Below are 43021 nucleotides of genomic sequence, written 5' to 3'. Positions count from 1 at the left end.
TTGGCACACTAGCTGCAAAGGTACAGAGGTCCTGCATAAGGATATGTGTGTGATTGTTACCCCAACGTTCAGGTATTTAGGGCCATCCCGGCGGGATGGCCCCTTTTTTTGGCTTTTTTATGGTGAGGCTGCGTGGTGACTGTCTGTTGCCTGATGTGAGCTGTGCTGTGATGGGGCTTGTCACTGGTGAGTTCACCCCATGATGGTGCAGTTTTTACCCATAAGGGATTAGTTGCCGAACCGGCTCATGTCGATCACCAGCTTGCCCACCATGCGGCCGGCTTCCACCTCGGCATGGGCCTGAGCCAGGGTAGTCGGGGTCAGCTCGGGTACCACCTTGCTGAGGGTGCTCTTGACCACGCCCTGATCCACCAGGGCGGCGACCAGCCCCAACAGGTTGTGCTGCTCGATCATGTCCGGGGTCTGGAACAGGGAGCGGGTAAACATGAACTCCTGGCTGAAGGTGACGCTCTTGCTCTTGAGCAGGGAGAGATCCCAGGGCTCGCTCGATTCGGCGATGGTGCAGATATGGCCGAACGGGCTGATGAGGCTGGCCATGGCATCCCAGTGCTGCTCGGTGGCATTGGTGCAGAAGATGGCGTCCACCTGGTTGATGCCGAGGGCGGTGAGCTCCTCCTGCAACTGGTGATGGCTCACCACCTGGTGGGCCCCCATCTGCAGGCACCAGGCCCGGGTTTCGGGGCGCGAGGCGGTGGCGATCACCTCCATGCCGGTGAGCTGGCGGGCCAGCTGGATGGCGATGGAGCCGACCCCGCCGGCACCGCCGATGATCAGCAGCCGTCCGCGGCTTTCGCGGCTGAGGCTCATGCGCTCGAACAGGGTCTCCCAGGCGGTGATGGCGGTGAGCGGCAGGGCGGCCGCTTCCAGGTCGCTCAGGCTGGCGGGGGCGAGGGCGGCGATGCGCTCATCCACCAGTTGCAGGGCGCTGTTGCTGCCGGGGCGGCTGATGTCGCCGGCATACCAGACCCGGTCGCCCGCCTTGAACAGGGTCACCTCAGGGCCGACGGCGATCACCTCGCCCACGGCGTCCCAGCCCAGCACCCGCGGGCTGCTCTCGATCTTGGCCTTGGGGGCGCGCACCTTGGTGTCGACCGGGTTGATGGAGGTGGCGTTGACCCGCACCAGCAGGTCGCGCGGGCCCGGCGTCGGGTCGGCCAGATTGGCCTCGATGAAGCAGTCGGGATGATCGCTCGGCAGATAGTGGGTCAGGGCGATGGCTTTCATGGCAGTTCCTTTCAAATCGGTTGGATGGGGATTGCCAGCCACTCTAGTCTGGTTGATTATTCAGATTAAGATGGGTAATTGGTAAAGACTGTTTGAATATATGAACAATGTCGAACTGGAGCTGATGGGGCTGTTTGCCACCGTGGTGGAGCAGGGCAGTTTTACCGGCGCGGCCGAGCTGCTTGGCATGCCCAAATCCTCGGTCAGCCAGAAGATCTCGCGGCTCGAATCCCAGCTCGGGGTGCGCCTGTTGCAGCGCACCACCCGCCGGCTGAGCCTGACCCCGCAGGGAGAGGTCTATGTGGAGCAGTGCCGGGCGCTGCTGGCGCTGGCCCGCAGCGCCAATCTGGCGATGGCGCGGCTGCGCGCGGCCCCGGCCGGGCGGGTGCGGATCACCGCGCCGGAGGCCACCGGCACCCTGCTGCTCGGCCGGATCCTGGCCGAGTTTCGGGCCCTCTATCCCGAGGTGGTGCTGGAGCTGACCCTCTGCGATGAACAGCTCGACCTGGTGGGGGAGGGTTACGATCTGGCGCTGCGGGCGGCGCCGCTGAAAGACTCCAGCCTCATCTGCCGGCGCATCGGTCAGGTGCCGCGCCATCTGGTGGCGGCACCCGCTTATCTGGCGGCCCACGGCATGCCGCAACAGCTGAGCGAGCTGGGTCGATACGCCTGCCTGGTGCACACGTCGTTGCCGGTGTGGCCGCTGCAGGAGGGGGGCTGGCGGCCGCAGGGGGCCTGCATCAGCAACAGCCTGCTGGCGCTGCGGGAGCTGGCCATCAATGAAGGGGGAATTGCCCTGCTGCCCCATCACGTCTGCGAAGGGGATCTGGCGAGTGGCCGCTTGCAGAAGGTGTTGCCCGAGCTCGCCGTGCCGCCCAACCCCTTCTATCTCATCTACCCGAGCCGGGAGCACCTGGCCCCCGCCCTGCGCAGCCTGATGGATTTTGTGGCCGAGCGCTTGCCGTTTGCTTGAGGCTACCAGCCGCTCTGGCCGGCCGACTCCTGATTGGGCTTGAGGCCGAGTGGCACCGACTGGCGTTCCGCCAGCATGCGGATCTGCCCCTCGATCAGGCTGGCGTTGGGGCCCAGCACCAGCACCAGCTGATGGTCGTTGAGCTGGATCCAGGAGAGGCAGCCCAGCCCCAGCAGGCGGGATTGATCCACCAGCGAGATGTCGCGTACCCGCAGGCTGAGGCGGGTGAGGCAGACGCTCATTGCCTGAAGGTTGTCCATGCCCCCCAGCACCTTGAGGTACTGGATGGCCAGCATCTGGGGATCGGAGGGGGCGACACTGGCCAGGCGCGGGTGCTCCGGCGCGATGGGCTTGCTCGGCAGGCTGAGGGGCGTGCGCTCCAGCAGCTGATAAAACAGCAAGGTGTAGGCGACGAAGAACAGGATGCCGACCGGAATGAGCCAGAAGCTGTGCTCGCCGGCGTGGTAGCTCAGCACCAGATCCAGCAGGCCGGCGGAGAAGTAACTGCCCACCTTGATGCCGAGCGCACTGCAGGTGGCGAGCGACAATCCGGTCAGCAGGGCGTGGGCCAGAAACAGCCAGGGGGCGGTGAAGGCGAACAGGAACTCGATGGGCTCGGTGATCCCCACCAGCGCCGAGGTGAGCGCCAGGGTGAGCAGCAGCCCCCCTTGCGGCAGCCGCTGCATGCGCTGGCGGTGCAGCCAGATGGAGAAGCAGGCGCCAGGCAGGCCGAACATGATGATGGGGTAGAGCCCGGCCACATAGCCTTCGTGCAGCGGCTGGGCGCTGGCCAGCGCCTGCAGGTTGCTCTCCCCCAGCCCGATGAGGCTGCCCAGCACCTGGTGCAGACCGAGCGGGATCAGCAGCCGGTTCAGCACGCCGTAGCAGAAGGCGCCGAACGGGGTGGTGAGCAGCTCGGAGGCGAGCAGGGTGATGCCCTGCTCCAGCAGCGGCCAGAGCAGCGCGAGGGGGAAGGCCAGCAGCAGGCAGGCCAGCGCCGAGGCGAGCAGGCTGGTGAAATCGCCATTGATCAGCCGCAGCCAGTGGGGCATGGGGTGGCGCTTGAGCCAGGGGTAGACGATGGCGGTGGTCAATCCCGCCAGCAGGCCGCAGATCATGTCGCTGTGCAGGCCGGGGGCCAGGGTGCCGAGCGCCGAGCTCAGTAGCAGGAAGTTGACCGCCCCGGCCAGCGCCTGGCTCCCCTCACCCTGGCGGCTCAGCCCGAAGGCGATGGCCACCGCATAGATGAGCGGCATCTGGCTGAACAGGGCGCGACCGGTGAGGGAGAGTACCGCCAGATCCAGCACATCCGGCTGGCCGAGCCGATAGAGCAGGGCCGCCAGCGGCAGGATGGAGACCGGCAGCAACAGGGCGTAACCGAGTCGCTGCAGGGCTTGGGTCAGGATCTGTCTGGCGTTCTGGACGGGCATAAGGGTGCACTATTTTGTGACATGGCGCACAGTTTACCCTTAAAGCACCCATTTTGGGATAGTTTCGGAACCCTTTATTAATCCATTGCTGAACAAGGTTCGAAGAGCCGCCGCACGCTCTGGCTTGGAGCCGGGGTGAGCAGGCTGACCAGCACGAAGGCGACCAGCCCCAGCGCCAGGCTCGGCACGATGGCGTGCAGACCGGCCAGCTTGATCCCCCACTGGCTCAGGACGGCGTAGCAGAGGATGCCGCACACCATGCTGGCCAGGGCGCCCGGGCCGTTGGCCCGTGACCAGTAGAGGCCGAGCACCAGCGGCCAGAGGAACACCGCCTGCAGACCACCGAAGGCGAGCAGGTTGAGCCAGATGATCATCTCGGGGGGCTGCAGCGCCGCCAGCAGCACCAGGGTACCCAGGATCAGGGTGCAGAGCAGGGAGAGGCGCGGCACCCGTACCTCCAGCTTCTCCTGGCCGGCCTTCTCCGGGCTCAGGTAGTTGAGGTAGAGATCCTTCACCAACGTGGCGGAGGCCTGGATCAGCTGGGAGTCGATGGTGGACATGATGGCCGCCATGGGGGCCGCCAAGAAGACCCCGGCCAGCCAGGGGGGCAGCACTTCCATCATCAGTGAGGGCATGATCTTGTCCGGGCTGTCCATGCCGGGCAGGATGGCGCGGCCCAGCGCCCCGGCCAGGTGCATGCCGAACATCAGGAAGGCGCTGACGATGGTGCCGATCAGGATGCCGCGATGCAGCGCCTTGCTGTCGCGATAGCCAAAACAGCGCAGGGCCGAGTGGGGCAGTCCCACCACCCCGACGCAGACCAGCACCCAGAAGCTCAGCATGAAGGGCTGGGTCAGCATGTCGCCGGCCCCCTGCGGGCTCACCAGCTTGGGATCGATCGCCTTGAGCTGGTGGATGAGGTTGGGCAAGCCATCCCCCGCGATCAGGATCCCCGCCAGCAGGGCGCCGGTGCCGATCAGCATGATGATCCCCTGCAGCGCATCGGTCATCACCACGGCGCGAAAGCCGCCGATCACCGTGTAGAGCAGCACGCAGCCGGCAAACAGGAACAGCCCCTGCTGATAAGAGAGGCCGGTGGCGGTCTCCAGCAGGCGGGCGCCGCCGATGAACTGCACCACCATGGTGGCGATGAAGGCGAGGATGATGGTGACCGAGCCCAGCACCACTACGGCCCTGCTCTGGTAGCGGGCCCACAGCATGTCGTTGATGGTCACCGCATTGACCCGGCGGGCTATGATGGCGAACTTCTTGCCAAGCACTCCTAGGGTGAGCCAGACGGTGGGCAGCTGGATCATCGCCAGCAACACCCAGCCAAGGCCAATCTTGTAGGCGGCACCCGGCCCGCCGATAAAGGAGGAGGCCGAGGTGTAAGTGGCCACCAGGGTCATGGCCAGCACCAGGCCGCCCATGCTGCGGTTGCCGATGAAGTACTCCTGCACGAAGTCACCGCCCACCCGGTGGCGGCTGGCCCAGAAACCGACCCCCAGCACCAGCACCAGATAGATGCACAGCGGCAGCAGCAGCTCAAGATTCATGGGGAGGCTCCTTGTCATCGAGGGGCTGGGAGTCGAGGGGGATATCCACGAACAGGCGATCCACCATCAGGCCGCACAGCACGATGAACAGCAGCGGCATCAGAATGCAGCTGAGCAGGAACCAGAGCGGCATATCCCAGAATTCGATCTCTTCGGGGATGAAATAGGCCGTGCCATACCAGGCAAGGAAGTAGAGCAGGGTCAGCAGCAGGCAGAGTGCTGCTTCCCGACGAGCGAGCGCAAAACGGTTCACCTTGGCCTCCGACAATTTCGAGGGGCGCAAGGATAACAAAAAAGGGCCATGTCGCCATGGCCCTTTTTCAGCAGAAGATCTGCGGACGCGAGTCTTACAGACCCAGCTTCTTGTGCAGGTAGTGGATATTGGTACCACCGTGCTGGAAGTTTTCGTCCTTCATGATCTCTTTTTGCAGGGAGACGTTGGTCTTGATCCCTTCCACCACCAGCTCGTCCAGCGCCTGACGCATGCGGGCAATGGCGACGTCGCGGTTTTCACCGTAACAGATCAGCTTACCGATCATGGAGTCATAGTAGGGCGGCACCTTGTAGCCGGCGTAGATGTGGGAGTCCCAACGCACGCCCAGACCACCCGGCGCGTGGAAGCGCTGGATCAGGCCCGGAGACGGCATGAAGGTGGCCGGGTCTTCGGCGTTGATCCGGCACTCGATGGCGTGGCCACGGATGCGGATGTCCTGCTGGGTGATCGACAGGGGCTGGCCGGCGGCGATGCGCAGCTGCTCCTTGATGAGGTCGACGCCGGTGACCATCTCGGTAACCGGGTGCTCTACCTGGATACGGGTGTTCATCTCGATGAAATAGAACTCGCCGTTTTCGTACAGGAACTCGAAAGTACCCGCACCGCGGTAGCCGATCTCGATACAGGCGCGCACGCAGCGCTCACCGATGAACTTGCGCATCTCGGCGGTGATGCCCGGCGCCGGTGCCTCTTCGACCACCTTCTGGTGGCGACGCTGCATGGAGCAGTCGCGCTCGCCCAGATAGAGGGCGTTGCCCTGGCCGTCTGCCAGCACCTGGATCTCGATGTGACGCGGGTTCTCCAGGTACTTCTCCATGTAGACCATGTCGTTCTTGAAGAACTGGCCTGCTTCGGACTTGGTCAGCGCGATGGCGGCAGCCAGCTCGGCTTCGCTACGCACCACGCGCATGCCGCGACCACCACCGCCACCGGCGGCCTTGATGATCACCGGGTAGCCGATGCGCTTGGCAATGGCGGCGTTGTGCTTGGCATCGCTGTCAACCGGACCGTCGGAGCCCGGTACGCAGGGTACGCCCGCCTTCTTCATCGCCTCGATGGCGGAGACCTTGTCACCCATCAGGCGAATGGTCTCGGCGCGCGGGCCGATGAAGACGAAGCCGGATTTCTCGACCACTTCGGCAAAGTCGGCGTTCTCGGAGAGGAAGCCGTAGCCGGGGTGAATGGCAACGGCACCGGTCACCTCGGCGGCGGCGATGATCGCTGGCACGTTGAGGTAGGAGTCGGTACTGGCCGGTTTGCCGATACAGATGGTTTCGTCGGCCAGCAGCACATGCTTGAGCTCCCGGTCGGCGGTGGAGTGAACGGCCACTGTCTTGATCCCGAGCTCTTTGCAGGCGCGCAGGATCCGCAGGGCAATTTCACCGCGGTTGGCGATGACTACTTTGTCCAACATGGGTGGCGATTTCCCTTATTCGATGATGAACAGCGGCTCGTCGAATTCGACGGCCTGACCATTTTCAACCAGGATCGCTTTGATCACGCCGGCCTTGTCGGATTCGATTTGGTTCATCATTTTCATGGCTTCGACGATGCACAGGGTATCGCCGACATTGACGTGCTGGCCCACTTCTACGAACGGCTTGGCTTCCGGGCTGGAAGAGCGGTAGAAGGAACCGACCATGGGGGAGCGCATCAGGTGACCGGCCGGGGTGGCGTCGGCAGCCGGTGCTGCGGCGGCCGGGGTGGCGGCGACAGGAGCGGCTACCGGAGCAGCAACCTGCGGCATGATCATCTGCGGAGCAGCGGTCACCTGACCGGAGAAGTTGCGGCTGATGCGAACGGATTCTTCACCTTCGGAGATCTCCAGTTCGGCGATGCCGGACTCTTCAACCAGTTCAATCAGCTTCTTGATTTTGCGGATATCCATTAGCATTCTCTTTCTTCTTTATCTGATCAGTGATTATCAAGCCGCGCGCAACTGGTGCACGGCCGCGGTTAAAGCGAATTGGTAGCCATCGGCCCCCAGCCCACAAATGACCCCCTTGGCGACATCAGACAGATAGGAGTGATGACGGAAGGGTTCCCTGGCGTGGACGTTGGACAGGTGAACCTCGATAAAGGGGATGGCCACACCCAGCAGCGCATCGCGGATGGCGACGCTGGTGTGGGTGAAGGCGGCCGGATTGATGATGATGAAGTCCACCTGACCCATGGCCTGGTGGATGCGGCCGACCAGCTCGTGTTCGGCGTTGGATTGCAGGTGTTCCAGTGTGACCCCGAGTTCGCCGGCACTTAGCGTCAGATCGGCGACGATCTCATCGAGCGTCTTGCTGCCGTAGATGCCCGGTTCCCGTTTGCCCAGCAGGTTCAGGTTCGGCCCGTTGAGCAGGAGAATTCGGTGTTTTTGCGACATATTGAGTACATCCTCGATGATAATGCTGCTATCTGTCAGCTATCTTGTGGACTACCAGAAATCTAGCCATTTTCTGCTCAAATCGGTGTGCACTGGCACACAGATTTCGCAATTATATTGATTTCGTGAAAATTAGCAGCATTTTACTGGTCTAATCTCTACATCTGTCTGTTTTTTGCTCTATCTGGTCGGCTGTCAAAACACTCACTAGCAGGAATGACAAAGCCGGCACAGGGCCGGCTTTGGAGGCAAAAGGCAGACGGGATCAGGCGGCTTCGGACTTCTCGCGAATGAGTTTGTCCACTACGCCCGGATCCGCCAGGGTGGAGATATCCCCCAGGCTGTCGGTCTCGCCGGTGGCGATCTTGCGCAGAATGCGCCGCATGATCTTGCCGGAACGGGTCTTGGGCAGCCCCTCGGCCCAGTGGATCACGTCAGGGGTGGCGATGGCGCCGATCTCCTTGCGGACCCACTCCTTCACCTCCTTGTGCAGCTCCCGGCTCGGCTCTTCGCCGGCGATCAGGGTGACATAGGCATAGATGCCCTGGCCCTTGATCTCGTGCGGTACCCCCACCACAGCCGCTTCGGCAATCTTCGGATGAGCCACCAGCGCGGATTCGATCTCGGCGGTACCCATGCGGTGGCCGGAGACGTTCAGTACATCATCCACCCGGCCGGTGATCCAGTAGTAGCCATCCTCGTCGCGACGGGCACCGTCGCCGGTGAAGTAGCGGCCGGGGAAGGTGGAGAAGTAGGTCTGCTCGAAGCGCTCGTGATCGCCGAATACGGTGCGCATCTGGCCCGGCCAGGAGTCGGTGATCACCAGGTTGCCCTCGGTGGCCCCCTCCAGCGGCTCGCCCATGTTGTCCACCAGCGCCGGCTGCACGCCGAAGAAGGGGCGGGTGGCCGAGCCTGGCTTGAGATCGGTGACGCCGGGCAGCGGGCTGATGAGGATGCCGCCAGTCTCGGTCTGCCACCAGGTGTCGACGATGGGGCAGCGCTCGTCGCCTATGGTGCGGTAGTACCACTCCCAGGCTTCCGGGTTGATGGGCTCGCCCACGGAACCCATGATGCGCAGGCTCGAACGGGAGGTACCCTCAACGGCCTCGTTGCCCTTGGCCATCAGCGCGCGGATGGCGGTGGGGGCGGTGTAGAGGATGGTGACCTGGTGCTTGTCCACCACCTGGCTCATGCGGTTGGTCGCCGGGTAGTTGGGCACCCCTTCGAACATGATGGTGGTGGCGCCGTTGGCGAGCGGCCCGTAGACCAGGTAGGAGTGGCCGGTGACCCAGCCCACGTCGGCGGTACACCAGTAGATGTCCTCCTCGTGGTAGTCGAAGATGTACTTGAAGGTGAGGGTGGCATAGACCAGATAGCCGCCGGTGGTGTGCAGCACCCCCTTGGGCTTGCCGGTGGAGCCGGAGGTGTAAAGGATGAAGAGCGGGTCTTCGGCCCCCATCGCCTCGGGCGGGCAGTCGCTGCTGACGGCAGCCGTTGCCTCATGCCACCACAGATCGCGGTGGTTGTGCCAGGCGATGTTGCCGCCGGTACGTTTGAGCACGATCACCTTGCTGACCTTGGTCTCCGGGTTGGTGAGCGCTTCATCCACGTTCTTCTTGAGCGGCACCGGGCGGCCACCGCGCAGCCCCTCATCGGCGGTGACGACGATGGTGGAGCCGGAGTCGATGATGCGACCGGCCAAGGCTTCTGGCGAGAAACCGCCGAAGACGATGCTGTGCACGGCGCCGATGCGGGTACAGGCCAGCATGGCGATGGCCGCTTCCGGCACCATGGGCATGTAGAGGCAGACCACGTCGCCGCGATGCACCCCTTGTGCCTTCAAGACGTTGGCAAACTTGCACACCTCGGTGTGCAGCTCGCGATAGGTGAGCTTGCGATCCTCGGCCGGGTTGTCCCCTTCCCAGATGATGGCGACCTTGTCGCCGCGCTCGCTCAGATGGCGATCCAGGCAGTTGGCAGAGACGTTGAGCAGGCCATCTTCATACCACTTGATGGAGACGTGGCCCGGATCGTAGGAGGTGTTCTTGACCCGGGTATAGGGCTTCATCCAGTCGAGGATCTTGCCCTGCTCGCCCCAGAAGGCATCCGGGTTCTGCACCGAGGCCTGGTACATGGCCTCATAGCCTGCCTTGTCCAGCAGGGCGCCCTGGCTGATGTGGGCTTTGACCGGGTAGACCTTGCTCTCGCTCATGTGTCACTCCTTTGAATACATTTTTGTAATGATTGGATAACAACTTATACCTTTGGCGGGGGAGGGCAATTAGACTTTTGGATAGATGGCAACATCCGCTTACAGTCGCGTCGATGACAATTCATCGCCGATTGGGTAAAACGTCGCTTTTACCGATGGAGACAGCCCCCGTGTTGACCCTGCTTCTTTGCTCCTCCCTCTGGCAGTTCGAGGCCCCGAAGGCCACCGATGAGGCCACATTGGCCGCCCCCCATGCCAACGGTCTTGAACTGACACCGACACAGCCCGATTCACCCTCACTGCGGGATCACATCAGCGGCCAGCTGAGCGAAGCATGGCTGGCGCGCAAGCCGCCGGTGTCCGTCACCCTCGGGGAGAAAAAGTCCTCCTATCCGCAGGACTCCTTGCTGGAAGAGTCACGCCGGCAGCAGGACGAAGGGTGGGACGCCAGGCTGACCTTCAACGATTGAGTTGGCTGTGGCTGTCACCCCCCTGGCGCGGGGCTCAGCACCAGTGATTCCTGCCCGATGCCAGCTGCGCCGCCAGATGGGGCTCGGCCAGCGGATGGCTGAACAGATAGCCCTGCCCCTCCTGACAGTGGAGGGATTGCAGAAACTGGCGCTGGGCCTGGGTCTCTATCCCTTCGGCGGTCACCATCATGCCCAGGCTGTCGGCCAGGTTGACGATGGTGCGGCACAGCTCCCGGCTGTGCTTGTCATCGGGCAGCGCCTGCACGAAGGTCTTGTCTATCTTGATCCGATCGATGGGCAGGCTTTTCAGCAGGCTCAGGGATGAGAAGCCGGTGCCAAAATCGTCGATGGCGATCTGCACCCCCAGCTCCTTCAGCCGCTTGAACAGCTGCAGACTCTGGTCGACCCGCTGGATGATGCTCTCGGTGACCTCTATCTCCAGCCGTTGTGGCGGAAAACCGGTCTCGGCCAGGATGGCGGCGACCCGCTCCACGTAACCTGCCGAGCGCATCTCCCGTACCGACACATTGACCGACAGTCTGGGCACCGCCAGCCCTGCGGCCAGCCAGGCTTGTCCCTGCTGGCAGGCGGTACGCATCACCCACTCCCCGATCTGCTCGATGAGACCGCACTCCTCGGCCACCGGAATGAAGCGGGTCGGCCCTATCATGCCCTCGCTGGGGTGTTGCCAGCGCAGCAGGGCTTCCAGCCCGCTCAGCTGGTTGCTGGCCAGATCCGTCATGGGTTGATAGAGGATGCAGAGCTGCTGCTGCTCGATGGCCTGGAACAGCCCCTGCTCCATGCTCAGTCGCTCCCGGGTCTGTTCCGTCATGTCCGGGGTATAGAAGAGGTAACCGTTGCGGCCCTGGTTTTTCGCCTCGTACATGGCGCTGTCGGCGGCACTGACCAGGGTGTCCGGGGTGGTGGCGTGTTCCGGATAGAGGGCGATGCCGATGCTGGCGGAGATGGCCACCCGCTCGTGATCCAGCTCGACCGGCTCGCGCAGGCGGGCCAGCAGCTGCTCGGCGAGCCTGGCCAGCTCCTCCGGCTGTTCGAAGTAGGGGATCAGCACCAGAAACTCGTCGCCACCCAGCCGGGCCGCCACGTCGTTGTGGTGCAGGAGCCGGCGAATGCGCTCGGCCAGCAGCTTGAGCAGCTCGTCTCCGGCCCGGTGGCCCAGGGTGTCGTTGATCAGCTTGAAGCCGTCCAGATCGATGAACAGCAAGGCGAGCTGCTGCCGGTTGAGGTGGGCGGTCTTGATCTCCAGCTCAAGCCGCTCCTGCAGCAGGTTGCGGTTGCCGAGCTCGGTCAGGGGATCGTGATAGGCGAGGTGGTTGAGCTGTGCCTCGGCCTTGCGAATGGCGCTGATGTCGGAGAAGGCGATGACATAGTTGGTGGTGTTGTGGCGGCTGTCGTGGACGGCGCTGACATGCTGCCAGGAGGTGAAGTAGCCGCCATCCTTGCGCAGGCACATCATCTCGCCATGCCAGGCGTGGCTGCCGGGCAGCAGGGTGTGCCAGGGGTAGTCGATGTCGGTGTGGCGGCGCGGGTGCATGATGGCTTCCGGTGACTTGCCGACGACCTCCTCCTCCTCGTACTGGGTCATGCTGCAGAAGGCCGGGTTGACCGAGATGATCTGGCGCTGGCCATCCATGATGATGATGCCTTCGGCAGCGGTTTCGAACACCACGTTGGCCTGGCGCAGCTTGTCTTCCTGGGTGCAGCGATCGGTGGCGTCGTGGATCACCCCGGTGATGCGTCGCCCCAGATGTTCGCTGGCCGCCACGTGATCGGCATGGATGTCGACCCAGTCTCGCTGCTGATCGGGCCCCAGATAACCGAGGGTGAGATGAATGGGGGCCGTGCTCTTGAGCGCCGCCCTGAGCTGCTCGCCAGAGAGGGGGTCGAAGCGCTTGATGAACTGCTCCATTCCCCCCTGAAATTCGCTGGCGGCGGTGCCGAGCAGCTGCTCGACCCGGCCGTCAAACTGCAGTCTGTCCTCCTTGACGTGCCACTCCCACACCCCGATCCGGCCGGCATTCATGGCCAGTTGCAGCCGCCGCTGCGACTCGACCTGTTCGGTCACGTCGCGCACTATGGTGAGAATGCCGTCGGGCACGCCCTGTTCGTCGAGCATGGGGCTGTAGATCGCCTGCCAGTGGCGTTGCTGGCCCTGATGGGCGGCGGTATGGCCGCTCAGGTTCAGCTCGACCCGGGGGACGCCGCTGCTGATGATCTGCTGGAACAGGGGCTCCAGCACGGGGGCCAGGGCCGGGACGATTTCCCGCAGGGTATGGCCATAGTGCTCCTCCCGGGAGAGGCCGTTGAGGTCGGCCAGGGTCTGGTTGACGCTGCGGCAGCGAAAGTGGCGATCGAAGATGCCTATGCCAAACGGGGCCAGTTCGAACAGCTGCTGCAGCTCGTTCACGCTCAACTGCCCCGCCTGCGGCGGATCGGGCATGGCGTCGAAAAGCTCTTTCCCCATCACGGGACTCCGAAATTGACTGTTTTGTCATTTGAGGTGTTGTCAGTATGGCATGAAGCCTACTGGAGGGAAGAGGTGGGGGCTCATTTGCCCCCAATTTGGTTATTTTCCGAAGTGGTAGCTCAGGGTGAGGTTGATCACCGGCTGCCAGTCATGCTCCTTGATGAGCCACTGCTTGGCGCCGAACTCGGTGCCCAGTCGCCACTGCTGCCAGCACCAGCTGCGCTCCAGCGTGAGCCCCCAGTCCCGCAAGCCTTCGTTCGCCCCATAGGCGGCCATGTGGGCCTGACTGCCGCGGGTCAGCCAGAGATTGAGGGAGAGCCCGGCGGGCAGCGGCAGGCTGTGCTCCATGTACCAGAGCTGGCCATAGCGCCCGCTGACGTCATAGAGCTGGCCCAGGGTCAGCTGGTGATCGTCATCCAGTTGCCAGCCCAGGCGCCAGAGTGTGCTGAAGCGGGTGCGGTCGATCACCTCCATCGGGCTGACGCCGAGGGCGATAAAGCTCTTGTCGTAGAGCGGCAGCGCCACCCCGGCGCTCTGGCCGTCGGCGAAGATGAGGCCGACCTGGGTCTCCCGCTCGTAGCCGACCCAGAACTGGGAGCTGTCGCTGCTGCCGCTGCCCGCCTGCTTGCTGTCCAGCTGCCACTGACCGCCGATGGCCAGCTCCTTGGCGCAAACCGGCAGCGCCAGGAGCAGCAGCACCAGCCAGTGCTTATTTGTTGCCATAGAGCCGCACCCAGTCCCGATCCTGATGCATGCCCATCAGGTGGCAGATGATGCCGGAGCGCTGGAAGGCGTAGATGAGCAGCACGCTGGTGGCGCTGAGCGCCATGATGAGGCCGAAGTTGTTGGGCAGTATGGTGCCCTGGCGGGCGGTCCACCACAGCAGGAGCGGGCCCCACAGGTGCACGAAGATGCTCTTGTGGAAGATGAAGACGGTCAGCGAGTACATGCCGATCCAGTTGAGGGGGCGCCAGCAGAGGCGAATGTTGCGTTGATGCAGCCAGAGCACGGCCCCGATCACCAGAAACTCCATTCCCCAGATGCCGGCACGCCCGATCATGTCCATCGCCAGTTCGTGCTCGTTGGCGTAGATGTCGCTGAGCTCGACCGTGCTGGTCTCGCCGAACATGAGATAGCAGGCCAGCGCCAGCAGCGAGAGCGTCAGCACCAGCGTGTTGAGGCGGTCCCGCCATTGGGGCCGCTGATGCCAGCACCAGCCGTAGAGGAAGCCGAAGCAGCCGCTGGCCATGAAGAGGTCGAGGCGGGCATCCAGCTCGTAGTCGGGGTGCACGTGCAGCTTCATCCAGCCGTCGAGGTGACCGAGCAGATCCTGCACGCCGAGCTGATCCAGCAGCAGGCTGAGCAGGGTCAGCAGCAACATGCCGCGGATGCCGAACCAGGCGTAGACCAGCGAGAAGAGCGCCAGCAGGCACATCCACAGCATCACCGGATAGAAAGAGATCGCCTCGCCGAAGTTGGGAGCGATCACCAGTCCTTCCACATAGAGCACCAGTATGATGCTGGCGAACAGCACCAGCTTGCCGCCCAGCTGCGGTCTGAAGCTGACCTGATCACGGCGACTGAGGTTGAAGGCGGCCAGCGCCAGGTAGATCTGGCTGACCCAGGGGATGAGCCAGGCCGACACCTGGGCCGTCAGATGATCCATGGGCAGCAGCTGACCGGCCATCGCCTTGTGGGAGAGGTAGAAGCTGTCCCACAGGGCGTGCTCCCGATTGAAGAAGTCGATGTACCAGTAGTTGAGGTAGCCGGTGTAGTGCTCGAAGACGGCCATGAAGATGACGAGCCCTCGCAGCAGATCGAGGCCCGTGATGCGCGCATCCTGTGGAGGCATGCTGATGCTCCTGTATCGGTCGGAAAAGGAGCGGCACTATAGCGGTTGTCGTGAAACTGAACGGGAGCTGAATGTAAGCGAATGTTACCCGCAATTGCCCCGCTGACCTTGCCACAAGGGCAACCGGGGGGATCGGGCTGTCATGATTTGTAATAGTTTTGGCGCTTTTTCAGCCTTTCTGGCGGCCAAACGCCTGGATGCCGCGCACCAGGACCAGCCAGCCGACCACGTGAAACGGCAGCGCCATGGCGTAGAGCAGCAGCCAGTGGGCCTCGCTGCCGCTGCTATGGATGAAGTCTATCCAGGCGGCCAGCAGGGCCAGCATGCCCGCTATCTGGAAGCGGCGGCGCAGCACCACCTCGACGCCGAGGTTGGCAAGGTAGAGGGTCAGCAGTATGCCGGCGAAGCCGGTGAGCTGGGCGGTGCCGTAGAGTTCCCGGTCCGGATTGAACAGCAGGGCGACGAGGGGAGTAATGCCCTGATCCTGCGGGATCAGGGCCAGCAGCCAGCATGCTATCAGGAGCAGGGCTGTCTTCATCGGCTTAGTCGGCGGCTTGCGCCGGTTTGACCAAGCTGAGGTAGTTGGCATCCATCTTGAGGAATACCCCCAGCAGCCGGGCACTGGCGCCGTAGAAGCCGAACTGGTCGGCGGCGCGGCAGGCGCTCTCGAATTTGTCGAACCAGCCCAGCAGGTGGCCGTGCAGCAGGGACTCCTGCTCGCCGAGCCAGCTTTCACGCTGGGCGGCGGTGGTCGCCTCGGCGGCGCGGATGATGAGGTTGCCCATCAGATCCAGCTCGATGGCCAGGTGATCGGCAGGCTCCTTGTATTTGTCGCTGACGTTGATGCCCAGGCGATCGAGGCGGGCCTGCATCTCGCTCATGGGGGCCTGCATCAGCAGCTTGCCCTCGCCGCGATAGAGCGACTCGTAAGGCAGGGCCCCCTGCTTGGGATCCACCAGGAACAGACCGGCGAAGTCGGCGGCGAGCTCCAGCTGGCGATCCGGGCGCACCAGCAGGCGGGCGATGGCCTCGTTCAGTTCGGCCACGGCCTCGCGCATGGGATCGAGAGTGGAGAGGCTCTTCAAGAAGCTGCGCACGTCGTAGGTGTCGTATTCAGCGATCTGTGCATCACTGAGCTCGGCAGCGAACAGGGTGGAGAACCACCAGTAAAGCTCGGCCCGGCGTTCGCTGGTAGCCATGAATTCCTGCATTTATCCTCCGTGGATGACAATCGGGAGCCATAGAGGCTCCCGATTCTAACGACTTTAAAAATAAAGGAAACTCAAGGGGTGACTTTCGTCCCCTCGGGTCACAGTGCCGGGAACATGGGATCTATGCCCTTGGCGGATTCCGGCGCTCCGAAGGCGGTGACGGCCGGCGCCTGCCCGCGGAACTTCTCGATCTCCACCAGGGCGGTGTGGGCCGTGGTGGCCTGCGCCAGGCTGGAGGAGCCGATGTCCGCGGTCAGCACGTTGGGATCGCCATAGGTACACAAGGTCCCCACCTTGCCGCCCTCCTGGGGGCCGTACCAGGCCCCTTCCTGGATGCGCACCACGCCGGGGGCGTAGTCTTCGCTCACCACCAGACCGGCCAGCACCTGACCGCGGCCGTTGAAGACCCGCACCAGATCCCCGTCCTTGAGCCCGCGCGCCCTGGCGTCTTGCGGGTTCATGTAGACAGGCTCGCGCCCCTGCACCGTGTAGGTGGCACGGTAGGCATCGGAGGAGCAGAGCTGGCTATGCAGGCGCTTGTCCGGGTGACAGGATTGCAGGTGCAGCGGGAACTGCTGGCTGCCCGGTCCGCCGTGGGAGCGCTCATAAGGCTCGATCCAGACCGGGTGGCCCGGGCAATCCGCGTAGCCGTAGTCGGCGATGGTCTTGGAGTAGATCTCGATGAGGCCGGACGGGGTGCCCAGCGGCTCCAGATCTGGCTCCTTGCGGAACGACTCGTGCCGCACCCAGGGCTGGCCCGCCGGGAAGCTGACGAAGCCTTCGCCGTGCCAGAACTGGCTGAAGCGGGGCAGGCGGATGCCGATGCCGCGGCCCTGCAGGCGGGCATCGTCATAGATGCTCTGGATCCACTCCAGCTTGCTCTTGCCACCGGTGAACTCGGCCTCGCGATCGAAGCGACGGCAGAGATCGGCGAAGATGTCGTAGTCGTCGCGCGCCTCGAACAGCGGCTCGACCACCTTGTGCATGGCCAGGATGCCGGCGTTGGAGTGGGAACCCCACTGCTCGATGTCATCCCGCTCGTAAGTGGTGGTGGCCGGCAGCACGATGTCCGCGAAGCGGCAGCTGGCGGTCCACTGGTGATCCACGCTCACCACGGTTTCCAGCTTGCGCCAGGCGGCGATCATCTTGTTGCGATCCTGTTGGTGGTGGAACGGGTTGTTGCCGCAGAACACCGCCATCTTCATCTGGGGATAGGTGATGGTCTGACCGTTGAAGGCGATAGTCTTGCCCGGGTTCAGGATGCAGTCGACGAAACGGGCCACCGGGATGAACCTGGAGTAGCCCTTCCAGTCGCCGTCGTGCAGCGGCTTGACCCCGGGAATGACGGAGCTGAAGCCGGACATGATGGGGCCTGTGCTGGTGATGGTACCGGCGCCGTTGTAGTGCCAGCCAAAACCGTAGCCGCCGCCCGGCAGGCCAATTTGGCCCAGCATGGAGGCCAATACCACCAGCATCCAGGCGTACTGTTCGCCGTGGTGCATACGCTGCACGCACCAGCCGCCGATGAGCTGGGTGCGGCCGCTGGCCATGGTGCGCGCCAGCTCGCGAATGGTCTCGGCAGGCACGCCACAGATGGCGGAGGCCCACTCGGCATCCTTCACCTGGCCATCCTTGGTACCCAGCAGATAGGGCAGGAACTTGTCAAAGCCGGTGGTGTAGTTTTTGAGGAAGGCCTCGTCGTGACGCTTTTCGCTGTAGAGGGTATGGGCGATACCCAGCATCAGGGGGACGTCGGTCTGCGGGTTCAGGGTCACCTGATCGCAATTGAGGTACTTCTGGGTCTTGGACTTGACCGGGTCGACGCTGATGACCTTGATCTCGCCCCTGGCCACTTTCTCTTTCAGCTGTGCCCAGTATTCGTAGACGCTGTGATCCGGCACCAACCAGCCCACCTGCAGGTTCTTGATGGGATCAGAACCCCAGATGACGATGGTCTTGCTGTGCTCCAGCACCAAGGGCCAGGAAGTCTGCTGCTCGTACACCTCCATGGCGCCCGCCACGTGGGGCAGGATCACCTGGGCGGCGCCGGTGGAGTAGTCACCGGCCTTGGCCAGATAGGTACCGTGCAGGTTCATGGCGCGGCCCAGCATGGCGCCGGCGGAGTGCAGCTTGCCGACCGACTGCCAGCCGGAGTGACCGGCGTAGAGGGCGCTCGGGCCATAGGTTTTCTGCACTCGTTCCAGCTCGTGATAGAAGAAGTCCAGCGCCTGGGACCAGGTCACCCGCACGAAGCGGTTCTGGCCGCGCTCGCTGGTGTCGGACTGGTGGCCCTTGCGCAGCCAGTCCAGACGCACCATGGGGTAGCGGATGCGGGAGGGGTTGTAGACCACTTCACTCAGGGCCTTGAGCATCTCGGTCGGATGCTTGTCATGCTCGAACGGCAGGGTCTCGACCCAGCGGCCATCGACCACACGGGCGCGGAAGGCGCCCCAGTGGGAGCCGGACTGCACCAGTTTTTCGCCGGACTCGGCGGCCATCGCGGCGCGACCAAGCAGGGAGGGGCCGATCAGGGCGCTGGCACCGCTGGCCAGCAAGCCACCCAGAAAACCACGACGGGAAATATTGATCATCTTGTTATTCCTTTCTCGAATCCGGACTTAGTGGCTGCCCTGACCACCGGTATCGGCGGCATGGTTTTGCAGGTATTTGAGCAGGGTGCGCTCCTCTTCCTTGCTCAGGCGGTAGTAGGCGGACATGGCCTTGAGACCCGAGATCCAGCCGTTGGCGGTGAAGTGAGCCGGATCCGGCGCCGCGTGGCAGGAGTTGCAGGTGGACTTGTACATCTCGCCGGCATAATCCCAGATCGGTTTGAGGGAGGATTCGAGGCCCTTGCCATCGACCCAGGCCTGCACCTGCACCTGTTCCCACTCGATATGGGTGGCGCTGTCGGTTTCCTGTTTCAGGATCTGCTCGTTGGCCCTGAGCTCGTCACGGATGGTGGCGACGAAGACCCGCTTGCCCATGTATTCGCTCAGCACGCGGCCCTTGCCTTCGGTTTCGCGCCACCCTTCGATGGTCACCTTGAGGCGATCGCCGCTGCGGGCCACCACCTCGATACGGGAGGCGGGCAGCAGCTTGCCGACCGGATCGGTACTCTCTTCGCTTTCGTAGAGATCCTTCTCGCCCAGGGTGTAGAGGGTCTCGGCGGCCGGTGCCTCTTGCGCATCGCCTGCCAGGGTGGCGTAGGTGGCACGGAAGCCGCCCGCCATGTTCGGCAGCTCGTGGGCGATGCCCTTGTGGCACTCGATGCAGTTCATGTTCTTGGCGGCGGCATCCTTCATCGCCAGGGCGGCGGCGGGGGACTGCTTGGCGTGGTCCATGTTGTCGTAGCTGTGGCAGGACTTGCAGGTCTTGGAGTTCTGGCTGCTCATGCGGGCCCACACCTTCTCGGCCAGGTGCAGACGCCTGTCTTCAAACTTCTCCTGGGTGTCGATGCTGTGGCCTATGTACTGCTGATAGAGGTCGTTGGCCGCCTCCATCTTGCGGGCCACCTTGCCGACGAAGTCCTTCGGCTGGTGGCAGTCGGTACAGATGGCCTGGACGCCGGAGGCGTTCTTGAAGTGGACGGACTCCTTGTACTCGGGGTAGACGGTGTCCTTCATGGTATGGCAGGAGATGCAGAACTCGAGGGTACTGGTCTTCTCGAAGCCGTAGTGCAGGCCGACGCTGCCGGCCAGGGTGACCCCGACGCCCGCCAGCACCAGCGCCAATACCGACCAGCGGCGGCTGGGGGTGCGCAGGAAATGCCACAGTTTTTTCATCATGTTCTCTCACATCGCTTTTTTGATGGAGGCCATGATAGGGAGGCGTTGTGAACAGGGCTGCCGCCGAAAATTAACGAAATAGGGGTATTTATGAAAAATTATGAATAGAATAATTCCCCCATGTTGAACTCTGTCGAACCCTGCGGAACCTGCCCATGAGCCACCACATTCTGGTTGTTGAAGACGATGTCGTGACCCGCGAGAAGCTGACCGGCTATTTCGAGCGGGAGGGCTATCGGGTGACCGCGGTCGAGAACGGCCAGGAGATGCGGGCCGTGCTGGCCGAGCGGGAGGTGGCGCTGGTGATGCTGGACATCAACCTGCCGGGGGAGGATGGCCTGCTGCTGACCCGCGAGCTGCGCGCCCGCAGCACGGTGGGGATCATCCTGGTGACCGGCCGCAGCGATGCGGTGGACCGGATAGTGGGCCTCGAGATGGGGGCCGACGACTATGTCACCAAGCCGTTTGAACTGAGAGAGTTGCTGGTGCGGGTCAAGAACCTGCTATGGCGCATCTCGTTGGCCGCAGCCCAGCCGAGCGAGCCGGCGGTGGCGGACGATGCGGTGCGCTTCGGTCCCTGGCGCTTCGACATCCCCCGCCGCCAGCTCAGCCGTGACGGGGTGCCGGTGCGCCTGACCAAGGCGGAGTACGAGGTGCTGGTGGCCTTTATCGCCAACGCCGGGCGGGTGCTGAGCCGGGAGCGGATCCTGGCCCTCACCAGCCACCGCGGTGATGGCCCGAGCGATCGCACCATAGACGTGCTGATCCGCCGCCTGCGCGGCAAGATGGAGCAGGATCCCCGTGACCCGCAACTGTTCGTCACCGTGCACGGGGAAGGCTACCTGTTTGCCGGCGAGCTGGCCGCCTGACCCTCTGCTTTGCGGGGCGTTCAGGCCGATGGCCGGGTGTCAAACTGCGGGCAGTCATCCCCTATCTGGTGCCAGGGCGCCTTGGAGCCGACGAAGATGTGAAACGCGGGCTTCTGGCTCGGCGCCTCGTCCAGTATCCCCAGCCGCAGATTGATCTTGCCCGTGCTGCGCTTCTGGCTGAACAGGCTGGAGCCGCAGTGGCGGCAGAAGGCGAGGCTGGTCTCGTCCGATTTCTGGTAGCGGCCGATGGCCTCGCTCCCCTTCGCGATGGTCACCTTGTCACCATCCAGCCCGCCGACCGAGGCGTAGTCCGCCCCGGAAAACTTGCGGCATTCGGAGCAATGGCAGTTGCCCATGTAGTCGAACTGATCCGGCAGGGTCAGGGCCACGGCGCCGCACAGGCAGCTCGCATGCAATGTGTTCATCTCTTCTCCTTGAGTACTTGGTTAGTTGCCGCTGGCGTCGAAGCCGACCCGGTAGACGGGGCGAAAGGTGCCATCGGACAGAGAGTTGGCGGGATTGGCCAGGGGGGCCTCCAGAGTCAGGATGGGGGGGCCCATCACCCGCGGGCACTGCTGCTCGCCGGCCTCGGGACTTTGCAGCAGGCAGACCGCCTGGGCCACTGCAAGACGTCCCTGCTGGCGCATCTGATCGCTGTTGGCGGCCAGGACCTTGCCCCGGCGCAGGCCGCGCTGCACACCGTGGCTGAAGTAGGTGCTCAACACTTGGGGTTTTATGAGTTGGCGCTGGGCCAGCTCGTTGACCGCCACTTCGGCGGCGATGGCGCCCCCCACCAGATAGTCGAGGTCGGGGTGGCGGGCCAGGGTCTGCTGCACCAGGGTGCGCTGGATCTCGCGGCTGTTGTCACCGCGCGCCGTGGTCACCAGTCTGATGGCGCTGCTCTGGATGGCTGCGGCAAAGCCGGGCTCGACGAAGTTGTTGCCGCCACTCGCCTGCGGGCCGGGAAAGAGCGCCACCGTCACCGGCGGGCTGCCGGCAGGGTGGCGCTTGGCTAGCCAGTGGCCCATCTGCCAGCCCATCTGATACCAGGAGACCCCCACCTTGGCCTTGACCAGTCCGGCGGGCAGGTCGTTGACCAGGCCGAACACCGGTAGCGGGCTGGCGCCGATCGCTTCGCCGAGCCCGTCGTAGCTCACCGCGCCGAGCAGGATGGCATCGCTCCCCTCGCTCACGCACTGCTGCAACTGGCGGCGCTGTTCGGCAAGGGCGCCGTAGCCCCCCGCCTCGTGGATACGCAGCTTCACGCCGAGTCGCTTGGCCTCCTCCACCATGCCCTGATTGACCGACAGCCAGTAGGCGTCGCGCAGATGGGGATAGAGGGCGCACAGGGTCAGGGGGCGGGTGACGGGGGCGGGCCCTTGCCAGTTCAGGCGGGCCGGCTTGCCGCCGAAGGCGCCATCCGGCCAGTGATCCACCTCGAAGGCGAGGGCGCAGGCCGGGAGCAGCAGGAGCAACAGGGAGAGACAGACGCTTCGCATGGCCGGGGGTTTTGTTAAAGTGTGGGGCCATATTATCCGGTCAAAGTCGACCACAACCAAGGGGCTTCGCGTGAGAATCTTTTCCGGCCTGGGTGGCAAGCTGCTGCTGGCCTTCTCCCTGATGGCGCTGCTGACCCTAGGGGCCTCCCTGTTGGGCTGGTTCGGGCTCAGCCACCTGCGCCAGCTGGAGCAGGGGGTGCAGCAGACCCTGGCGGATCAGGAGCTGGCCCGCACCCTGGCGCGGCTCGGCGGCGAGATCCAGAGCTCATCTCACCTGCTGGCCTCCGCCACCAGCGAGGGGGAGCGGGAGCATCAGGGGCGGCGGCTCACCCTGCAGGGGCAGCAGATGCAACAGGTGCTGGAGCAGCTGGGCCATGGTGGCGGCAAGCAGACCCCAGACGAGTTGCATCGCCTCAGCCAGACCATCATCGGCAACCTGGGCCAGCAGGGCTGGCTGGTAGGGGAGCGGCTGACGCTGATGGCCGAAGGCAACGCCCTGCGCTCCCGGCTGGTGACGGCCGCCGGTCAGGTGGCGGAGCTGGCCCGCAGCCAGATGGAGAACGCCGAAACCGTGATGGTGGCGGGGCTTGGCTCCCTCTATTCACTGCAAGGGCGGTCTGCAGATGGGGCGATCGACCGGCTGCTGGAGCAGGATCTCGACTGGCTGGAGCAGATGACGGAGCTGCGCCACCGTACCCTGATGCAGCAGCAGCGTATCGAGGAGATCTGGCGCAGCGACCGGCAGGACGGGCTGCAAACCCTGCTGCAGGAGGTGCGCGGGGAACTGGCCATCCTGCGGCTGCGAGCGGGAGCGGTGACCGATCCGGCCCGCCGCCAGGCGGTGGAGCAGGCGCTGACTGTGCTGGAGCAGAGCGATCGGCTGGTGCAACTGCGCAGCGACTGGCTCGGCAAGGGGGAGGCGCTGCGGGTGCTGGCCGCCGCCAACGACGCCCTGATGGGGAGTCTCAACCGTCAGGTCGGTACCCTGGTCAGTCAGGCCCGCGATTCCTTGGGGCAGAGCCAGCAGGCATTGAGCCAGCGGCTCAAGCTGCTGGAGCGGGCCCTGATGGTGATCGGCCTGCTCACCCTGGTGCTGCTCATCCTGTTGATGTGGCGGGTGGTCTATGGTCGCATCGTCTGGCCGCTGCAGCGAGCGGTCGCCGGGATGAGCCGGCTGGCGAAGGGGGATCTGGCGCCGCTGACGCCGGTTGGGGAGGTCGGGCGCGACGAGCTGGCGGAGCTGGGGCGGGCGCTGCAGGTGTTTCGCGACAACGCCATCGAGCTTGGCCGCTACCAGCGGGAGCTGGAGTCGCGGGTCGAGGAGCGCACGGAGCAGCTCAGCCATGCCAATGTGCGCCTCAACGAGGAGGTGGAGAAGCAGCGGCTGGCCCGCGCCGAGGCGGAGCAGGCCAACCGGGCAAAATCGGTGTTCCTTGCCACTATGAGCCACGAAATTCGCACCCCCATGAACGGCATCCTCGGTGGCCTCACCCTGCTGGAGGACACCCACCTCAGCGAGACCCAGCAGCGCTACCTGGCCGCCATCGAGCAGAGCGGTGAATCCCTGCTGGAGATCCTCAACGACATTCTCGACTACTCCAAGATTGAGGCGGGCCATGTGGAGGCGCGCCGTGAGCCCTTCTCCCTGCGCCCGCTGGCCGAGGAGCTGATCGCCCTGTTTGGGCCGAGGGCCGACGCGAAAGGGGTGACGCTGGCGCTGGAATATGCCCCCTCGCTCCCCCCCGTGGTGGAGGGGGATTTGGGCAAGTTGCGCCAGGTGCTGGCGAACCTCTTGGGCAATGCGGTCAAGTTTACCGGCGAGGGGCGCATCACCCTGGTGGTGGCGCCGCTGGCCTGCGCGGGTCCCTGCGCCGAGCCCTGCATCCGCTTTGTGGTGAAAGACACCGGCCCCGGCATCCCGTCCGGGGAGCTGGAGGCTGTATTCGAGGCCTTCCGCCAGCGCAAGCGGGACATGGGCCATCAGGGGGGCACGGGGCTGGGGCTCGCCATCAGCCGCCGGCTGGTGGCCGCCATGGGGGGAGAGCTTATGCTCTCCAGCGAGCCGGGGCAGGGGTGTGAATTCAGCTTCAGCCTGCCGCTGCAGCGCTCGGCTGCCCGGTTGCCGGCCAGCGCCCAGCCGGTGCGCCTCGGCCAGCCGCGGGAGATCCTGCTGGTGGAGGACAACGAGATCAACCGGCTGGTGGCCGAGGGCATGCTGGTGCGCCTCGGCCACAGGGTCACCCTGGCCGAGGATGGACGCAGCGCGCTGGCGCGGGTGACCGAGCGCCCCTTCGAGCTGGCTCTGCTCGACATCAACCTGCCGGACATGGATGGCATGACGCTGCGCGAGGATCTGGTGGCCATCAGCGAGGAGGAGCATGGCTGCGGCCTGCCCGCCATCGCCATCTCGGCCCAGATGTACCCGGAGGATGTGCGCGCCTGTCTCGCCGCCGGGTTTGCCGATTTCGTCGGCAAGCCGGTGCGGCTGGCGGCGCTGGCCGCGGCCATCGACCGTTTGTCAGCGGGGGAGGAGGCGCCTCGCCTGGTGGCGGGCGAGCCGCTCGCTGGTGGCGGGAGCGTTAACCGGGTGCTGGAGGCGGATCTGACCCTGCTCGGCAGTCAGCGCATCCGCCAGCTCATCGCCCTGTTTGCCGAGCAGGGGACGCCCCTGGTGGCCGAGCTGGCGCACAGCGAAGGGGAAGCGCAGCGCGCGCTGGCCCACAGGCTCAAGGGCAGCGCCCTGGCGCTCGGGCTGGATGATTTCGCGGCGCAGTGCGCCGCCGTGGAGCAGGGGCTGCTGGATGGGTGGGTGCTGGCCGGGCCGTTTGAGCAGGCGCTGGCCGGTTTGCAGGCCTGGCAGACGAAGCATCTGCCGGATTAGCGGCAAGGGGGCATGGTTCACGCCCTCGCAGGAAAGTCATTGCTCTTCGCGGTAGAGCGGCTGCCTGCACTGGGCGCAGAGGTGCTGGCGACGGAAGTCGGCCTGGTGCACCAGGCCCACATCCAGCTGCTGATGATGGCCGCAGTGAATGCAGAAGAGGATGTCGCCGTCGATGGCGTCCGGGTGGGCCGCCAGATATTGCTCGCGGGTGGGCAACTGGTCCCATTGGGTGGTGAAAGGGCTCTTGCGACTGCCGGTGTAGTAAATCCAGTAGAACAGAGCGAATACCGAAATAATCAGAAACAGCATCAAGTTATCCAGCATGGCTTACTCCCGTGAGTCTGCGGTGTGACAAGACAAGAGGGTGACGCGAGCAGCAGTTGACCGGATGTGGTGAGGGGCCCTTCCGTTGCCGGCCTGCGCGCCGGGCAACTGCTGTGCCTGCTAAAGATGTTATCTGTTAGTAAATGCTATATCCATGATCTGGCTCTGGTTTTGGCCGGCCGATGAGCCACGCTCCGGCTCTTGGCCGAGTGTATCGGCGGCGCATGAAGCGTGCGCCGGCCGGGCGGGCGTGGGCTCGCCAACGGGTCGCAGCCCGCCTGGTCGGTGTGAAATTTGCGACGCATTTTACATTTTTTAAACAAATTTTTGGGTGGTTGGACTGTCTCTTTGATCCAGCTCACGTTACAATGCGCCTGCCCACTTCACCTATCGCGCAAACGATTTTCAGGAGAGAAACGGATGTTGAAACGTGACATGACCATTGCCGGCTATGATCCCCAGCTGTGGCAGGCCATCACAGACGAGACCCGTCGTCAGGAAGAGCATATCGAGCTGATTGCGTCCGAGAACTACACCAGCCCCCGCGTCATGGAAGCCCAGGGCTCCCAGCTGACCAACAAGTACGCCGAAGGTTACCCCTCCAAGCGCTACTACGGTGGTTGCGAGTATGTGGATGTGGTTGAAACCCTGGCTATCGAGCGTGCCAAAGAGCTGTTCGGTGCCACCTACGCCAACGTGCAGCCGCACTCCGGCTCCCAGGCCAACAGCGCCGTCTACATGGCCCTGCTGCAACCGGGCGACACCGTGCTGGGTATGAACCTGGCTCACGGCGGTCACCTGACCCACGGCTCCCCGGTCAACTTCTCCGGCAAGCTGTACAACATCATCCCCTACGGCATCGACGAGTCCGGCAAGATCGACTACGACGAGATGGAACGTCTGGCCGTTGAGCACAAGCCGAAGATGATGATCGGCGGCTTCTCCGCCTACTCCGGCGTTGTCGACTGGGCTCGCATGCGCGAAATCGCCGACAAGATCGGTGCTTACCTGTTCGTCGATATGGCCCACGTGGCTGGCCTCATCGCCGCCGGTGTCTACCCGAACCCGGTTCCCCACGCTCATGTGGTCACCTCCACCACTCACAAGACCCTGGCCGGTCCGCGCGGTGGTCTGATCCTCTCCGCCGCTGACGACGAGGAGCTCTACAAGAAGCTCAACTCCGCCGTCTTCCCGGGTGGTCAGGGTGGTCCGCTGATGCACGTCATCGCCGGCAAGGCCGTTGCCTTCAAAGAGGCGCTGGAGCCCGAGTTCAAGACCTATCAGGCCCAGGTCGTCAAAAACGCCAAGGCGATGGCTGCCACCTTCATCGAGCGCGGCTACAAGATCGTCTCCGGCGGCACCGACAACCACCTGATGCTGGTTGATCTGATTGGCCGTGAGCTGACCGGTAAGGATGCCGATGCTGCGCTGGGCAAAGCCAACATCACCGTCAACAAGAACTCCGTGCCCAACGACCCGCGCTCCCCGTTCGTCACCTCCGGTGTGCGCATCGGTACTCCGGCCATCACCCGCCGCGGTTTCAAGGAAGCCGAGTCCATCCAGCTGACCCACTGGATCTGCGACGTGCTGGACAACCACGACAACGACGAAGTGCTGGCCACCGTGCGCGAGAAGGTGCTGGATATCTGCCGCCGTTTCCCGGTTTACGCATAATCGACCCGCTTTTCAGGTTGAACCGCAATGCCACCCTCGGGTGGCATTGTTTTTTGTGACGTTTGGCAACATGAGAGGGGCTATGAGTCAGCACAGCAAAGAGCAGTTGCAGGGCACAGGGGGCGGGGGCAACGCTGAGCGGGACTTGGCGTCGGCAGCGCTCAGGCAGGCGATCCGTGCCCAGTACCATTTTCGCGCCAGCGAACAGGGGCTGCTGGCCTGGGACGTGCGCCGGCTGGTGTGGTTGAGCCGCGATCTGCCGGTGCAGGCGGTGGCACTCGGTGAGATTGCCGAGCTCGACCAGCTGCACTGGTACGGCCATGGCGCCGCCAGCCCCACGGTGCGCAGCGTGGTGGAGCACTGCCAGCTCATAATGGCGGCCGATCTCGCCTATCCCATCCTGTTGGACAGCGCCGGCCGGGTGATGGACGGCATGCACCGGGTGGGCAAGGCATTGATGCTGGGCCACAGCCATATCGAGGCGCGCCGCTTTGCCGTGGATCCGGCGCCCGACTATCAGGATTGTGACCCCGACACCCTGCCTTATGCTGACTGAGCCCGGTCTAATGGATGACTGGGATGGGCGCCTAAAACAGCTGTGATGTTCAAGAAACGGATGGCAGGAGATAGCTCAATGAAGAGAGTGCTGGAGATCAGGAACTACCGGCTCAAGGCCGGTAGTCGGGCAGAGTTTCATAGGTTGGTTGCAGAGCAGAGTTTGCCGCTGCACCGCGAGTGGGGAATGGATGTGGTGAATCATGGCCCTTCCTTGCACGATCCGGACGTCTATTTTTTGATGCGGGCTTACGCTGATCTTGACGATCTGAACCGTTCACAGGCGGCATTCTATGCCACGGATGCATGGAGAAAAGGTCCGAGAGAAGCCATCGTAGAGCTGATAGAGAGCGACACCAATACTGTGCTCTGGCTACCTGATATCGCCATTGATGCACTTCGTGGTTGCTGATGGCATCTGTCACTTCCCTTGTTTTCACGGGCTTTTACCGGTTCTGGATGGCCGTGCTACACTGGCCGGCCTAGAGCCGGCCCGGTGGTCGGCGCCCTTTTCCGTCAACGCCGGAGGTCCGATGCATTGCCCTTTCTGTAGTGCGGTAGATACCAAGGTGATCGATTCCCGTCTGGTGGCCGAAGGCCATCAGGTACGCCGCCGTCGCGAATGCCTGCTCTGCCACGAGCGCTTCACGACCTTCGAGATGGCCGAGCTGGTCATGCCCCGCGTCATCAAGTCCAACGGCTCGCGCGAGCCTTTCAACGAAGACAAGCTGCGTGCCGGCATCCTGCGGGCACTGGAGAAGCGGCCGGTGAGCATGGAGGCCATCGAGAAGGCGGTCAACCACATCAAATCCCGCCTGCGGGCCACCGGCGAACGCGAAGTGGCCTCCGAGCTGGTGGGCAACCTGGTGATGGACGAGCTCAAGGGGCTCGACAAGGTGGCCTATATCCGCTTTGCCTCCGTCTATCGCAGCTTTGAAGACATTCGTGAGTTTGGTGAAGAGATCGCCAAGCTGGAGAAGTAAGTCTTTCTTCCAAACCTGGTTGCCGCGTTCGATTACGCTGCGCTAATCGAACCTACGATATTGCGTAAGCCTGGATGTGCTGTCAGAGGAGCCCAGATGTTTAGTCAAGACGATTACCAATGGATGAGCCGGGCCCTCGAACTGGCCCGCCGCGGCCGTTACACCACGGCGCCCAACCCCTGTGTCGGTGCCGTGCTGGTGAAGGCTGGCGTGGTGGTGGGAGAGGGCTGGCATCAGCGGGCCGGCGAGCCCCATGCCGAGGTCTATGCCCTGCACGCGGCCGGTGAAGAGGCCCGCGGCGCCACCGCCTACGTGACCCTGGAGCCCTGCTCTCATCACGGTCGCACCCCGCCCTGCGCCGAGGCGCTGATCAAGGCCGGTGTGAGCCGGGTGGTAGCCGCCATGGTGGACCCCAACCCTCAGGTAGGGGGGCGCGGCCTGCGCATGCTCTCCGAGGCGGGGATCAAGACCGATTTCGGTCTGCTGGCTGCCGAGGCCGAGGCGCTCAACCCGGGCTTTTTCAAGCGGATGCGTACCGCCTTCCCGCAGGTGACGGTCAAGCTCGGTGCCAGCCTGGATGGTCGCACCGCCATGGCGAGCGGCGAGAGCCAGTGGATCACCTCCCCGGAGGCGCGCCGCGATGTGCAGCGACTGCGGGCCCGCCACGATGCTGTGCTCTCCAGCGCCGAAACCGTGCTGGCGGACAACGCCTCCCTCACCGTGCGCTGGGAAGAGCTTCCCCCCTCGGTCAAGGCCGTCTATCCCAAAGAGACCCTGCGCCAGCCGCTGCGGGTCATCGTCGACTCGCAAAACCGGCTGACCCCGGATCTGCCCCTGTTCCAGAGCGAGAGCCCTGTGCTGCTGGCCCGCCACAAGGCGGACGGCGACTGGCCAGCCTGGGTACAGCAGCTGGAGGTGCCGCTGCTGGATGGCAAGCTGGATCTGGTCAGCCTGTTCATGCTGCTGGCGAAACAGAACCTCAACTCGGTACTGGTGGAGGCGGGGCCACGCCTGTGCGGCGCCCTGCTGGAGAAGGGATTGGTGGACGATCTGGTGCTCTATCAGGCGCCCAAACTGATGGGGGATGAGGGGCGCGGCCTGTTCCATCTGCCCGGGCTCACCCGGCTGTTCCAGGCACCCAAGCTCAACATCAAGGATGTGTGCATGGTTGGCCAGGATATTCGTATTACCGCCAAAATAGCCTGATTTATCAATGTTAAAGGGGGCATTGCCGCCCCCGTCATCAGCAAGGTGATCTGCATGTTTACCGGAATTATCGAAGCGGTGGGAACCCTGGCCGAGCTGCGTCGCCAGGGCGAAGACATGGCCCTCACCGTGTACGCACCCACCCTGGATTTTGGCGACGTCAAGCTCGGCGACTCCATCGCCACCAACGGCGTCTGCCTCACCGTGATCGCCCTGGGCGACAAGCGTTATACCGCCGACGTGTCGCTGGAAACCCTCTCTCGCACCGGTTTTTCTGCCGCCAAGGTGGGCGATCGGGTCAACCTCGAGAAGGCGCTGATGCCCACCTCCCGCCTCGGCGGTCACCTGGTCTCCGGCCACGTGGACGGGGTGGGGGAGGTCAAGAGCGTCTCCAGCAGTGGCCGTGCCATCGAGTACTGGATCAAGGCGCCGACGGAGCTCTCCCGCTACATCGCCGAGAAGGGCTCCATCGCGGTGGACGGCATCAGCCTCACCGTCAACGCCGTGCAGGGGGATCTGTTTCGGCTGACCATCGTGCCCCACACCGCCCAGGAGACCACCATAGCTGGCTGGAAGCCGGGCAGGAGCGTCAATCTCGAGGTGGATCAGATAGCCCGCTATCTGGAGCGGCTGATGACGGGTCAGCGCCAGGAGAGCAGTGCCTCCACCCTGACCCTGGAGAAGCTGGCTCGCTCCGGTTTCCTGTGACGGAACCTCGGCGGGAAAAACGCTTTTCTGTGATCCCGCTCCGATTGAAATGGGGCCCCGCGTGCCCCATCTAGAGCACAATAGGCAGTATCACGTCGAGCCGACTGGCTCAATCCCCGAAGCATGTTGATGGAGTAGCCCATGGCGCTGAGCACGACCCAGGAAATCATTGCCGATATCAAGGCTGGCAAGATGGTGATCCTGATGGATGACGAAGACAGGGAGAACGAAGGGGACCTCATCATGGCCGCCTCCTGTGTCCGCCCGGAAGATATCAACTTCATGGCCCGTTACGGCCGGGGGCTCATCTGTCTGACCCTGACCCGGGATCGCTGCAAGCAGCTGGCGCTGCCGCTGATGGTCGACCGCAACAACGCCCAGTTCTCCACCGCCTTCACCGTGACCATCGAAGCGGCCGAAGGGGTGACCACCGGCATCTCCGCCGCCGACCGCGCCGTCACCGTGCAGGCGGCAGTGGCGCCCGATGCCAAGGCTTCTGATCTGGTGCAACCCGGCCACATCTTCCCGCTGATGGCTCAGGATGGTGGCGTGCTGACTCGCGCCGGCCACACCGAGGCGGGTTGTGACCTGGCCCGGCTGGCCGGTTACGAGGCCGCTTCCGTCATCGTCGAGATCTTGAACGAAGACGGCACCATGGCGCGCCGCCCTGATCTCGAGATCTTCGCCGAGCAGCACGGCATCAAGCTTGGCACCATTGCGGATCTCATCGAATACCGCAACCAGCACGAGACCACAGTCGAGAAGGTGGCCGAGTGCAAGTTGCCCACCGAATATGGCGAGTTTGACCTCATCACCTTCCGCGACACCATCGACAACCAGGTGCACTTCGCCCTGAAGAAGGGTGAGGTGCTGGCCGACCAGCCGACCCTGGTGCGGGTCCATCTGCACGACGTGCTGAGCGATCTGCTGCAGACCGACCGCCACGCCGCCCGCAGCTGGCCGCTGCCCAAATCCATGGCCCGCATTGCCGACGAGGGCGGAGTGCTGGTGATCCTGGGGGCGGAAGCCCACGGCGCCGAGCTGCTGGCCCGGGTCAAGGGCTTCGAGGCCGCCGACAAGGGGTTGGCGCCGGAAGGGGCCAAGTGGCAGGGCACCTCGCGCCGGGTCGGCGTCGGCTCCCAGATCCTCAAGGCGCTGGGGGTGGGCAAGATGCGCCTGCTGAGCTCGCCGAAGAAGTACCATGCTCTCGGCGGCTTCGGCCTGGAAGTGGTGGAGTACGTCGGCGAGTAAGCGCCGCATACGGCTGAAATCATCCTCATGGCCGCCCGTTGCGGCCATGGTTTTTTGTCGTGGGTCTGTTGTGCTAGAATGTGCGCACTTTTGACTCCGGCCCTTTTGCTTTCACAGATACAGGATTTCCAATGAAGGTTATCGAAGGAAATATCGCCGCTCCTGAAGCGCGCGTTGCGATTGTCGTTGCTCGTTTCAACAGTTTCATCAACGACAGCCTGGTGAGTGGTGCACTGGACGTACTGAAGCGTCAAGGCCAGGTACAGGACAGCAACCTGACCCTGGTGAAAGTGCCGGGCGCGGTTGAAATGCCGCTGGTCATCAAGAAACTGGCCAAGAGCGGCAAGTATGACGCCATCGTGGCAGTCGGCACCGTCATTCGTGGCGGCACCTACCACTTCGATCTGGTCGCCAACGAGAACAGCAAGGGCATGGCCCAGGTAATGATGGAATATGAAATTCCGGTTGCCTTCGGCGTACTGACCACTGAAAACATTGAACAAGCCATCGAGCGTGCAGGTACCAAGGCGGGTAACAAGGGTGCAGAGGCTGCACTGGCAGCGCTCGAAATGATCAACGTCCTGAAAGAACTGGACGTGTAACGAGGAGAAATGCATTGAAACCGTCTGAGCGCCGCAAGGCCCGCCATTGCGCCACCCAGGCCATCTACCAGTGGCAGATGACCAAGGCCAACGTGGGCGACATCGAAGAGCAGTTCAAGATCGATCAGGACACCAAGGGTGTGGATCTGAACTACTTCCGCGATCTGCTGTTCGGGGTAGCCCTCCACTGCAACGAGCTGGACAAGGTCTTCGCACCTTTCCTCTCCCGTCCGCTGGAAGAAGTGGACATGGTGGACAAGGCGATCCTGCGTCTGGCGACCTATGAGCTGACCCGTCGTGATGATGTGCCGCCGCGCGTGGTGATCAACGAAGCGATCGAGCTGGCCAAAGCCTTTGCTGCCGATGACAGCCACAAGTTTGTCAACGGTGTACTGGACAAGGTGATCAAGTCGCTGGACAAGCGCTGATCCCTGTTCATCAGCATTCCATGCTGATCGATGCTCTGTCGCGAGCCGTCGTCAGCAAGGTGAAGCGCAGCGCCAGGCCGGCGTGTATGGAAATACATGAAGAGCCCGGCAGCGACCAGCCTTGAGCACGGTCTCGCAGCAAGAGCTGCAACAGCATCTAATAGAGGAGCCAGCTTAATCGCTGGCTTTTTACTGTATGGGTGAATTTGAGCTGATTGATAAGTACTTCAAGGTCCCCCACGCCCGCAAGGACGTGGTGATGGGTCCTGGAGACGACTGCGCCCTGCTGACCCTGCCCCCCGACACCCAGCTGGCGGTGAGCACGGATACCCTGGTGAGCGGCGTACACTTCTTTCCCGACATGGATCCGGTAGACCTCGGCTACAAGGCGCTGGCGGTCAATCTCTCCGATCTGGCCGCCATGGGCGCCGAGCCGCGCTGGGTGTCGCTGGCGCTGACCCTGCCCACCGTCAACGAAGCCTGGGTGGCCGGTTTTGCGGAAGGTTTCCTCGAGCTTGCCGAATACTACAATGTGGCACTGGTGGGCGGGGACATGACCCGCGGCCCGCTCTCCATCACGGTATCGGTCAAGGGGTCGGTGCCGGCCGGCCGTGCCCTGCTGCGCAGCGGTGCCAAGGCCGGTGACGGTGTCTATGTTACCGGCACCCTGGGGGATGCTGCGCTGGCGCTCTCCCACCTGCTGGCCAAGCGCACCCTCAACGAGAACCAGCTGGCGGCCGTGCTGCCTCGCCTCGACCATCCCCATCCCCGCATTCTGGCCGGACAGGCTCTGCGCGGACTGGCCAGCAGCGCGCTGGATCTCTCCGACGGCCTGGCCTCGGATCTCGGCCACGTGCTCAAGGCGTCCGGCGTGCGGGCCCAGATCGATCTCGGTCTGCTGCCGCTCTCACCCGTGCTGCAGGATGCGGTGAGCGAGCAGGATGCCTGGCAGCTGGCGCTGGCCGGTGGCGATGACTACGAGCTCTGCTTCACCGTGCCGGAGGAGCATCGCGGCGCGCTGGATACGGCGCTGGCCAACTGCGGCGTCAAGTTCACCCGCATCGGCCGGATCCTGGCCGGTGAGCCCGGCATCGACTATCTGCACGGCGAGCAGCCGGTCGAGCTGACGCTGAAAGGGTGGGATCACTTCGCATGAGCTGGTTCATGATAAAGCCCGAGCTGAAGCGGTTGAACCTCAGGAACCCGCTTCACTTCCTGGCGGTGGGGTTTGGCTCCGGCCTCTCGCCCAAGGCGCCCGGCACCATGGGGACGCTGGCCGCCATCCCCCTCTACCTGCTGGTGAGCGGCTTGCCAACCTTCTGGTTCATCGCCCTGCTGGTGGTGGGCTTCGTGGTGGGCATCCGCATCTGTCAGAGCGCCACCGATGCCATCGGTATGCCGGATCACGGCGCCATCGTCTGGGACGAGGTAATCGGCTTTGGCGTCACCATGATAGCGGCGCCGGCCGGCTGGGAGTGGGTGCTGGCCGGCTTCGTGCTGTTTCGCCTGTTCGACGTGCTCAAGCCCTGGCCCATCTCCTGGTTTGATCGCCGCATCCACGGTGGCTTCGGCATCATGCTCGACGATCTCATCGCCGCCCTGTTCGCCCTGTTTTGTATGCAATTGCTGGCATACTGGCTGGGGTGACGGGGATTACGAGGGGGAATGCCGCGCTGGCATCCCCCTATTTATCTCTGTTTAGTTTTCATTCATCGGCATATGCTGCCGTTAAAAAATCATTTCACATAAATATTCACTACTCATTCGAGGCTTGAGACTATTGTGTCAATAGTGAATATTCCCGCCTGTTACACCCTTGTTGAAAGTAAAAGCACTAAATCGTCATTTGTGTGGTCATAAAGTCTGGATATGTGATTGTAATCATCACTTATGACTGCGGCGCTGGCTGCTAACTGAGCAAAGTATTGCGAAATTGTATAACCCGATCATTTACACTCGCCGTCAAACCGTCTAAGTTACTCGCGGGTTATTCCAAAAAAATGCAAAAAACCCGCCCGGATCGCTGGTTTCGTTGTCTCATGGATTGAGCGTTTAGTCGTCATATCAAACACTCACGATCACGCCAAGGCACGACCGGCATCTGCGGCCGATTTACGGACGAATTATTTGGGACGGATGTCCCCCGCAGAGGTAACCATGTCCTTGCTCGAAGTGAAAAACTTGCGGATCGAGTATCCCTCCCGCTACGGGGTACTGGCCGCAGTGAAGGATCTCTCTTTCTCCATCGAAAAAGGGGAGATAGTCGGTGTCGTGGGTGAATCCGGCGCCGGCAAGTCCACCATCGGCAACGCCGTCATCGATCTCCTGAGCCCGCCGGGTCGCATCGCCCGTGGCGATATCTACCTCAATGGCGAGCTCATCTCCGGCAAGAGCCAGAACGAGATGCGGGCCATTCGCGGCTCGCGCATCGGTTTCATCTTTCAGGATCCCATGACCTCCCTCAACCCGCTGTTCACCGTCGAACATCAGCTGGTTGAAACCATCCTCGCCAACACCGACCTGTCACGTGACGCGGCCTTTGCCAAGGCACTCGAGCTGATGAAGTCGGTCGGAATCCCGAGCCCGGAGCTGCGCATCAAGCAGTATCCGCACCAGTTCTCCGGCGGCATGCGCCAGCGGGTGGTGATTGCCATCGCCCTCTCCGGCGATCCCGAGCTCATCATCGCCGACGAGCCGACCACGGCGCTGGACGTCTCCATCCAGGATCAGATCCTCCAGCTCATCCGCACCCTCTGCAAGGAGCGGCAGGTGGGCTGCATGCTGGTGACCCACGACATGGGCGTGGTCTCCAACGTCACCGACAAGGTGGCGGTCATGTATCGCGGCGATCTGGTGGAGTTCGGCACCACGGAACAGGTGCTGGGTCGCCCCAACCACCCTTATACCCGCAGCCTCATCTCGGCGGTGCCCCGCTCGGATGTGAAGCTGGTGCGCTTCCCGCTGGTCTCCTATATCGAGGATGCCGGTGCGGCGGATACCAGCATCGATCTCAAGACCCACTGGCTCGGTCAGAGCCAGGACGAGCGCGCCTATGAAGGGGCGCTGCTGCGGGTGGAGAACGTGGATCTGAAGTTCGTCACCAAGGACTCCTTCTTCCCGAGTCGTCGCCAGTATGTGCGCGCCTGCAACAACATCAGCTTCGAGATCTTCGAAGGTGAGACCTTCGGCCTGGTGGGGGAGTCTGGCTCCGGCAAGTCGACCATCGCCCGCGCCATCACCGGCCTCTATCCGCCGGATACCGGCAAGATCTTCTTCGAGGGGATCGACTTGACCGCCCTCAAGGGCGAGCATGAGCGTCGCCCGCTGCGTCGCCAGATGCAGATGGTGTTCCAGAACCCTTATTCGTCGATGAACCCGCGCATGAAGGTGCGCGACATCATTGCCGAGCCGATCCGCTTCCACAAGCTGGCGAGCAGCGAGAGCCAGATCGCCGGCATAGTGGGGGATCTGCTGGATCACGTGGGGCTCGGCCGCGGTGCCGGGGTCAAATATCCCCACGAGTTTTCCGGTGGTCAGCGTCAGCGCATCTCCATCGCCCGCGCCCTGGCGACCCGGCCCCGTTTCCTCATCTGCGACGAGCCCACCTCGGCGCTGGATGTGTCGGTGCAGGCCCAGATCCTGAACCTGCTCAAGGATCTGCAGCAGGAGCTTGGCCTCACCATGCTGTTCATCAGCCACGATCTGCCAGTCATCCGCCAGATGTGCGATCGCATCGGGGTGATGCAGCACGGTCACCTGGTGGAGGTGGCCGAGACCGAGAAACTGTTTACCAATGCCGAGCATGAGTACAGCCGCAAGCTGATCTCCCTCATGCCGGAGTTCAAGGGAATGTCCCGCGAGGGGCTGGAAATCGCAAGCTAGGAAAGCACCGGCTCGCCGGTATCTATGTCAATAAAAAAGCCAAAAGCATGGAGAAAACAATGAAAAAAGGATTGTCCAAGATTGCACTGGCGCTGTTTGCCGCCGGTTTCGCCTTTAACGTCTCCGCTGTCGACATCAAGGTCGGTGTCGCCTCTGACGCCACCTCGCTGGACCCGCAGGAGCAGCTCTCCGGTCAGACCCTGGAGATGTCCCACCTGGTGTTCGATCCGCTGATGCGTTACACCCAGGACCTGCAGTTCGAGCCGCGCCTGGCCGAGAAGTATGAGCGCATCGACGACAAGACCGTCCGCTTCTTCCTGCGCAAGGGCGTCAAGTTCCACTCTGGCAACGACTTCACCGCCGACGACGTGGTGTGGACCGTCAACCGTCTGAAGTCCTCCGTCGACTTCAAGGCCATCTTCGACCCCATCGCCGAAGTGAAGAAGGTCGATGAGTACACAGTGGATCTCGTCACCGCCAAGCCGTTCCCGCTGGTGCTGCAGACCGTGACCTACATCTTCCCGATGGACTCCAAGTTCTATACCGGCAAGACAGAGGCGGGCAAGGACAAGGGCGAGATCGTCAAGAACGGCGACTCCTACGCCTCCACCCACGTCTCCGGTACCGGCCCGTTCAGCGTCAAGTTCCGCGAGCAGGGCGTGAAGCTGGAGTACGTGCGCAACGCCAACTACTGGGACAAGGCCTCCAAGGGCAACGTTGACAACCTGACCGTGGTGCCCATCAAGGAAGACGCCACCCGCGTGGCGGCCCTGCTGGGTGGCGACGTGGACATGATCTACCCGGTTGCGCCGAACGATCTGGAGCGCGTGAAGAACGGCAAGGACACCCAGCTGGTGACCCTGTCCGGTACCCGCGCCATCATCATCGAGCTGAACCAGAACACCAACCCGGCACTGAAAGACAAGCGCGTGCGTCAGGCGATCAACTACGCCATCAACCAGGTGGGTATCGTCGAGAAGATCAACAAGGGCTTCGGCACCCCCGCCGGCCAGCTGAGCCCGAAAGGCTATGCAGGTCACAACGAGGCGCTCAAGCCCCAATATGACCTGGCCAAGGCCAAGGAGCTGATGAAGGAAGCCGGCTACGAGAAGGGTTTCAAGATGAGCTTCATCTCCCCGGCTGCCCGCTACGTCAACGACGTCAAGATTGCCCAGGCCGTCTCCGCCATGCTGGCCAAGATCAACATCAAGGTGGATCTGAAGACCATGCCAGTGGCCCAGTACTGGCCGGAGTTTGACAAGTGCGCCGCGGACATGCAGCTGATCGGCTGGCACTCCGACACCGAAGACAGTGCGAACTTCTTCGAGTTCCTGACCTTCACCAAGGATGCCAAGACCGGCATGGGCCAGTACAACTGTGCCGGCTATGCCAACGCCGAGGCTGACAAGCTGGTCGAGCAGGCCAACGCCGAGACCGACCCGGCCAAGCGCGCCGAGATGCTGAAGAAGGTCGAAGCCATGCTGATCGACGACGCCGCCTACGTGCCGCTGCACTGGGAAGATCTGGCCTACGGTGCCAAGAAGAACGCCGACATCAAGCCGGTGGTCAACGTAATGAACTTCCCTTACCTGGGTGATCTGGTGGTCAACAAGTAAGCGCAAGTCGCAAGGAAGGACGGGGCGGGGTGGTCAGCCGGCCACCCCGCCTGCTAACAGAAGCCTGTGCCATGACACAGGCCACGTAGAAGGACAAGCATGTTTACATTCCTGCTGAAACGGTTCTATCAGGCCGTGATAGTGATGTTCGTCATCAGCCTGGTCGCCTTCTCCATCCAGGACAACCTGGGGGATCCGCTGCGCGAGCTGGTGGGACAATCCGTCTCCGAAGCCCAGCGCCACGAATTGCGCGAGAAGATGGGCCTCAACGATCCTTTCCTCGTCAAATACAGCCGCTTCTTGAAGAACGCGGTACACGGGGATCTGGGTACTTCCTACTTCTTCAAGCGACCAGCCCTCGAGGTCATCCTCGACAAGCTGGTGGCTACTCTTGAGCTGGTGTTTGGCGCTGCGCTGATCATCGTGGTGGTCTCCATTCCGCTTGGGGTCTACTCGGCGATCCGCCCGCACAGCATACCGACCAAGATCATCATGGCGGGGAGCAGCATCGGCATCTCGATCCCGGTGTTCCTGACCGCCATCATGCTGATGTACCTCTTCTCCATCCAGCTGGGCTGGCTGCCGGCCTATGGCCGCGGCGAGACCTACAATCTGCTGGGCTGGGAGTCGGGCTTCTTCACTTGGGACGGCATCAAGCATTTGATCCTGCCGGCGGTAGCGCTCTCCTCCATCATGCTGCCGCTGTTCATCCGGCTGGTGCGCTCCGAGATGCTGGAGCAGCTCTCCTCCGAGTACGTCAAGTTCGCCCGCGCCAAGGGGCTGGACAACAACAAGGTCTACTATCAGCACGCCCTGAAGAACACCATGCTGCCGGTCATTACCGTTGGCGGCGTGCAGATCGGTACCATGGTGGCCTACACCATACTGACCGAGAGCGTGTTCCAGTGGCCGGGGACCGGCTTTTTGTTCCTCGAGGCGATCCACCGGGTCGATACGCCCCTCATCACCGCCTACGTCATCTTCGTCGGGCTCATTTTCGTGGTGACCAATACCCTGGTCGACCTGCTCTACGGGTTGATCAACCCGACCGTCAACTTGACCGCTAAGGGGTAAGCACATGAGCAATGCAGTAACTGCAAGCCCAAGCCGTTGGGCTCGATTCAAAAATTCCGACATCGTCTACTACTTCCTGCGGGACAAGGTAGCCATGTTCAGCTTTGCGGTGTTCGTGGTATTCGTGCTGGCCGCCATGCTGGCGCCTTGGCTCGCCCCGTACAACGTCTATGACCAGACCAGCTTCGATCTGATGGATGCCGAACTGCCGCCCTCCTGGCTGGCAGGGGGTGAGGAGCGTTTCTGGCTCGGTACCGACAACCAGGGTCGCGACATCTGGAGCACCATCCTCTATGGCGCCCGCATCTCGCTCACCATAGGTCTGTTCGCGGTGGGGCTGCAGCTGGTGCTCGGCATCGTCATCGGCCTGCTGGCCGGCTACTTCGGTGGCCGCATCGACAGCCTGCTGATGCGCTTTGCCGACGTTCAGCTGTCGTTTTCCACCATGATGGTGGCGATCATCATCTCCGCCATCTTCCAGGCTACCTTTGGCTCCGAGTTCTACTCGAAGTTCGCCATCCTGATGCTGGTGGTGATCATCGGTATCGCCGAGTGGCCGCAGTACGCCCGAACCGTGCGCGCCTCGGTGCTGGCGGAGAAGAAAAAGGAGTATGTGGAAGCGGCCAAGGTGATGGGCTTTCGTGCCCCGCGGATCATGTTCCGCCACATTCTGCCCAACTGCCTGTCGCCGATCCTGGTCATCTCCACGGTGCAGGTGGCCAACGCCATCATGAGCGAGGCGGCGCTCTCCTTCCTGGGGTTGGGGATGCCGGTGGATCAGCCGTCGCTGGGCTCGCTCATCAGCGTAGGCTTCAACTACATCTTCTCCGGCTCCTGGTGGATCACCGCCTTCCCGGGCATCTGCCTGGTGGTGCTGGTGCTGGTCATCAACCTGTTGGGTGACTGGCTGCGGGATGTGTTCAATCCCAAGCTCTACAAGGGCTGATGGTCACAGATAAACAAACGAGACAGACAAACGAAAAGGGCGCCATAACGGCGCCCTTTTGCTATGTGTGCTGAGGGATCAAGCCTGCAGCCACTGCTCGATGCTGCGCTGGATGCCGGCGCCATCGAGCCCCAGCAGAGCGTAGATCTCCTCCTGGGTACCCTGCTCCACGAAGCGATCCGGCAGGCCGAGGTTGAGCACCGGCTTGCACTGTTTGCTGCGCATCAGCAGCTCGTTCACCGCAGAGCCCGCGCCACCCATGATGGCGTTGTCCTCGAGGGTGACGAACTGATCGTGGGTCGCGGCCAGGGAGAGCACCAGGGCCTCGTCCATCGGCTTGACGAAACGCATGTCCACCAGGGTGGCGTCGAGCGCCTCGGCAGCCGCTTTGGCCTGTTGCAGCAGGGTGCCGAACGCCAGGATGGCGGTGCCCTTGCCCTGACGCACAATCCGCCCCTTGCCGAGCGCCAGCGCCTGCATCTCGCTCTCCACCTGGATGCCGGTGCCGCTGCCGCGGGGGTAGCGTACCGTCGCCGGCCCGTTGCACTGGTAGCCGGTGTAGAGCATCTGACGGCACTCGTTCTCGTCGGACGGGGTCATGATCACCATGTTGGGCACGGTGCGCAGGAAGCTGATATCGAATGCCCCCTGATGGGTCGGGCCGTCAGCCCCCACCAGACCGGCTCGGTCGATGGCGAACAGCACCGGCAGCTCTTGCAGCGCCACATCGTGGATCAGCTGGTCGTAGGCCCGCTGCAGGAAGCTCGAGTAGATGGCGACCACCGGCTTCTGGTCGGCGATGGCGAGACCGGCGGCGAAGGTGACCGCGTGCTGCTCGGCGATGGCCACGTCGAAGTAGCGATCCGGATACTGCTGGCTGAACTTCACCAGGCCGGAGCCTTCGCGCATGGCCGGGGTGATGCCGACCAGCCGCTCATCCTTGGCCGCCATGTCGCACAGCCACTGGCCGAAGATGGCGGAGAAGCTCGGCTTGCCGCCACTCGCCTTGGGCAGGGTGCACTCGTCCGGATTGAACTTGGGCACGCCGTGATAACCGATGGGGTCCTTCTCGGCGGGCTCGTAGCCCTTGCCCTTCTTGGTCTTGACGTGCAGCAGCTGCGGCCCCTTGAGATTGCGCATGTTGCGCAGGGTCTCGACCAGAGCCTCGATGTCGTGGCCGTCGATGGGACCTATGTAGTTGAAGCCGAACTCCTCGAACAGGGTGCCGGGCACCACCATTCCCTTGAGGTGTTCCTCGGCCCGCTTGGCCAGCTCCTTGACCGGCGGCAGGCCGGCCAGCACCTTCTTGCCACCCTCGCGGATGGTGGTGTAGAGCTTGCCGGACATGATGCGGGCCAGGTGGTTGTTCAGTGCCCCGACATTCTCGGAGATGGACATCTCGTTGTCGTTGAGCACCACCAGCATGTCCTTGTGAACATCGCCGGCGTGATTGAGCGCCTCGAACGCCATGCCGGCGGTGATGGCGCCATCGCCGATCACCGCCACCACCTTGCGCCCCAGCCCTTCGCTCTCGGCCGCCACGGCCATGCCGAGCGCCGCACCGATGGAGGTGCTGGAGTGACCGACGGAGAGCACGTCATACTCGCTCTCGCCGCGCCAGGGGAAGGGGTGCAAACCGTCTTTCTGGCGGATGCTCTGCATCCGATCGCGGCGACCGGTCAGGATCTTGTGGGGATAAGCCTGGTGGCCCACGTCCCACACCAGTCGATCGAACGGGGTGTTGTAGACGTAGTGCAGCGCCACCGTCAGTTCGACGGTGCCGAGCCCGGAGGCAAGATGACCACTGGAGCGACTCACCGAACGCAGCAGATATTCACGCAGTTCGTTGCACAGCACGGGCAGTCGCTCGAAGGGCAGGGATCGCAACTCGACCGGCGTATCCGCGAGGGCCAGGTTGGGGAAATTGCTTATATCAACGCTCATATTGTTACTGTTATCCAGCGTTTAGTGGGTTCGCTCGATGATGTAATCGGCAAACGCTTCCAGAATGTCGGTATTGTAGGGCAAAGATTGCAAGGCTGTTAAGGCTTTACCATGCAGTTCGCGAGCCAGCTCACGGGCATTGTCGAGCCCCAGCAGTGCCGGATAGGTACTCTTTTCCAGCGCCAGATCGGAACCTTGTCGCTTGCCGAGGGTGGCGGTATCGCCCGTGATGTCGAGGATGTCATCCTGCACCTGGAAGGCGAGACCGATGGCGGCGGCATAGGTTTGCAGCGCGCTCAGGGTAGTTTCATCCACGTCGGCCTTGCACAGGGCGCCAAGCGCCACGGCGCACTCGATGAGAGCCCCGGTCTTGTGACGGTGTACCTGTTCCAGCTCGGCAAGGGAAATCTGGCGCCCTTCCGCCTGCAGATCCAGTGCCTGGCCACCGCACATGCCGAGATAACCCGAGGCGCGGGCCAGCCGGCTCAGCATTCGCACCCGGTTGCCCAGCAGCGAATCCGGCATCGGGTGATCAGCCAGAATGGAGAAGGCCAGGGTCTGCAGGGCGTCACCGGCCAAAATGGCGGTGCCTTCATCAAACGCCTTGTGCACCGTTGGCTGACCGCGACGCAGATCGTCGTCATCCATGGCGGGCAGATCGTCGTGCAGCAGGGAGTAGGCGTGGATGCACTCCACCGCGGCAGCGGGG

Annotated in this window: 39 protein-coding genes (1 of these 39 running past the window's edge); 19 read left to right on the top strand and 20 right to left on the bottom strand. The window is 63.2% G+C overall.

Features of this window, described 5'->3' with window-relative positions:
- Positions 1 to 228: 228 nt before the first annotated feature.
- Positions 229 to 1245 carry a zinc-binding alcohol dehydrogenase family protein gene (locus AB5Y81_RS16725; RefSeq protein WP_095592149.1) on the bottom strand — a complete coding sequence of 339 codons (1017 nt, stop codon included), beginning with the start codon at positions 1243 to 1245 and terminating at the stop codon, positions 229 to 231.
- Between the two features lie 100 nt (positions 1246 to 1345).
- Between AB5Y81_RS16725 and AB5Y81_RS16720 the strand changes: the two genes are divergently transcribed.
- Positions 1346 to 2218 carry a LysR family transcriptional regulator gene (locus tag AB5Y81_RS16720; RefSeq protein ID WP_017779917.1) on the top strand — a complete coding sequence of 291 codons (873 nt, stop codon included), beginning with the start codon at positions 1346 to 1348 and terminating at the stop codon, positions 2216 to 2218.
- A gap of 2 nt (positions 2219 to 2220) precedes the next feature.
- Here AB5Y81_RS16720 and AB5Y81_RS16715 read toward each other — a convergent pair whose 3' ends face one another.
- The 7 genes from AB5Y81_RS16715 to acs form a co-directional block, all read right to left on the bottom strand.
- Positions 2221 to 3648 carry a PTS transporter subunit EIIC gene (locus AB5Y81_RS16715; RefSeq protein WP_279485363.1) on the bottom strand — a complete coding sequence of 476 codons (1428 nt, stop codon included), beginning with the start codon at positions 3646 to 3648 and terminating at the stop codon, positions 2221 to 2223.
- Between the two features lie 77 nt (positions 3649 to 3725).
- Positions 3726 to 5204 (bottom strand): sodium/pantothenate symporter, encoded by a 1479-nt coding sequence (gene panF, locus AB5Y81_RS16710; protein ID WP_267997299.1) that lies wholly within the window; start codon positions 5202 to 5204, stop codon positions 3726 to 3728.
- Positions 5194 to 5472: a YhdT family protein gene (locus tag AB5Y81_RS16705; protein ID WP_010633080.1), complete on the bottom strand. Its 279-nt coding sequence runs from the start codon at positions 5470 to 5472 to the stop codon at positions 5194 to 5196. The genes panF and AB5Y81_RS16705 overlap by 11 nt, the downstream gene beginning before the upstream one ends.
- A 79-nt stretch (positions 5473 to 5551) precedes the next feature.
- Entirely contained in the window at positions 5552 to 6892 is a 1341-nt protein-coding gene (gene accC / locus AB5Y81_RS16700) for an acetyl-CoA carboxylase biotin carboxylase subunit (RefSeq protein WP_005298029.1), read from the bottom strand.
- A 15-nt stretch (positions 6893 to 6907) separates the two neighbouring features.
- A complete protein-coding gene (accB, locus tag AB5Y81_RS16695) occupies positions 6908 to 7366 on the bottom strand; it encodes an acetyl-CoA carboxylase biotin carboxyl carrier protein (RefSeq protein WP_213343699.1) in 459 nt (152 codons plus the stop codon).
- A gap of 36 nt (positions 7367 to 7402) precedes the next feature.
- Positions 7403 to 7852 (bottom strand): type II 3-dehydroquinate dehydratase, encoded by a 450-nt coding sequence (aroQ, locus tag AB5Y81_RS16690; RefSeq protein ID WP_005298040.1) that lies wholly within the window; start codon positions 7850 to 7852, stop codon positions 7403 to 7405.
- Positions 7853 to 8117: 265 nt separating this feature from the next.
- The gene (gene acs / locus AB5Y81_RS16685) at positions 8118 to 10064 is read right to left on the bottom strand and encodes an acetate--CoA ligase (protein ID WP_005298042.1); all 1947 of its coding nucleotides are present in this window, start codon (positions 10062 to 10064) and stop codon (positions 8118 to 8120) included.
- Positions 10065 to 10234: 170 nt separating this feature from the next.
- On the opposite strand from acs, the gene AB5Y81_RS16680 reads away from it, so the two are divergent.
- The gene (locus AB5Y81_RS16680) at positions 10235 to 10534 is read left to right on the top strand and encodes a hypothetical protein (protein WP_043170291.1); all 300 of its coding nucleotides are present in this window, start codon (positions 10235 to 10237) and stop codon (positions 10532 to 10534) included.
- Between the two features lie 34 nt (positions 10535 to 10568).
- On the opposite strand, the gene AB5Y81_RS16675 is transcribed toward AB5Y81_RS16680, so the two are convergent.
- From AB5Y81_RS16675 to torC, 7 genes are all read right to left on the bottom strand, one after another.
- Complete coding sequence (locus tag AB5Y81_RS16675) at positions 10569 to 13019, bottom strand: EAL domain-containing protein (RefSeq protein ID WP_279485364.1); 2451 nt, start codon at positions 13017 to 13019, stop codon at positions 10569 to 10571.
- Between the two features lie 102 nt (positions 13020 to 13121).
- Positions 13122 to 13745, bottom strand: a complete 624-nt coding sequence (locus AB5Y81_RS16670) for a hypothetical protein (RefSeq protein WP_279485366.1) — start codon at positions 13743 to 13745, stop codon at positions 13122 to 13124.
- Positions 13732 to 14874 carry a hypothetical protein gene (locus AB5Y81_RS16665; RefSeq protein WP_279485367.1) on the bottom strand — a complete coding sequence of 381 codons (1143 nt, stop codon included), beginning with the start codon at positions 14872 to 14874 and terminating at the stop codon, positions 13732 to 13734. Before AB5Y81_RS16665 ends, AB5Y81_RS16670 begins: the two co-directional genes overlap by 14 nt.
- 169 nt (positions 14875 to 15043) lie before the next feature.
- A complete protein-coding gene (locus AB5Y81_RS16660) occupies positions 15044 to 15412 on the bottom strand; it encodes a hypothetical protein (protein ID WP_005298051.1) in 369 nt (122 codons plus the stop codon).
- Positions 15413 to 15416: 4 nt separating this feature from the next.
- A complete protein-coding gene (gene torD, locus AB5Y81_RS16655) occupies positions 15417 to 16085 on the bottom strand; it encodes a molecular chaperone TorD (protein WP_005298053.1) in 669 nt (222 codons plus the stop codon).
- A gap of 98 nt (positions 16086 to 16183) precedes the next feature.
- The gene (gene torA / locus AB5Y81_RS16650) at positions 16184 to 18676 is read right to left on the bottom strand and encodes a trimethylamine-N-oxide reductase TorA (RefSeq protein WP_279485368.1); all 2493 of its coding nucleotides are present in this window, start codon (positions 18674 to 18676) and stop codon (positions 16184 to 16186) included.
- Between the two features lie 27 nt (positions 18677 to 18703).
- On the bottom strand, positions 18704 to 19870 hold the full coding sequence (gene torC / locus AB5Y81_RS16645) for a pentaheme c-type cytochrome TorC (protein ID WP_279485369.1): 1167 nt from the start codon (positions 19868 to 19870) through the stop codon (positions 18704 to 18706).
- A 155-nt stretch (positions 19871 to 20025) separates the two neighbouring features.
- Between torC and torR the strand changes: the two genes are divergently transcribed.
- A complete protein-coding gene (gene torR, locus AB5Y81_RS16640) occupies positions 20026 to 20739 on the top strand; it encodes a two-component system response regulator TorR (RefSeq protein ID WP_279485370.1) in 714 nt (237 codons plus the stop codon).
- Between the two features lie 20 nt (positions 20740 to 20759).
- Here torR and AB5Y81_RS16635 read toward each other — a convergent pair whose 3' ends face one another.
- Positions 20760 to 21164 (bottom strand): GFA family protein, encoded by a 405-nt coding sequence (locus AB5Y81_RS16635; RefSeq protein WP_017765169.1) that lies wholly within the window; start codon positions 21162 to 21164, stop codon positions 20760 to 20762.
- Between the two features lie 21 nt (positions 21165 to 21185).
- The gene (gene torT, locus AB5Y81_RS16630; protein WP_279485371.1) at positions 21186 to 22238 is read right to left on the bottom strand and encodes a TMAO reductase system periplasmic protein TorT; all 1053 of its coding nucleotides are present in this window, start codon (positions 22236 to 22238) and stop codon (positions 21186 to 21188) included.
- Between the two features lie 70 nt (positions 22239 to 22308).
- Between torT and torS the strand changes: the two genes are divergently transcribed.
- Positions 22309 to 25119 carry a TMAO reductase system sensor histidine kinase/response regulator TorS gene (torS, locus tag AB5Y81_RS16625; protein ID WP_279485372.1) on the top strand — a complete coding sequence of 937 codons (2811 nt, stop codon included), beginning with the start codon at positions 22309 to 22311 and terminating at the stop codon, positions 25117 to 25119.
- A gap of 36 nt (positions 25120 to 25155) precedes the next feature.
- Here torS and AB5Y81_RS16620 read toward each other — a convergent pair whose 3' ends face one another.
- Positions 25156 to 25443 carry a hypothetical protein gene (locus AB5Y81_RS16620; protein ID WP_017765166.1) on the bottom strand — a complete coding sequence of 96 codons (288 nt, stop codon included), beginning with the start codon at positions 25441 to 25443 and terminating at the stop codon, positions 25156 to 25158.
- A 420-nt stretch (positions 25444 to 25863) separates the two neighbouring features.
- Between AB5Y81_RS16620 and glyA the strand changes: the two genes are divergently transcribed.
- From glyA to AB5Y81_RS16545, 15 genes are all read left to right on the top strand, one after another.
- Entirely contained in the window at positions 25864 to 27117 is a 1254-nt protein-coding gene (gene glyA / locus AB5Y81_RS16615) for a serine hydroxymethyltransferase (RefSeq protein ID WP_042049650.1), read from the top strand.
- Positions 27118 to 27199: 82 nt separating this feature from the next.
- Positions 27200 to 27673, top strand: coding sequence for a hypothetical protein (locus tag AB5Y81_RS16610; protein WP_279485373.1), 474 nt, complete (start codon positions 27200 to 27202; stop codon positions 27671 to 27673).
- 78 nt (positions 27674 to 27751) lie between these two features.
- A complete protein-coding gene (locus tag AB5Y81_RS16605; protein WP_279485374.1) occupies positions 27752 to 28084 on the top strand; it encodes an NIPSNAP family protein in 333 nt (110 codons plus the stop codon).
- A 121-nt stretch (positions 28085 to 28205) separates the two neighbouring features.
- Positions 28206 to 28655, top strand: a complete 450-nt coding sequence (nrdR, locus tag AB5Y81_RS16600) for a transcriptional regulator NrdR (RefSeq protein ID WP_005298086.1) — start codon at positions 28206 to 28208, stop codon at positions 28653 to 28655.
- Positions 28656 to 28751: 96 nt separating this feature from the next.
- Positions 28752 to 29861, top strand: coding sequence for a bifunctional diaminohydroxyphosphoribosylaminopyrimidine deaminase/5-amino-6-(5-phosphoribosylamino)uracil reductase RibD (ribD, locus tag AB5Y81_RS16595; protein WP_279485375.1), 1110 nt, complete (start codon positions 28752 to 28754; stop codon positions 29859 to 29861).
- Positions 29862 to 29915: 54 nt separating this feature from the next.
- Complete coding sequence (locus AB5Y81_RS16590; protein ID WP_042006884.1) at positions 29916 to 30569, top strand: riboflavin synthase; 654 nt, start codon at positions 29916 to 29918, stop codon at positions 30567 to 30569.
- Between the two features lie 141 nt (positions 30570 to 30710).
- On the top strand, positions 30711 to 31820 hold the full coding sequence (ribBA, locus tag AB5Y81_RS16585) for a bifunctional 3,4-dihydroxy-2-butanone-4-phosphate synthase/GTP cyclohydrolase II (protein ID WP_219325233.1): 1110 nt from the start codon (positions 30711 to 30713) through the stop codon (positions 31818 to 31820).
- A gap of 131 nt (positions 31821 to 31951) precedes the next feature.
- Positions 31952 to 32422, top strand: a complete 471-nt coding sequence (ribE, locus tag AB5Y81_RS16580; RefSeq protein WP_010633100.1) for a 6,7-dimethyl-8-ribityllumazine synthase — start codon at positions 31952 to 31954, stop codon at positions 32420 to 32422.
- Positions 32423 to 32436: 14 nt separating this feature from the next.
- On the top strand, positions 32437 to 32850 hold the full coding sequence (gene nusB, locus AB5Y81_RS16575) for a transcription antitermination factor NusB (RefSeq protein WP_005298096.1): 414 nt from the start codon (positions 32437 to 32439) through the stop codon (positions 32848 to 32850).
- Positions 32851 to 33046: 196 nt separating this feature from the next.
- Entirely contained in the window at positions 33047 to 34006 is a 960-nt protein-coding gene (thiL, locus tag AB5Y81_RS16570) for a thiamine-phosphate kinase (RefSeq protein ID WP_010633101.1), read from the top strand.
- On the top strand, positions 34003 to 34497 hold the full coding sequence (locus AB5Y81_RS16565; RefSeq protein WP_021465920.1) for a phosphatidylglycerophosphatase A: 495 nt from the start codon (positions 34003 to 34005) through the stop codon (positions 34495 to 34497). Before thiL ends, AB5Y81_RS16565 begins: the two co-directional genes overlap by 4 nt.
- 510 nt (positions 34498 to 35007) lie before the next feature.
- On the top strand, positions 35008 to 36732 hold the full coding sequence (locus AB5Y81_RS16560; RefSeq protein ID WP_017783738.1) for an ABC transporter ATP-binding protein: 1725 nt from the start codon (positions 35008 to 35010) through the stop codon (positions 36730 to 36732).
- 59 nt (positions 36733 to 36791) lie between these two features.
- Positions 36792 to 38348, top strand: a complete 1557-nt coding sequence (locus AB5Y81_RS16555; protein ID WP_279485376.1) for an ABC transporter substrate-binding protein — start codon at positions 36792 to 36794, stop codon at positions 38346 to 38348.
- Positions 38349 to 38447: 99 nt separating this feature from the next.
- A complete protein-coding gene (locus AB5Y81_RS16550) occupies positions 38448 to 39422 on the top strand; it encodes an ABC transporter permease (protein ID WP_054545417.1) in 975 nt (324 codons plus the stop codon).
- Positions 39423 to 39426: 4 nt separating this feature from the next.
- Positions 39427 to 40368: an ABC transporter permease gene (locus AB5Y81_RS16545; protein ID WP_010633105.1), complete on the top strand. Its 942-nt coding sequence runs from the start codon at positions 39427 to 39429 to the stop codon at positions 40366 to 40368.
- Positions 40369 to 40446: 78 nt separating this feature from the next.
- Here the strand turns inward: AB5Y81_RS16545 and dxs are convergent, their stop codons facing one another.
- Both dxs and ispA read right to left on the bottom strand, forming a co-directional pair.
- Positions 40447 to 42312 (bottom strand): 1-deoxy-D-xylulose-5-phosphate synthase, encoded by a 1866-nt coding sequence (gene dxs / locus AB5Y81_RS16540; protein WP_139752264.1) that lies wholly within the window; start codon positions 42310 to 42312, stop codon positions 40447 to 40449.
- Between the two features lie 21 nt (positions 42313 to 42333).
- Positions 42334 to 43021: the 3' portion of a (2E,6E)-farnesyl diphosphate synthase gene (ispA, locus tag AB5Y81_RS16535; RefSeq protein ID WP_279485377.1), read on the bottom strand. It continues 203 nt past the right edge of the window; only the last 688 of its 891 coding nucleotides appear in the window; its start codon lies beyond the right edge, outside the window — the gene reads right to left on this strand; it ends in the stop codon at positions 42334 to 42336.

This window comes from Aeromonas sp. s2 (assembly GCF_040907935.1).
In the GTDB taxonomy this organism is placed as follows: Bacteria; Pseudomonadota; Gammaproteobacteria; order Enterobacterales; family Aeromonadaceae; genus Aeromonas; species Aeromonas dhakensis.
This window is presented reverse-complemented; position numbering and strand designations above follow the sequence as displayed.

What these genes read in the sequence shown, in the direction of transcription:
- AB5Y81_RS16610 (WP_279485373.1), top strand. Translation starts at nt 27,200, where the DNA reads ATGAGTCAGCACAGCAAAGAGCAGTTGCAGGGCACAGGGGGCGGGGGC.
- AB5Y81_RS16665 (WP_279485367.1), bottom strand. Translation starts at nt 14,874, where the DNA reads ATGCCTCCACAGGATGCGCGCATCACGGGCCTCGATCTGCTGCGAGGG.
- AB5Y81_RS16565 (WP_021465920.1), top strand. Translation starts at nt 34,003, where the DNA reads ATGAGCTGGTTCATGATAAAGCCCGAGCTGAAGCGGTTGAACCTCAGG.
- AB5Y81_RS16670 (WP_279485366.1), bottom strand. Translation starts at nt 13,745, where the DNA reads ATGGCAACAAATAAGCACTGGCTGGTGCTGCTGCTCCTGGCGCTGCCG.
- ribE (WP_010633100.1), top strand. Translation starts at nt 31,952, where the DNA reads ATGAAGGTTATCGAAGGAAATATCGCCGCTCCTGAAGCGCGCGTTGCG.
- AB5Y81_RS16720 (WP_017779917.1), top strand. Translation starts at nt 1,346, where the DNA reads ATGAACAATGTCGAACTGGAGCTGATGGGGCTGTTTGCCACCGTGGTG.
- ribD (WP_279485375.1), top strand. Translation starts at nt 28,752, where the DNA reads ATGTTTAGTCAAGACGATTACCAATGGATGAGCCGGGCCCTCGAACTG.
- AB5Y81_RS16660 (WP_005298051.1), bottom strand. Translation starts at nt 15,412, where the DNA reads ATGAAGACAGCCCTGCTCCTGATAGCATGCTGGCTGCTGGCCCTGATC.
- AB5Y81_RS16555 (WP_279485376.1), top strand. Translation starts at nt 36,792, where the DNA reads ATGAAAAAAGGATTGTCCAAGATTGCACTGGCGCTGTTTGCCGCCGGT.
- thiL (WP_010633101.1), top strand. Translation starts at nt 33,047, where the DNA reads ATGGGTGAATTTGAGCTGATTGATAAGTACTTCAAGGTCCCCCACGCC.
- torR (WP_279485370.1), top strand. Translation starts at nt 20,026, where the DNA reads ATGAGCCACCACATTCTGGTTGTTGAAGACGATGTCGTGACCCGCGAG.
- acs (WP_005298042.1), bottom strand. Translation starts at nt 10,064, where the DNA reads ATGAGCGAGAGCAAGGTCTACCCGGTCAAAGCCCACATCAGCCAGGGC.
- AB5Y81_RS16675 (WP_279485364.1), bottom strand. Translation starts at nt 13,019, where the DNA reads ATGGGGAAAGAGCTTTTCGACGCCATGCCCGATCCGCCGCAGGCGGGG.
- AB5Y81_RS16620 (WP_017765166.1), bottom strand. Translation starts at nt 25,443, where the DNA reads ATGCTGGATAACTTGATGCTGTTTCTGATTATTTCGGTATTCGCTCTG.
- AB5Y81_RS16715 (WP_279485363.1), bottom strand. Translation starts at nt 3,648, where the DNA reads ATGCCCGTCCAGAACGCCAGACAGATCCTGACCCAAGCCCTGCAGCGA.
- glyA (WP_042049650.1), top strand. Translation starts at nt 25,864, where the DNA reads ATGTTGAAACGTGACATGACCATTGCCGGCTATGATCCCCAGCTGTGG.
- torC (WP_279485369.1), bottom strand. Translation starts at nt 19,870, where the DNA reads ATGATGAAAAAACTGTGGCATTTCCTGCGCACCCCCAGCCGCCGCTGG.
- torT (WP_279485371.1), bottom strand. Translation starts at nt 22,238, where the DNA reads ATGCGAAGCGTCTGTCTCTCCCTGTTGCTCCTGCTGCTCCCGGCCTGC.
- torA (WP_279485368.1), bottom strand. Translation starts at nt 18,676, where the DNA reads ATGATCAATATTTCCCGTCGTGGTTTTCTGGGTGGCTTGCTGGCCAGC.
- AB5Y81_RS16725 (WP_095592149.1), bottom strand. Translation starts at nt 1,245, where the DNA reads ATGAAAGCCATCGCCCTGACCCACTATCTGCCGAGCGATCATCCCGAC.
- accB (WP_213343699.1), bottom strand. Translation starts at nt 7,366, where the DNA reads ATGGATATCCGCAAAATCAAGAAGCTGATTGAACTGGTTGAAGAGTCC.
- ribBA (WP_219325233.1), top strand. Translation starts at nt 30,711, where the DNA reads ATGGCGCTGAGCACGACCCAGGAAATCATTGCCGATATCAAGGCTGGC.
- nrdR (WP_005298086.1), top strand. Translation starts at nt 28,206, where the DNA reads ATGCATTGCCCTTTCTGTAGTGCGGTAGATACCAAGGTGATCGATTCC.
- AB5Y81_RS16545 (WP_010633105.1), top strand. Translation starts at nt 39,427, where the DNA reads ATGAGCAATGCAGTAACTGCAAGCCCAAGCCGTTGGGCTCGATTCAAA.
- AB5Y81_RS16605 (WP_279485374.1), top strand. Translation starts at nt 27,752, where the DNA reads ATGAAGAGAGTGCTGGAGATCAGGAACTACCGGCTCAAGGCCGGTAGT.
- accC (WP_005298029.1), bottom strand. Translation starts at nt 6,892, where the DNA reads ATGTTGGACAAAGTAGTCATCGCCAACCGCGGTGAAATTGCCCTGCGG.
- AB5Y81_RS16550 (WP_054545417.1), top strand. Translation starts at nt 38,448, where the DNA reads ATGTTTACATTCCTGCTGAAACGGTTCTATCAGGCCGTGATAGTGATG.
- panF (WP_267997299.1), bottom strand. Translation starts at nt 5,204, where the DNA reads ATGAATCTTGAGCTGCTGCTGCCGCTGTGCATCTATCTGGTGCTGGTG.
- torD (WP_005298053.1), bottom strand. Translation starts at nt 16,085, where the DNA reads ATGCAGGAATTCATGGCTACCAGCGAACGCCGGGCCGAGCTTTACTGG.
- AB5Y81_RS16590 (WP_042006884.1), top strand. Translation starts at nt 29,916, where the DNA reads ATGTTTACCGGAATTATCGAAGCGGTGGGAACCCTGGCCGAGCTGCGT.
- AB5Y81_RS16560 (WP_017783738.1), top strand. Translation starts at nt 35,008, where the DNA reads ATGTCCTTGCTCGAAGTGAAAAACTTGCGGATCGAGTATCCCTCCCGC.
- aroQ (WP_005298040.1), bottom strand. Translation starts at nt 7,852, where the DNA reads ATGTCGCAAAAACACCGAATTCTCCTGCTCAACGGGCCGAACCTGAAC.
- AB5Y81_RS16635 (WP_017765169.1), bottom strand. Translation starts at nt 21,164, where the DNA reads ATGAACACATTGCATGCGAGCTGCCTGTGCGGCGCCGTGGCCCTGACC.
- dxs (WP_139752264.1), bottom strand. Translation starts at nt 42,312, where the DNA reads ATGAGCGTTGATATAAGCAATTTCCCCAACCTGGCCCTCGCGGATACG.